We start from the raw sequence: 55772 nt of genomic DNA, 5'->3' as shown, positions 1-55772 counted from the left end.
TGGCCTCCCGAGCCGCGATGCCCGAGGCGGCAATGGAGAGCCTGTGCGAGGCAGCCTGCGCCCTGCAGCTGCTCGAGCGCCGCGGTGCGGCGCGCTATGGGCTCGGGCCGCTCGGTGCGGCGCTGCTCGGCAATCCCGGCATTGCCGCGATGGTCCGGCATCACGCCGCGCTGTATGCCGATCTCGGCGATCCCCTCGCGCTGCTGCGCGGCCATGATCGCGAGCGCCGCCTCGCACATTACTGGCCCTATGCGCTCGATCATGGCGGCCAATCGCTGACACGCGACGATGTCGCGCCCTACACCGAGCTGATGGCGGCGTCGCAGCCGATGATTGCTGACGTGGTGCTGTCGGCCTATCCGCTGACCGGCCACCGCTGCCTGCTCGATGTCGGCGGCGGCGACGGCTCCTTCCTCTCGGCCGCCGCCCGCGCCGCGCCGCAGCTGCAATTGCAGCTGTTCGATTTGCCCGAGGTCGCCGCGATCGCCCGGGAGCGCCTGGCGAAGGCCGGGTTGGCCGGTCGCACGACCATCTCGCCGGGCAGCTTCTACGACGACCCGCTGCCATCGGGCGCGGACGTGATCTCGCTGATTCGCGTCGTGCATGATCACGATGACGACGCGGTAGCGCACCTGTTCGCCAAGGTCCGCGCGGCGTTGCCCGCTGACGGCATATTGCTGCTCGGCGAGCCGATGCGCGACGCCGCCGGCGGCAGCGACGGTGTCAGCGCCTACTTCGAAATCTATCTCCGGGCGATGGGGCAGGGCCGGCCGCGCAGCGCGAACCGCCTGCGGGAGCTGTTGAACGTGGCAGGGTTTTCGCAGGTGCGAGTGCTTCGCACGCGGATCCCCTTAATCGCCAGCGTGATTGTCGCGAAAAGCTGACACTCTGAATGTAAATTTATATTGACACTCTCCGTGACAGGACTAACCTGACACCCGTAAGAGAGCGGGCGTCGCCGGGGAGTTTGGGCTATGGACGCGATCGCCGTGGTGCTGGGGAGGCCGAGGGAGTTGTCGCTGCAGCATCTGCTGTTGGCGGATGCCCCGGACTGCCTGACCGTCGACATCGAATGGAGCGCGATCAGCACCGGCACCGAACGGTTGCTGTACGAAGGGCGCATGCCGCAGTTTCCGGGCATGGGCTATCCCCTGGTGCCGGGCTACGAGGCCGTCGGCCGTGTCGCGCACGCGGCGCCTCATTCCGGTTTTCGAAAAGGCGAGCGCGTGTTCGTGCCGGGCGCGGCGCGCTGCTTCGGCGAGGTGAAGAGCCTGTTCGGCGCCGCCGCCTCGCGGCTCAGCGTACCCCCTCAGCGCGTGGTCGCAATCGACGAGCTAAACGGCGAGCGCGGCGTGCTGCTCGCGCTGGCCGCCACCGCCTATCATGCGCTGTCGATCGGCGGCGACGGTCAGGCCGAGTGCGTGGTTGGTCATGGCGTGCTCGGCCGTCTGCTGGCGCGGCTGATCATCGCGATGGGCGGCGATCCGCCGGTGGTGTGGGAGAGCAATCCCGAGCGTGCCACGGGTGCGATGGGTTATCGCGTCATCGATCCCGCTGCCGACAGCAAGCGCGACTACCGCCTGATCTTCGATGCCAGTGGCGATGCCGGTCTGCTCGACAGTCTCATCGCGCGCCTCGCGCCGCGTGGCGAAATCATCCTGGCCGGCTTCTACAGCGCGCCGCTGACCTTCTCTTATCCGCCGGCCTTCATGCGCGAGGCGGCGATCCGCGTCGCCGCAGAATGGAAGCACGAGGATCTGCTCGCGGTGCGCAACCTGATTGATACCGGCCGTCTGTCGCTGGACGGGCTGATCACGCACCACGCGGACGCTTCGTCTGCGGAGAGCGCCTATCGGACCGCGTTCGACGATCCGTCATGTCTCAAGATGATCCTGGACTGGAGAGCAGCCCGATGAACGCCCCGACCAAGATCAGTGCGATGACGGATGCCCTGCGCGCTGAGGCCGCCATCGAGCCGGATGCGCCGGTAACGGCCGCGCCAAAGAAGACGACGCAGATCATCGCGATCTACGGCAAGGGCGGCATCGGCAAGAGTTTCACGCTCGCCAACCTGTCCTACATGATGGCGCAGCAGGGCAAGAAGGTGCTGCTGATCGGCTGTGATCCGAAGAGCGATACGACCTCGCTGCTGTTCGGCGGCCGCGCCTGCCCGACCATCTTGGAGACCTCGTCGAAGAAGAAGCTCGCCGGCGAGGAGGTCAAGATCGGCGACGTCTGCTTCAAGCGCGACGGCGTGTTCGCGATGGAGCTCGGCGGTCCCGAGGTCGGCCGCGGCTGCGGCGGGCGCGGCATCATCCACGGCTTCGAGCTGATCGAGAAGCTCGGCTTCCACGATTGGGGTTTCGACTACGTCCTGCTCGATTTCCTCGGCGACGTCGTCTGCGGCGGCTTCGGCCTGCCGATCGCGCGCGACATGTGCCAGAAGGTGATCATCGTCGGCTCCAACGATCTGCAGTCGCTCTACGTCGCCAACAATGTCTGCTCGGCGGTGGAGTACTTCCGCAAGCTCGGCGGCAATGTCGGCGTCGCCGGCATCGTCATCAACAAGGACGACGGCACCGGCGAGGCGCAGGCCTTTGCCGATGCCGTTGGCATTCCGGTGCTGGCCTCGATCCCGGCCGACGACGACATCCGCCGCAAGAGCGCGAGCTATCAGATCATCGGCAGGCCCGGCACGCCCTGGGCGCCGCTGTTCGAGCTGCTTGCGACCAATGTCGCCGAGGCGCCGCCGCAGCATCCGCATCCCCTGACGCAGGACGGCCTGCTCGGCCTGTTCAAGGCCTCGGATGTTGGCCGCGATGTCGTGCTGGAGCAGGCGACGCTCGAGGACATGTGCGGCAGCACGGCGGTGAACAAGCCGTCGCTCGAAGTGATCTACGACAATGTGTGATCAGTGCGTGCTGAGCAGCGGAAGCTAGTGCAATGAGCGATGCGGTGGTCCATCAGGCGGTGAGCGCGGAGAGCGGCGCGGCGGCAGGCATGCCGGCGCAGCCCGAGGCGCTCGGCTGCCATGCCGGCAAGGCCGAGCTCAAGAAGGCCGCCGACGCCGCCGGCAAGAGCGAGGTCCTGGCGCGCTATGCGGCCGACTATCCGGCCGGGCCGCACGACCAGCCGCAGAGCATGTGCCCTGCGTTCGGCTCGCTGCGCGTGGGATTGCGCATGCGCCGCACCGCGACCGTGCTGTCCGGCTCGGCCTGCTGCGTCTATGGTCTCACCTTCACCTCGCACTTCTACGGCGCGCGGCGCAGCGTCGGCTACGTCCCGTTCAACTCGGAGACGCTGGTCACCGGAAAACTGTTCGAGGACATCCGCGACGCCGTGTTCAAGCTCGCGGACCCCGCGAACTACGACTGCGTCGTCATCATCAATCTCTGCGTCCCCACCGCATCGGGCGTGCCGCTGCAGATCCTGCCGAAGGAGATCAACGGCGTGCGCATCATCGGCATCGACGTGCCCGGCTTCGGCGTGCCCACCCATGCCGAGGCCAAGGACGTGCTTGCCGGCGCGATGCTGAACTATGCGCGGCGCGAGGCGGAGCAGGGGCCGGTGCAGGCGCCGCGCGCGCCGCGGACTGACAAGCCGACGATCACCTTGCTCGGCGAGATGTTCCCGGCCGACCCCGTCGGCATCGGCATGCTGCTGGCGCCGCTCGGTCTCGCCGCGGGCCCGACCGTGCCGACGCGCGAATGGCGCGAGCTGTATAGTGCGCTCGACTGCGCAGCGGTGGCGGCCATTCATCCGTTCTACACGGCCTCGATCCGCGAGTTCGAGGCGGCGGGCCGGCCGATCGTCGGCTCCGCGCCGGTCGGTTGCGACGGCACCGCGGACTGGCTCGAGGCGGTCGGCATGACCTGCGGCGTCGGCCGCGCGCAGATCGACGCGGCGAAGAATGCGGCGCTGCCGGCGATCCGCGGCGCGCTTGCATCGGCGCCGATCCGCGGCCGCATCACGCTGTCGGGCTATGAGGGCTCTGAGCTGCTGGTCGCCCGTCTGCTGGTCGAGAGCGGCGCCGACCTGCGCTATGTCGGCACCGCGTGCCCGCGCACGCGCTGGTCGGAGGCCGACTGCGCCTGGCTGGAAGCTCGCGGCGTGCGCGTGCAGTACCGGGCCTCGCTGGAGCAGGATCTCGCGGCCGTCGACGAGTTCGCGCCCGATCTCGCGATCGGCACCACGCCCGTCGTGCAGAAGGCGAAGGCGCGCGCGATTCCCTCGCTGTACTTCACCAACCTGATCTCGGCGCGGCCGCTGTTCGGCGTCTCCGGTGCCGGCTCGCTGGCGCAGGTCGTCAACGCGGCGATCGCAGGCAAGGCGCGCTTCGACGAGATGCGCGACTTCTTCGAAGGTGTCGGTGAGGGCGACACCGCGGGCGTGTGGCAGGGGACCCCTGTCGCGCGGCCCGATTTCCGCGACAAGTACCGCAAGGCGGTCGCGGCGCAGACGAAGAAGCGCAAGTCCGAGGAGATGGTGTGATGCTGATCCTCGACCACGATCGCGCCGGCGGCTATTGGGGCTCGGTCTACGCGTTCACCGCGATCAAGGGCCTGCAGGTCATCATCGACGGCCCGGTCGGCTGCGAGAACCTGCCGGTCACCTCGGTGCTGCACTACACCGATGGCCTGCCGCCGCACGAGTTGCCGATCGTCGTCACGGGATTGGGCGAGGACGAACTCGGCCAGAAGGGCACCGAGCAGGCGATGAAGCGTGCCCGCGCCGCGCTCGATCCGGATCTGCCCGCCGTGGTCGTCACCGGCTCGATCGCCGAGATGATCGGCGGCGGCGTCACGCCCGAAGGCTCCAACATCAAGCGCTTCCTGCCGCGCACCATCGACGAGGACCAGTGGCAGAGCGCCAATCGCGCGCTGAGCTGGCTGTGGAGCGAATACGGCCTGCGCAAGATCCCCGAGCGCAAGCCGCGCGCCGAGGGCGAGAAGCCGCGCGTCAACATCATCGGCCCGATCTACGGCACCTTCAACATGCCGTCGGATCTCGCCGAGATCCGTCGCCTGGTCGAGGGCATCGGCGCCGAGATCAACATGGTGTTTCCGCTCGGCAGCCACGTCGCCGACGTGCCCAAGCTGGTCAATGCCGACGTCAACATCTGCATGTACCGCGAGTTCGGCCGGCTGCTGTGCGAGACCTTGGAGCGGCCGTATCTGCAGGCGCCGATCGGGCTCCATTCGACGACCAAATTCCTGCGCTCGCTCGGCGAGCTCACGGGCCTCGATCCGGAGCCGTTCATCGCGCGCGAGAAGCACACCACGATCAAGCCGGTGTGGGATCTCTGGCGCTCGGTGACGCAGGACTTCTTCGGCACGGCCAGCTTCGGCATCGTCGCCTCCGAGACCTACGCGCGCGGCCTGCGCAATTTCCTGGAGACCGAGCTTGGTCTTCCCTGCCACTTCGCAATCTCGCGCTGCGCCGGCGCCAAGACCGACAATGACGCGATCCGCAAGCTGATCCACGAGCGGCCGCCGCTGGTGCTGTTTGGCAGCTACAATGAGCGCATGTATGCGGCGGAAGCCGGCAACCGCGCGATCTACATCCCCGCGTCGTTTCCGGGCACGGTGATCCGCCGCCACACCGGCACGCCGTTCATGGGCTATGCCGGCGCCACCTACCTCGTGCAGGAGGTCTGCAACGCGCTGTTCGATGCGCTGTTCAACATCCTGCCGCTCGCAACCCAGCTCGACCAGATCGCAGCGACGCCCGCGCGTCTCGAGCGTGAATTGCCATGGGACGATGGCGCCAAGCTGGCGCTGGATCAGATCATCGAGACGCAGCCGGTGCTGGTGCGGATTTCCGCGGCCAAACGGCTGCGCGACGCGGCCGAGCGCGGCGCGCGCCAGGCGGGGCTCGACAAGGTGACGGAGGACGTTCTCGCGCAGGCGCGGTCACGGCTCGCAACGGGCCAGGCGGCGTAGGCAAAGGGGACGAGGCGGAGAGGGAGAGGACGATGTCGTTATACGAACGCATGGATCGTGACGTCGCGCCGAAATCGCGCGAGCGGATCGAATATCTCCTCGTCTACGCGGTGTGCTTCGCCGTGCTGATGGTCGAGGGCGTGCTGCGCCGGGTCGGCTCTGTCGTCACGGGCCATCGTCCGGCGCCGCTCGGCGCGATCTTCGGCGAGGCGCGGCTCAAGGCCGCGAACTGCGCGACCTCGTCGTTCATGGGGCTGTGAGGTCCCGAAAGTTTTCGAGCGTCGGGGCCGTGAGTTCAGGCCCCGCAAGACTTGCAAGAAATTCGCGCGGCTCGCCGCGCGGATGTCATCCCGGCAACGGGATGGCGCTTCGACGCCGCTCATTTCGGTGAGCGGCATCCGGCCGAAAGGCCAACACCAGGAGGTACTACTATGGTGGAACCAAACAAGGGAGGCTCTCTGTCGGGGCTGACCGAAGCGGAGGCTAGGGAATTCCATAGCATCTTCATGACGAGCTTTGTGGTCTTCACGGCGGTCGCGATCGTCGCCCACATTCTCGCCTGGATGTGGCGTCCCTGGCTGCCGGGGCCGACGGGCTACAAGGCGGCGCTGGATGGGGCAACCCACTACGCCACGCTCGCGCTCTCCTACCTGACCTGATCGAAAGGAGATAACTATGTGGCGCTTGTGGTTGCTGTTCGATCCCCGCAGGGTTCTCGTGGCTCTCGGCGTGTTTCTGTTCGGTCTGGCATTGGTGATTCACTTCATCCTGCTCAGCACGAACCGCTTCAACTGGCTGGAAGGACCTCGCGCGGCGAAGACGTCGTCGATCTCCGCTCCGGTCACGCCGGTGAAGCTCACCTAGAGCTTCGGCTCCAACAATGGGAAGCGGGCGTCAGCTCGGCGGCAGACCTTGCTCGCCCGCTTCCCAGATCTCCACGCTTTCAAATCTCCGGAGCTCCAAATCATCTGGAGCTCTACGAGTTCACGACCTCGCGATACGACACGTCACATATCGAGCGACGGGCAGCGGAGGCAGGACCGATGGCAATGCTCAGCTTTGAACGAAAATACCGCGTCCGCGGCGGCACGTTGATCGGCGGCGATCTCTTCGATTTCTGGATCGGACCGTTCTACGTCGGCTTTTTCGGCGTGACGACGATCTTTTTCACCTTCGTCGGCGTGGCGCTGATCCTCTATGCCACGGCGCTCGGACCGACCTGGAATCTCTGGCAGATCAGTATCAATCCGCCCGACGCCAAATACGGACTGTCGTTCGCTCCACTCACGGAGGGCGGCTTCTGGCAGCTCATCACCGTGTGCGCGCACGGCGCGTTCGTCTCATGGGCGCTGCGCGAGGTGGAGATCTGCCGCAAGCTCGCGATCGGCTACCACGTGCCGTTCGCCTTCGGCTTTGCGATCTTCGCCTATTTCACGCTGGAGGTGATCCGTCCGGTGCTGATGGGCTCGTGGAGCTACGCCTTCCCCTACGGGATCATCACCCATCTCGATTGGGTGTCGAACACCGGCTATCAGTTCGGCAACTTCCACTACAATCCCGCGCACATGATCGCGATCACGTTCTTCTTCACGACGTGTCTCGCGCTCGCGCTGCACGGCTCGCTGATCCTGTCGGCTGCCAATCCCGGCAAGGGCCAGGAGATGAAGTCGCCGGAGCATGAGAACACCATGTTCCGCGATCTCCTCGGCTACTCCATCGGCACGCTCGGCATCCATCGCCTGGGCCTGTTCCTGGCGCTGTCGGCCGTGTTCTTCAGCGCCGTCTGCATTGTCATCTCCGGTCCCGCATGGCTGCTGCCGGAAGGCAATGCCTGGTCGGATTGGTGGGAATGGTGGCGCAGGGTCCCGATCTGGTCGCCGCAATGAGTTCAAGGAGAGGTCGTCATGGCCCAATACCAGAACATCTTCACGCAGATCCAAGTTCGTAGTGCGATCTATCCGGGCATCCCGATCGAGCCGGGTGTCTGGGAGCGGCTCGGCAAGGGCAGCTTCAACTATTGGTTCGGCAAACTCGGCGACGCCCAGGTCGGCCCGGTCTATCTCGGCTTCCTCGGCCTGGCCTCGCTGATGAGTGGCTTCGCCGCGATCGAGATCATCGGTCTCAATATGCTGGCGTCGGTGAACTGGAGTCCGCTCGAGTTCATCCGACAGTTCCCGTGGCTGGCGCTGCAGCCGCCGGCACCGGAATACGGTCTGCAGATCTTCCCGCCGCTGCAGGAGGGCGGCTGGTGGCTGATGGCCGGCTTCTTCCTGACCACGTCGATCCTGTTGTGGTGGGCACGCACCTATCGCCGCGCGCGGGCGCTCGGCCTCGGCACGCATGTCTCGTGGGCGTTCGCTTCCGCAATCTGGCTCTATCTCGTGCTCGGCTTCATCCGGCCGATCTTCATGGGAAGCTGGAGCGAGGCGGTGCCGTTCGGGATCTTCCCGCATCTCGACTGGACCAACAACTTCTCCATCACCCACGGCAATCTGTTCTACAACCCGTTCCACATGCTCTCGATCGCCTTCCTGTACGGATCGGCGCTGCTGTTCGCGATGCATGGTGCAACAGTGCTGGCGATCAGCCGCTATGGCGGCGAGCGTGAGCTGGAGCAGATCGTCGACCGCGGCACGGCGTTCGAGCGTGGTGCGCTGTTCTGGCGCTGGACGATGGGCTTCAACGCGACGGCCGAGTCGATCCATCGCTGGGCCTGGTGGTTCGCTGTGCTTTGCACCTTGACCGGCGGCATCGGTATCCTACTGTCGGGCACCGTCGTCGACAATTGGTTCGAGTGGGGCGTGAAACACGGGCTGGCGCCGGCGCGCTGAAGTCCTGCAGGTCTTGTAATGTTGGACAGAGTTGAATCTGATCAAGTCGATCTGGCCGGGCGCAGCACGCGTCCGGCCAATCTTTTGGAAGCCATGCGCGAGCGCACCAAGACGCTGCACGTGACCGCGGAGCGGACCGGCGTCGTCGCCGAGCTGTTGCGTGGCCGCGGCACCGTCCAGGCCTACGCGCTGCTGCTGCGCAATCTGCTGCCTGTTTATGAGGCGCTCGAAGCGGAGCTCCTGCGTCACCAGGCTTCGCCGGTGGTCGGCCCGACGGTGCGGCCGGAGCTGCATCGGTGTGCTGCGATCAAGGCTGATCTCGCAGCGCTCGAGGCGAGCGATCTGCCGCTGCTGCCCGAAGCGATCGCCTATGTCCGGGCCATCCGGGAAGCGGGATCTGGCTCCGGTCATCCGCTGCTTGCGCACGCCTATACCCGCTATCTCGGCGACCTCAGCGGCGGCCAGATCATCAAGAAGATCCTTGCACGCTCGCTCGGGCTCGAGCCCGACGCGCTGTCGTTCTACGAGTTTCCGGAGATCGCTGACATCCCGCGGTTCAAGAACGAGTACCGCGAGGCGCTGGAGCGGGCCGGCGCTGCGATGGCCCAGCATGACGCGGTCGTTGAGGAAGCGGCCACGGCGTTCCAGCTGAACATCAGCCTGTCGCAGGCGCTGCTCGAGGCGGCGCGACTAGGCTGCTAGGGCAGGCGCAGGCGCTTGCTTACGGCACTCTCGTGTTTGAACGACCCGCTCGAGCCCGACAGCAGGTGGAGCCCGTCTGCCTCCGCGGCGACGGTGGGCTCCCCTCCCCGCAAGGGGGAGGGAGTAGACCGTGAGCGCGGTAAGATTTCGAGCGACATAGCTAAAGCGCGTGTGACATCGTGAATGCGGTTACGGCCCGAATAAGGGGCCGCGCTCGACAAACGTTCTTTTACGTCACTCCTCGCTCTGCGAGCGATACCACACCAGATGCTCGAGAATCCCCAGGGTCCTGGCCGTCGAGTTGCGGATGCTCTCCAGCATCTCCGGCATGCTGCCGGCCTCGGCGCCATGCGTGACTTCGAGCGCGGCGAGCTGGGCGTTCTCGACGGTGGAGGCGGCGAGCTCCTTGTAGATCAGGCTGGCGCTCTGATCGAGCCGCAGGCTCGGACGGCGGGCGCCGTCGATCTCCTCCTGGAAGCGGGCGCGCGCGGCTTCTGCGGTCTTGCGCTCGGTGAGGTCGGAGAAGATCAGCACGAAGCCGAGCACGCGGTCATGCGGGGCGATCACCGGATCGGCGCGCACCATCAGCGGCCGCTGCGGCGAGGCGCCGCCGGTCAAGGTCAGCTCGCCGCGCCAGCTGCGCTTGTTGCGCATGAGGTCGTCGAGATTGGCGCGGAATTCGGCCGGCGCGGTGCAGTAGCTAGAGAGGTCGCGCAAGTGGGGGATGTGCGGATGGGACGCCCGCAGCTGCTGCTCGAACGCTTCGTTCATCAGCAGGATGCGGCCCTCGACGTCGGCGATGATCACCGGCTGCTCCGAGCGCAGCACCTGGGCGCTGATCGTGGCGAGCTGGTCCTGCGCGATCACCATGCGCACCGAGCGCAACTGCAGCGCGACGTCGGCGACAGTCTCGCTGACCAGCCGCGCCGAGGCGAGCTCCGCCGGCGACCATGGCTCGGACTTGCCCTCGACCAGCTGATGCCATTGCGCGAAGGAGCGCCGCGGCGACAGATCGGACGGATCGTCGCCGATGATGACCGCCTTGAGCGGATCGCCGCCCCAGGTCACCGTCCGTACCTGCTCCGGCCGAAACCACAGCAGATACTCGCCCTCGCTGGCCGACAGCGGCGCGGCGATCAGGCCAGAGGCAATCGAGCGAATGTCGGCGAAGGACGGCTCGTCGAGCGTCAGCGAGGCCGTCACCGTCAGCCCTTGCGCCGGCGCGTCCGGCGCCTTGCGTCGGCGATCGAGCCAGCTGGCGAGGTCGCGGATGCGCTGCGTCGACGGCACGTCGCCGGCGGTCATCACCTGGCCCTCGAACAGGAGCGCCGCGCCGCTCGCGCCGAGCGGCTGCAGCAGGGATTGCGAGCCATCGAACAAGGCGGCCTGCCACTCGCCGTCGCGCGATACCGCCTCGACCAGCCGCTGCTCCAGCCGGCGCACCACCAGCTCCGACTGGCTCTGGGCAAAGCTCTCCAGCGCCGCGATGCGGATCGCGCAGGTCTCGGCCAGCGCCTCGCCGGCGGCGCGGATGTCGAACGGCACGAACCGCGGCTCATAGTGATGGCAGGCGATCAGTCCCCAGAGCCGGCCGCTGACCATCAGCGAGCACACCAGCGTCGCGCCGACGCCCATGTTCTGCAGATATTTCTGATGGATCGGCGACATGCTGCGCAGGCAGCTCAGGGACATGTCGAGGTCGCGGCCGTTCAGCGGCGAGATTCGTGGCTGCAGCGGCACCGGCGAGTAGTTGACGTCGACCAGCAGGCGCACGCGGTTGCGCTCATAGAGCCGCCGCGCGATCTGCGGAATGTCCGATGCCGGATAGCGGTTGCCGAGAAAGGCCTCGAGGTCCGGCCGCCGGCGCTCGGACAGCACCTCGCCATGGCCCTCCTCGTCGAAGCGATAGACCATCACGCGATCGTAGCCGGTGATCTCTCGGAAGATCGTCGCCGTCTCGTCGCAAAGGCCGATAAGCGAGGAGGACGAGGTGATCCGATGGAAGGCGCCGTCGAGCGCGGGCGCGACGTTGGTGGTCTTGGTCGCCGGCTCCAGCTCGACGATCAGCCCGCCGTTGGAGGGGCGATGGACAGTGCAGTCCACCCGGCGCGGTGGTGAGCCGGCGGTGCAGCGCAGGGTCATCGGCGCGAGATGCAGCGGACCATTGAGATGCGGCAGGATCTGCAGCGCGAGGTCACCTCCGAGGTCACGCAGCGGACGTCCGACCACCGAGCTGACGTTCAGGAACTCCGCCGCATTGATGCTGGCCTGGATGACGACGTTATCGGGCTCCTTCACCGCCAGCAGAATGCCATGCGGCTGGATCGAGCCTGCGAGATGAATCTGTTCGCGCTCGCAATTCGCAAGAGTAGCGTGGCCGAAGGCTGGCGTCGTCAGCGGAACGGGCAACTAGCTCCCCTTTTCGGTTTCCTCGCCGTTTTCTTCGAGTTGGCTGAGATTATACCGATCAAGCTTGGCGTAAAGACTCTGGCGGCTCAGACCGAGAATTTCGGCCGCCGAGGTGCGGTTCCCATTGGCCAGTTCGAGCGCAGCGCGGACGTAATGCTGCTCGACCACCTCCACCGTGCTCCTCACCAGATCGCGCAGCGGTGTCTTGCCGACGGATTCATTGATACCCGCAAGCGCGGCCCGCAGATTGTCATGCTCGGCCGTCGGCGACAACCGTCGGGCGATGTTGCGCAGGACGAGGCCGATCCGGCGCTGGCTGTCCTGCCCATGCGCCGCCGCCGAGATCTCGACCTCCGTCTCGGTTCCCAGCTCGCCCTGGATGGTGGTCGAGAGCAGCCGGACCATGCCATGGCGTTCGACATTGGAGATCAGCACCGCCAGGTCAGCGCCGGGGCGCGTCAGCCAGCGGCTCAGCTTCTCGCCGATCAGCGCCTCTTTCGAGCCGATCTCGACCAGCTCCAGGAAGGCGCGATTGGCGCGCCTGATGCCGCCGGTGCCGTCGATGCTGATCACGGCGTCCGGAAGATTATCGATCAGGCTCTCCGGATCATCCGTGACCGGGCCAGGCTGGATGGACTTGCCGATCGGCGCCATCTGCAGCAGGAACATCGGCGCGTTGTCGCTGGTCATCAGCGAGCCCCGGAGCATCCAGGGCGCGGCGTCCTCGCCGAGATGGATCACGATGCCCGGGGCCTTGCCCTGGTCGCGCACCCGCCGCAGCATCAACTCGACCGGCTCGCGGTCCTTGTCCGGAATCTCGTGCAGGAACTCGCGCCCGACCAGATTGTCGCGGCGCCGGCTCGACACGCCGAGCGCGGCAGCCGCGGTGCGATTGGCCTCGACGATGCGCAGGTCCGCGACCTTGGTCAGTAGCACGGCCTCGTTGGAATCCTCGATCACCAGGCGATAGCGCGTCTCGATCTCGCGCAGGCGCCAGTAGTCGCGCTCGATGGTCTGCTGCGCCGAGATCAGCCGCGCCTGAAGCTCCGCGACGGCCTGCAGGTTCTTGCCGATCGCCAGCATGCCGGCGCGGCCGCCGAGCAGCACGGTGGTGAACTCCATCGGCAGCTCGAGGCCGCTCGGGAACCGCTGCGTGATCTGGCGGAACGCGGAGATGCCGGTGCGCTTGGTGTCCTGCATGATGCGCTCGATCTTCTCGCTCGCATCGTCGACAATTTCGGACCACGCACGGCCCAGCCACACGTCGACGTTCTCCGCCGACATGTTCGGAGACAGCGTGGCCTCGCGGATCACGCCGTCCATGTCGAGCAGCAATGTCACGTCGGGTCGTGGACCGTGAAACTCGGCCATGGCCTTGGCACCCGTTATCTTGGCACCCTCGAAAGACGCTCACGGGAGCGCGGCCACTCTCATTTGGCGCGCATTTTGAAGGTGTTGCGCCGCATCCCGCTAACGTATTGAGAGTCTTGAGAATGTCGTTAGTCCACGCAGCGCCTTCGGTGTCAAGGCTTATTTCCGAGCATGCAACCTTCGTTGGTATTCCTGCGCTCAACGCATGTTCGAACTGCGACTTATTCGCTCACTTTTGCCTGAAGTGGGCATGACAAGGTGGCATGACATTGATACCTGTAAGGTGCAAATCACATGGACTAACAAAACGGCAATTCAGGAGGATGCAGATGCTCAAATCGGGTTTGATTGCGGCAGTCGTGATTGCAACGTCGGCAGGCGCCGCATTCGCGCTGGACGGCGGTGACGCTGCGAAAGGCGAGCAGGTCTTCAAGCAATGCATGACCTGCCACCGCATCGGACCCGATGCCAAGAATGCGGTCGGCCCGGTGCTGACGGGGGTGGTCGGACGCCCGACCGGCACCTATCCGGGGTTTGCCTATTCCGAGCTGAACAAGCACGCCGGCGAGGCCGGGCTGGTCTGGACCGACGACAACATCTTCGAATATCTCGCGGATCCCAGCGCGTTCCTGAAGAAATATCTGACCGAGAAGGGCAAGGCGGACCAGGCTACCGGCTCGACCAAGATGGTGTTCAAGCTCGCCAACGAACAGCAGCGCAAGGACGTCATCGCCTATCTGAAGACGTTCTCGGAGAAGAAGTGAGGGGATAGCGGAGCGGCGCTCAGGTGAGCGCCGCTCCGGGCCCATCCACACACTCCGTTGTCGTCCCGGCGAACGCCGGGACCCATACCGCGCGATGCGTGTTGGCGGACAAGGTCTGCGTTGCTCGCAGTTCCCACCACAGCCGCCGGTGGTTATGGATCCCGGCTTTCGCCGGGATGACAGCGTGGGTGTGTCAGCCGCTTGGCAACCGCTAACAGGCCGCCCTCCGGAAGGCACTGCGGCCCTGCCGGCGCTATCCGTTCGAGCGGATCATGACCGTCGCCACCGCTGCTTGAGATCAGCCACGTTGGCGACGCCGGAGGCAGCCAGGCAGGCTGCCAACCAGAACCACGGCGCGCCGGTCAGCGCGCAGCGTAGCGCCAGCAGCAGGAACACGCCGGCCAGAAGATTTGGCAGCAGCGCCCGCGGGCTGACGCCGCGGCGATAACGGCGCCAGACCAACGTCACCGCCGCAAGCTCCACCACCACCACGGCCAGGATCAGGTCCACCACATGCGGGCTGCGAAACAGCTCATCCATCACGTGAGCAGCTCAGGCCGCCTTCGCGAGCCCGGTGAGGTGGGCGATGTTCTTGAAGAAGATGCGGACGTGCGACAGCGGCTTGGCCTTCACCAGCTCTTTGTTCATGTAGGCGTCCCAAGTCAGCTGCTGGACGTCCTTGTCACGGCAGATCGCGACGAAGCGCTCACGGCGGGCGTCGTTCGTGTACCAGTAGCGCTGCATCATGCCGAGGATGAAGAACACCGCGCCATGCTTGCGCATGAAGGTTTTGCGGGCGGTGGCGAGCGCCTTCGCATCGCCAGTTTTCAGGAACAGCGCGACGGCATCGGCCGCTGCGCGGCCGCCGGCCATCGCATAATAGATGCCTTCGCCGGAGGCGGGCGCGACGACGCCGGCGGCGTCGCCCGCGAGCACGACGTCGCGGCCATTGTCCCAGCGTGACAGCGGCTTCAACGGAATCGGCGCGCCCTCGCGACGGATCGTCTCGAGATCGTCGAGCGCAGCCGCCTTGCGGAATTGGGCCACCGAGCCGCGCAGCGAAAAGCCCTTATGAGCGCTACCGGTGCCGATGCTAGTGGTCGGGCCGTGCGGGAACACCCAGCTGTAGAAATCCGGTGACAGCTGGCCGCGATAGACGACGTCGCAGCGTGTCGCATCGAACAGCGGGTGGCTGCGGTCGGGCGAGCGGATGATCTCGTGATAGGCGAAGACGTAGCGGATCTCGCTGGCCTGAGGGATGCACTGGCGCGCGACCGCCGAGACCGCGCCATCCGCACCAATCACCGCGCGGGCGCGCACGCTGGCCTGCCGGACGCTGCCATCGTCCATGCGGGTCTCGTAATGCACCACCGCGATGCCGTCATCGTCGCGAGTAAGTTCGTTGAAGCTGCCGGTCCGGCGGATCGCGCCGCCGTCCGCAGCGCGCTTGCGCAGCCATTCGTCGTAGTGCTCGCGATCGACCATGCCGACGAAGCCGCCGTCGATCGGCATGTCGACGTCGCGGTTGCTCGGCGACACCATGCGGGCCGCGGAGATGCGCGCCACCAGCAGATGATCCGGAATCTCGAACTCGTTGATCAGCCGCGGCGGGATGGCGCCGCCGCACGGCTTGATGCGCCCGGCGCGATCGAGCAGCAGCACATGATGGCCCTGCCGGGCGAGGTCGTTGGCAGCAGTGGCGCCGGCGGGGCCGCCGCCGACGACCACGACATCGAACGTCTCGGAGGAGGTCGAGGTGCTCATCGCTAGGCTCCCTGGTTGGCCGGCTGTGCTGCAAGCGCTGAGGTCTGCTCGCGCGGACGCTTGATCCAGATCGCGAGCCAGGCGGAGAGAACGAACAAGGCGGCTTCGGCGGCGAACACCGCCGCATAGGCCGAGGCGGTCGATGGCATGAAGGCACGCGCGGCATCAGCCGCCGCGGTGCCCACGAAGCCGCCGATGCCGAACGAGATCGCCTGCGAGGCGCCCCACAGGCCCATCCGTGTGCCCTCGCGATTGTCGCGGCCTTCGCTGACCATGTTCATCATCGCGCCGATCGCCGCGATCGCGTAGACGCCGTTGGTGATGCCGAGCAGCAGCACGGAGGCGCGCAGCGGCCAAGCCGGGCCGACGGTCGCGGCGGCGACCAGGCTGAGCAGCGCCAGCGCCGAGGCGAGGCAGCCGCCGATGATCCAGGGCTGCGGCCGCGTCCGCCAGTCGGCATGCAGGCTCGCCATCGCCGGCATCAGGATCATGCCGATCAGCGCGCCCATGTGCTGCACCGACGAGAGCTGCGTGGTCTGGCCCGGCGTCATGCCGAACACGCTGCCGGCGAACGGCTCCAGGATCAGGTCCTGCGCGCTATAGGCCAGCATCGAGACGAAGATGAAGATCGCGAAGCGCCGCGCCTGCGGCTCCCTGCAGATCTCGCGGAAGTCCTCCATGAAGCCGCTGCGCTCGGCTTTCGTTGCAGCCTTCCCGGTAGACAGCTCGGGCTGCTCGATGCCCCAGACGCCGAGCAGCGTCAGCACCATCGCAATCGCCGAGACCGTGCCGGACACCATCATCAGCCGCTCGCCGGAGAACGGATCGAGCGCCTTGCCGGCGACTGCGGTCGTGACGATGAAGCCTGCGATCATCATGATCCACGCGATCGAGGCGGCGGCGCTGCGCCGCTCCGGCGCGGTGCGCTTGGCGAGCAGCACCAGAAGCGAGGTGCCGGCGGCGCCGACGCCGACGCCGATCATGATGAAGGCGATCACCGCAACGACGAGGCCGAGCATGAGCTGGCTCGCCATCAGCGCGGTGGCGGCAGCGGCGAGCAGGCCGCCCGCGGCGAGCACCGCCATGCCGCCGACGATCCAGGCGAAGCGGCGGCCGCCGACATCGGAGCCGTGGCCGAGCCAGGGCCTGAGCACCTGCATCGCATAGTGGATCGCGACCAGCAGGCCGGGGATCATCGCCGGCAACGCCAGCTCGATGACCATCACGCGGTTCAGGGTGGAGGTCGTCAGCACCACCACGGCGCCGAGCGCCGTCTGCACCAGGCCGAGCCTGACGATGCCGAACCAGGAGAGCGGAGCGGGGGCCGAGGTCATGCCGACATCCCCGCCAGCGCGAAGGCTGAAACCAGCATGCCCAGCACATAGAGCAGCACGCCCGTTCCGTTGTACCAGGGCGCGAGCTCGCGCGGATTGGTCATCAGCCGCCGCATCAGCACCAGCTGGGCCGCGACCAGCGCGGCGACGATCATGGCATGCGCCGGACGGCTCCAGACGATGAGGAGACCGAGCACCGCGACCTGCGCCAGCGCCATGGTGATGCAGGCGAGGCGGGCGGCGCGCTCGGGACCGAGCAGCACCGGCAGCGAATTGACGCCGCTGACGCGGTCGCCGCCGACCGACTTGAAGTCGTTCAGGGTCATGATCCCATGGGCGCCCATGCTGTAGAGGAGGGCGATTGCGAGTACCGGCCAGGATGGCGCCTCTGCGCTCATGATCGCCGCCGCCGTAATCCACGGCAGGCCTTCATAACAAAGGCCGACGGCGCTGTTGCCCCACCAGCCGTTCTGCTTCAGCCGGATCGGCGGCGCGCTATAGGCCCAGGCGAGCGCGAGGCCGAGCGCGGCGGCGGCAAAGCCCCAGGTGCCGAGCAGGGTGGCGACGCCGAGCGACAGCACCGTCCAGATCAACGCGATATACAGGCCCCAGCGGCCGGGAATGCGGCCCGACGGGATCGGCCGGTCCGGCTCGTTGATCGCATCGACATGGCGGTCGAACCAGTCGTTGACCGCCTGGCTGGTGGCGCACACCATCGGTCCGGCGAGTACGAGACCTGCAACCACGATCGGCCAGCGCGGCGCCAGCGGTGCGCCCGACGACACCACACCGCAGCCGAATGCCCAGATCGGTGGAAACCAGGTGATCGGCTTGAGCAGCTCGAGAACGGCCGAGGGATGAAGCCTTGACGGAATGCTTGACGGAATCTTTGGCGAAAGCGGGATGGGCGCGATCTCGGTCATTGCAACTCTTCCAACTGTTCCGGCTGCAGTCTGCCCAACGGCAGCTATTCCAATTGACTGTCTTCCTCGCTCGGCTCGGCGAGGCCGTAGCGCCTGAGCTTGACGTAGAGGCTCTGGCGGCTGAGCCCGAGCATCTCGGCGGCGGTGGCGCGGTTGTCACCGGTCAGCTTGAGCGCGGTCTCGATGCACATCCGCTCGATCACGTCGGTGGTCTCGCGCACCAGCTCCTTCAGCGGCACGCGGCCGATCAGCTCGGCGAGCTGCTCGCGCGAGCGCGGGATGAAGGCGTGGTCGCCGCCGTCACCGGAGATGCGCGGGCCGACATTGCGGATGGTGAAGCCGAGCCGGGCCTGGCCCGGCGCGCCGACCGTGGTGGCGGAGATCTCGACGTCGACCGGCGAGCCATGCTCGCCGCGGACCACGCTCGAGAACAGCTTCAAGGTGCCGTGCTGGCGCAGATTGCTGAGCATCACCGAGAAGTCGATCGCCGACTTGCCGATCCAGCGGTCGATCGTCTCGCCCATGATCTGGTGCATGTTCTCGATCTGGGCGAGCTGCAGGAAGGTGGCGTTGGCGTGCAGCAGCCGGCCGTCCATGTCGGTGATGACGAAGCCGTCGGGCGCCGATTCGACGAACTGCACCAGCTGGGTGTTGACGTCGGACGATTTCGGCAGTGCCGGCTGGCCATATTGCGGCGAGAAGCGCAGCAGGAAGAACGACGAGGTGTCCTGGCGGAAGAAGGTGCCGTCGAGCAGATAGTCGCGGCCGCCGTCGAGCGTGATCCTGACGCGCTCGATCTTGCCTTGCGAGCGGATCGCCAGCGACAACGATTGCGAGAGCGACTGGTCGTCGATCAGCAGCGCGTCGGGGAACAGCTTGCCGATCAGGTTCGCGGCGCCATGGTCGAGCAGTGCGGCCGCGGCCGGGTTGGCCTCGACGATGCGGTGGCTCGTGGCGTCGATGATCAGCACCGGCTCGGCGGTGATCTGGAACAGGATCCGGTAGCGCGATTCGGCGTTGCGCATGCGCGAATAATCGCGCTCGATCGCGACCTGCGCCTCGATCAGCTTCTGCTGGAGCGCGGCCGTTGCGCGCACGTCGCGGCCGACCGCGATGTAGCGGGCCGCGCCCTTGATCGCGACGACCGCGAACAGGATCGGGATGTCAGGCCCGCGCGCGGCCGGGTAGCGCACCTCGCGCCAGCGCGACACCTTGCGCTCCGAGGCTTCGGCTAATAGCAGCTCTGGCTTGGTCTGGCTTTCCTCGGACACTGTTGCTTGCCAGGATCGGCCGATCCACTCGTCTGTGTTTCTCAATTCAAGCGGGAGACCGGCCTGCTGAAAGGCCAGGTCCTGAATGTTGCCGTCGGCGTCGAGCGCGAGCGCAATGTCGGACGCTGCGGCCACCAGCATGGCCGCAACATCCGCATTGAGATCGCCAAGCGACTCTTTCGGAGCTCTGAACGCCCTCACCAACGCCGTTGTCCTCCCAATCAAGGAGCCTTCGCGCGGCAAGTCTCGTTCCAGCATTCATCTTCACAGCACCCTTAAGGCTATCGCCGTTCGGTCAGAAGACTGACGACGTGCCGGGCTTGCGAAGCCTCTCTGCTCATGTCGGAGACGATACCGTCGCCGCCGACCAGGAGAACGAGTTCAGGCCGTTCAATAAACGCAGGACCGCAGACCAGCACGCCGATGTCCTGGTTGGAGGACTCGCGCCGGACCATCCTTATGTTTGAGGCGAGATCGTCAAGCTTCTTGTCGCTGGTGGCGAAGAACTCGACGACGTTGAACCATTGCGTGCGAATCGTCTCGATGAAACCACGATCCGCCGTATCAGGTTCGATCCAGGTGTCCCAGCCGTCGCGGCGAAAGAATTCGCCGGCGAGCACGACGCCGAACATCATGTGGCCGATCTCGCGCCGATCGCCGGGCGCCGTCGTCAACAGCACCCGCAATCCCGTCGGCGCCATCGCGAGCTCGGCGCAGAACGCCGAGCTGAAATGGCGCAGCAGCTGCTGCAGCCGCCACAGCGCGAGCGTGACGTCGGCGAAGTCGCGCTCGTCGTCGGCCCACAGATGCCGCAGATGGTTCGCGGTCGGCACCAGGAGATCGAGATAGATCCGTTCCAGCGTCTCGCCGTGATCGCGATGCGCCTGGATGCAGGCGACGGCGCGATCATCGTCGGCGTCGAGCACCAGCTCGGCGAAGTCGGCAGCCTCTTGCGCGGAGGCCGTGATGATCGCCGGCACGCGTTCCAGCGCGGACGCATGCGCCATCACCAGCCGCGGAATGATCTCGGCCTCGATCGCTCCGTTCAGCTGAGGATGACGGGTGCTGTGTAAAGGCACGTTGACGCGCGCCGATGCGGGCGGATGAAAAGCCGCCTGTCCACGCTTCGTCCGAAAGCGTGCTCGCGGAAATCGGGCTGTCTCATTGAGTTCGGTCATCAGCGCCTCCCCTCCATATGAGCGCACGTCACTCGTTGCGTCAATATTATTTGACGTCAATTTTGATTGACACTCTTCCTGCCCAGGTCTAGCGTTTCCCCATCGGGCACGCACTCGGGGATTTGCGATGCGCCACCTGCGAACTGCACAACGTAGCGCTGACCAGACCGAGTGCGGTGCACCAATTATGTCCCTGTGGTTGCCGTCATCGCACCACCCGGAACTGGTGTTGTCAAATCATCTTTACACATCGTGTGACGCCCAATTCACGTCCGCCACTGATCCGTCGCTGTGGAGTCAACTCTGCTTCACACCCGAGACGGCGCCGCGCGCAAAGCGGCAAGCGCTTTACACGCCTGAGGAAAAGCTCAGGCGGGACGCCACGCCATGGACCCTGGTGCAGGGCATTCTGGCGCCGCTGCAATTTCTCGTCTTCCTGATCAGCCTCGGACTGGTCGCGCGCTATCTCGCGACCGGCGAGGGCCTGTGGCTGGCGACAGCCTCGGTCATCCTGAAGACGGCGCTGCTCTACACCATCATGATCACCGGCTCGATCTGGGAGCGGGTCGTGTTCGGGCGCTATCTGTTCGCACCGGCCTTCTTCTGGGAGGACGTGTTCTCGATGCTGGTGATCGCGCTGCATACGGCCTATCTCGCCGCGATCATCGGGCATATCGGATCGGCACAGCAGCAGATGTTGCTGGTGCTTGCGGCCTACGCGGCCTACGCGATCAACGCCACGCAGTTCCTGCTGAAGCTGCGCGCGGCGCGGCTGCAGGAGCAGGCGATGGCGCAAGCCGGTGCGGAGCGCGCGTCATGACGATTCCCGCGCAAGCCTGTGCCGTTGCCCCCGCGTCGGATGGCGTGCTGCGCGAGCGCGGCCAGCGCGAGGTGTTCTGCGGGCTGACCGGCATCGTCTGGCTGCACCGGAAAATTCAGGACGCGTTCTTTCTGGTCGTCGGCTCGCGCACCTGCGCGCATCTGATCCAGTCGGCCGCCGGCGTGATGATCTTCGCCGAGCCGCGCTTCGCGACCGCCATCATGGAGGAGCGTGATCTCGCCGGCCTCGTCGACGCCAATGACGAGCTCGACCGCATCGTCGCGCAACTGCTGGCCCGGCGGCCGGACATCAAGCTCCTGTTCCTGGTCGGCTCCTGTCCGTCGGAGGTGATCAAGCTCGATCTGTCGCGCGCCGCGCTGCGGCTGTCGCAGCGCTTCTCGCCCGGTGTGCGCGTGCTCAACTACTCCGGCAGCGGCATCGAGACGACCTTCACGCAAGGCGAAGACGCCTGCCTCACTGCGCTGGTGCCGGTGCTGCCGCAAGCCGACCGCGCCGCGCGGCCCTCGTTGCTCGTCGTCGGCGCACTCGCCGATGTTGTCGAGGATCAGTTCAAGCGGACCTTCGCCGCGCTCGGTATCGACAATGTCGCCTTCCTGCCGCCACGCCGGTCGTCCGAACTGCCGGCAATCGGGCCGGAGACGCGCGTACTGCTGGCACAGCCTTTCCTGGGTGACACCGCGCGCGCATTGGAAGAGCGCGGCTGCCGGCGCATCGCCGCTCCGTTCCCCCTCGGCGGTGAAGGCTCCGCGCTGTGGCTCGCCGCTGCGGCCGATGCGTTCGGTGTCTCGCGCGCTCATGTCGACCGCACCCTCGCGCCGCTGAAGGCGCGGGCCGAAAAGGCGCTGGCGCGCTATCGCGCGCAGCTCGCCGGCAAGCGTGTCTTCCTGTTTCCGGATTCGCAGATCGAGATTCCCTTGGCGCGCTTCCTCGCGCGCGAGATCGGCATGGAGCTGGTCGAGGTCGGCACGCCCTATCTGCACCGCGATCATCTCGCCGCTGAGCTCGCGATGCTGCCCGCAGGCACGCAGCTCAGCGAAGGCCAGGACGTCGAGCGTCAGCTCGACCGTTGCCGCGCGGCACGTCCGGATCTCGTCGTCTGCGGGCTCGGCCTCGCCAATCCGCTGGAGGCCGAAGGCCTCACCACGAAATGGTCCATCGAGTTGATCTTCACGCCCATCCAGGGCTTCGAGCAGGCCGGCGATCTCGCCGAGCTGTTCGCGCGGCCCTTGCTGCGCCAAACCAGATTGGCGGTGTGAGATGCAGCTGTCGGTCTGGACATATGAGGGCCCTCCGCACATCGGCGCGATGCGCATTGCGACCGCGATGCGCGACGTGCACTACGTGCTGCACGCGCCGCAGGGGGACACCTACGCCGATCTGCTGTTCACGATGATCGAGCGCCGCGACCGCCGGCCGCCGGTCACCTACACCACCTTCCAGGCGCGCGATCTCGGCGGCGACACCGCGGATCTGCTGCAGAGCGCGGCGCGCGCCGCCTATGAGCGCTTCCAGCCGCAGGCGATGCTGGTCGGCGCGTCCTGCACCGCCGAGCTGATTCAGGACGACCCCGGCGGCCTGGCGCAAGCCTTGAGGCTTCCGATTCCGGTGATCCCGCTCGAGCTGCCGGCTTATCAGCGCAAGGAGAATTGGGGCGCCTCGGAAACGTTCTACCGGATTGTACGGGCGTTGGCTGCGTCTTCCGCTGAGGGCTCCCCCCGCCGTCAACGGGAGGCGGGCGCTCGTCCAGTCTGCAACCTGCTTGGTCCGACGGCTCTCGGCTTCCGTCACCGCGACGACCTCGCGGAAGTGACCAGGCAGGTTGTGGAGCTCGGCATCGAGATCAACGTCGTGGCGCCGTGGAACGCGACGCCATCGGATCTCGCCCGCCTGCCGCAAGCCGATTTCAACATCGTGCTCTATCCGGAGATCGCGCTGACGGCGGCGCAATGGCTGCACCGCCAGTTCGGCCAGCCCCATACGAAGACGATCCCGATCGGCGTCGGCGCGACGCGCGATTTCATCGCCGAGGTCGCAGGCCTTGCTGGTATCGACCCCGCGCCGGTCCTGGCGCGCAGCGAGAGCCGGCTGCCGTGGTATTCGCGCTCGGTCGACTCGACCTATCTCACCGGCAAGCGCGTCTTCATCTTCGGCGACGCGACTCACGCCGTGGCCGCCGCGCGCGTTGCGACCCAGGAGCTTGGTTTCGAGGTCGTCGGTCTCGGCACCTATGCCCGCGAATTCGCCCGCGAGATCCGCGAGGCAGCCGCGCTCTACGGCGTCGAGCCTGTCATCACCGACGACTATCTGGAGGTCGAAGCCCGCGTCAGCGAGCTGCGTCCGGAGCTCGTGCTCGGCACGCAGATGGAGCGCCATATCGCCAAGCGCCTCGGCATTCCCTGCGCCGTGATCTCGGCGCCGACCCATGTGCAGGATTTTCCGGCGCGCTACTCGCCGCAGATGGGGTTCGAAGGCGCCAACGTGCTGTTCGACACCTGGGTCCATCCGCTGATGATGGGCCTGGAGGAGCATCTGCTCGGCATGTTCCGCGAGGACCATGAGTTCGCCGATCACGCGCCCTCGCATCTCGGCGCAGCACCGGCAGCGCCACAGCAACCGCAACTGCGCGTGGTCGAAACCGTCACATCCAACGAGCTCGCCTGGGCGTCCGACGCCGAGCGCGAGCTGACCAAGATTCCCTTCTTCGTGCGCGGCAAGGCGCGCCGGAACACCGAACGCTATGCGCGCGAGCGCAACGTCAACCTGATCACGCTCGAGACCTTGTACGATGCCAAAGCGCATTTCGGTCGCTGATAACACGCCCATCCGGGTGGTGATCGTGACGATGGACAGCCATCTCGCCTCGGCTGCCGTGCGTGCACGCACGACCCTCCGGGCCGAGCTGCCCGGCCTCGACCTCAAGGTGCACGCGGCCGACGAATGGGGCTGCAATCCGAACGCGCTCGAACATTGCCTGGCGGACATCGCGACCGGCGACATCGTCGTCGCCACGATGCTGTTCATGGAGGACCACATCCAGCCGGTGCTGCCGGCCCTGCAGGCACGCCGTGATCAGTGCGATGCAATGATCGGCTGCCTGTCGGCCGGCGAGGTCGTGCGGCTGACGCGGCTCGGCAAGCTGACGATGTCCGGCTCGGCGACCGGCGTGCTCGGTCTGTTGAAGCGGCTGCGCGGCAGCAACCGTTCCGGCAATTCGAGCGGCCAGGGCCAGATGAAGATGCTGCAGCGGATGCCGCGCCTGCTGCGCTACATCCCGGGCACCGCGCAGGACCTGCGCGCCTATTTCCTCACCCTGCAATATTGGCTCGCCGGCTCCGAGCAAAACTTTGCGAACATGGTGCGCTTCCTGGTCGGCCGCTATGCCGACGGCCCGCGGGCCGGGCTGCGCGGCAAGCTCAAGGCCGCCGAGCCCGTGACCTATCCGGATGTCGGCCTCTATCATCCACGCTTGAAGCAGCGCATTGCCGAGCGGATCGACGAACTCCCGGCTCTGCCGAAGCCGGCCGGCCGGGTCGGCGTGATCCTGATGCGCTCCTATCTGCTCGCCGCCAACACCGCGCACTACGACGGCGTGATCGCTGCGCTGGAGGCGCGCGGACTTTCGGTCGTGCCGGTGTTCGCCTGCGGCCTCGACTCGCGCCCGGCGATCGAGCGCTACTTCCAGAAGGACGGCATCTCCACGGTCGACGCGGTGGTCTCGCTCACCGGCTTCTCGCTCGTCGGCGGCCCCGCCTACAACGACGCGCGTGCGGCCGAACAGGTCATGGCCGGGCTCGACGTGCCGCTGGTCGCGGCCCATCCGCTCGAGTTCCAGACCGTCGAGCAGTGGCACGAGGATGCACGCGGACTCACGCCGGTCGAGGCGACGATGATGGTCGCCATCCCCGAGCTCGACGGCGCGGTCGGTCCCACCGTGTTCGGCGGCCGCTCGGCGATGGCCGATGCGGGGCGCGACATGGCCTCGCTCCCGGAGCGGGCCGCCCAGCTCGCATCGCGGGTCGCGCGAATCGTCGAACTGCGCCGCTCCGCACGGGCCGAGCGCAAGCTCGCGGCCGTGCTGTTCAACTTCCCGCCGAATGGCGGCAGCGCTGGCACCGCGGCCTATCTCTCGGTCTTCGAGTCGTTGTACAACATCATGACGTCGCTGCGCGCGGCCGGCTACACGGTCGATGTGCCCGCCACGGTCGATGAGCTGCGCGCCCGCGTGCTCAAGGGCAACGCCGAGCGCTTCGGCACCGCGGCCAATGTCGCGGTTCGCATTCCCGTCGACCAGCATGTCCGCCGCGAGCGGCATCTCGCCGAGATCGAGAAGCAATGGGGCCCGGCGCCCGGCCGTCACCAGACCGACGGGTCCAGCCTGATGGTGCTGGGCGAGCAGTTCGGCAATTTGTTCGTCGGCCTGCAACCCGCCTTCGGCTACGAGGGCGATCCGATGCGGCTGCTGTTCGAGCACAGCTTCGCGCCGACCCATGCCTTTGCCGCGTTCTATCGCTGGCTCCGGGAGGATTATCGCGCCCACGCCGTGCTGCATTTCGGCACCCATGGCGCGCTCGAATTCATGCCGGGCAAGCAGGCCGGGCTGTCCGCCGAATGCTGGCCGGAGCGGCTGATCGGCGACCTCCCCAACTTCTACATCTACGCCTCGAACAATCCGTCCGAAGGCGCGCTCGCCAAGCGCCGCGGCGGTGCCACGCTGATCAGCTATCTCACGCCCTCGATCACCAGCGCCGGCCTTTACAAGGGGCTCGCCGACCTGAAGTCGTCGCTCGACGCCTGGCGCAACCTGTCGCCGGATGCGACCGAGCAGGTGAGAGACGACAGCGCCGCGCTGATCCAGGCGCAGGCGGCCGCCGTCGACCTCGCCGTGGCCGAGCCGCTGTGGGGCGACGAGCGCAGCGCGCAGATCGCGTCGCTTTCAGCGAGTGTGCTGGAGCTGGAATATTCGCTCATCCCGCACGGCCTGCACATCGTCGGCGCCCCGCCGCCGCAAGAGCAGCGGGCGGAACTGCTCGACCTCGCCGGCATCACCGATGCGGCCAAGCGCGTCGAGCTCGACAAGCTGCTCGCGACCGACAGCGAGACGCCGGCGATCCTGCATGCGCTCGACGGCGGCTACATCCGCCCCGTGCCCGGCGGCGACCTGCTGCGCAACACCGACGTGCTGCCCACGGGCCGCAACCTGCACGGCTTCGATCCGTTCCGCATTCCCAGCGCCTTCGCGCTCAAGGATGCGGAGCGCCAGGTGGCGCGGCTGCTCGCCCGCCATGCCGGCGAGGGCCACAAGCTGCCGGAGACGATCGCGCTGGTGCTGTGGGGCACCGACAATCTCAAGACCGAGGGCGGGCCGATCGCGCAGGCGCTGTGGCTGATGGGCGCCGAGCCGCGTCATGACAGCTACGGCCGGCTGTGCGGCGCCAAGCTGATCCCGCTGGAGCAGTTGGGACGCCCGCGTATCGACGTCGTCATCACGCTGTCCGGAATCTTCCGCGACCTGATGCCGCTGCAGACCAAGCTGCTCGCCGAAGCCGCGCTGCTTGCTGCCTCCGCCGAGGAGTCGACTGAATTCAACTACGTCCGCAAGCACGCGCTCGCGTTCCAGGCTGCCCATGGCGGCGAGATCGCGGACGCGGCATTGCGCGTGTTCGGCAATGCCGAGGGCGCCTATGGCGCCAACGTCAACCATCTGATCGATTGCGGCGCCTGGACCGACGAGGACGAGCTCGCCGACGTCTATACCCGCCGCAAGGGCTTTGCCTACGGCACCGACGGCCGGCCGGTCCGTCGCGATGCGCTGCTCGGCCATGTGCTGGCCGGCGTCGATGCCGCCTATCAGAACGTCGACTCGGTCGAGCTCGGCGTCACCACCATCGATCATTATTTCGATACGCTCGGCGGCATCAGCCGTGCGGTGAAGCGCGCCAAGGGCGAGGCGGCGCCGGTTTACATCGGCGACCAGACCCGCGGCGAAGGCACCGTGCGCACGCTGTCGGAGCAGGTCGCGCTGGAGACCCGCACGCGTACGCTCAATCCGAAATGGTACGAGGCGCTGCTCGCCCATGGCTATGAGGGCGTGCGCCAGATCGAGTCGCACGTCACCAACACGGTCGGCTGGTCGGCGACCACAGGGCAGGTGGCGCCCTGGGTCTATCAGCAGATCACCACGACCTTCGTGCTTGACCCCGCGATGCGCGAGCGGCTTGCGTCGCTCAATCCGGCTGCGTCCGCGAAGATCGCCAACCGTCTGATCGAGGCGCATGAGCGCAACTACTGGACCCCGGATGCCGAGATGCTCGACGTGCTGCGCAAGGCCGGGGAAGAGCTCGAAGATCGCCTCGAAGGCGTAGGAGTGGCCGCATGAACGTGACCTTGAGACCGCCGCTGACGACGGCTCCGCGCCGCCCCGATGGCGCCGGCAGCGTCCAGGTGCAGATGGACCCGAACCTCGTGATCGGCACCGCCAGGGTGTTCTCGGTCTATGGCAAGGGCGGCATCGGCAAGAGCACGACCTCCTCGAACCTCTCGGTGGCGCTGTCCAAGCTCGGCAAGCGCGTGCTGCAGATCGGCTGCGATCCCAAGCACGATTCGACCTTCACGCTGACCAAGCGGCTGGTGCCCACGGTCATCGACATCCTGGAGCAGGTGAACTTCCACTCCGAGGAGCTGCGTCCCGACGACTTCGTCTACCAGGGCTACAACGGCGTGATGTGCGTCGAGGCCGGCGGGCCGCCGGCCGGTACCGGCTGCGGCGGCTATGTCGTCGGCCAGACCGTGAAGCTGCTCAAGGAGCATCATCTGCTCGAGGACACCGACGTGGTGATCTTCGACGTGCTCGGCGACGTCGTCTGCGGCGGCTTCGCGTCGCCTTTGCAGCATGCCGACCGCGCGCTGATCGTCGCCGCCAACGACTTCGATTCGATCTTCGCCATGAACCGCATCGTCGCCGCGATCCAGGCCAAGTCGCGCAACTATCCGGTGCGGTTAGGGGGCGTCATCGCAAACCGAAGTGCTGCGACTGACCAGATCGACAAGTTCAACGAGCGCATCGGCATGAAGACGCTGGCGCACTTCCCGGACCTCGACGTCATCCGCAAGAGCCGGCTGAAGAAGTGCACCTTGTTCGAGATGGAGCCGTCGCCGGACGTCGAGCGCGCGCAGAACGAATATCTGCGCCTCGCTGCGTCGCTGCTCGCCGGCGTCGAGCCGATCCAGGCCACGCCGCTGCGCGACCGCGACATCTTCGATCTCCTGGGCTTCGATTGAGTGGGGCTGGCCGATGACGACAGCGGAATATCTCGCCCGCCGCAGTGAAGTGGAGACCTATTTCGACCGCACCGCGGTCGCCGCCTGGACGCGGCTGACCTCGGATGCACCGGTCGGCCGCATCCGCGCCACCGTGCGTGCCGGCCGCGATGAGATGCGGCGGACTCTGCTGTCATGGTTGCCGCTCGATCTGCGCGGCGCGCGCATCCTCGATGCCGGCTGCGGCACCGGCAGCTTCTCGATCGAGGCGGCCCGCCGCGGCGCCGAGGTTGTCGCGGTCGACATCTCGCCCACGCTGATCGAGATCGCGCAGCGCCGGCTGCCCGACGACATCAGCCGCAACGCGATCCGCTTCGTGGCCGGCGACATGCTGGACCCTAAGCACGGCGGCTTCAACTTCGTGGTGGCGATGGATTCGTTCATCCACTACCGCGCCGAGGATGCCGTGCGCATCGTCGCCGGCCTCGCCGGGCGCACCTCCGATGCGATCCTGATGACCTATGCGCCGCGCACACCGCTGCTCGCCGTCATGCACGCGGTCGGCGGCGTATTCCCGCGCGGCAACCGCGCGCCGTCGATCGAGCCGGTCGCGGAGCAGAAGCTGTATCGTCTGATCGCCGACAACCACGATCTCGCCGACTGGCGCTGCGCGCGCAGCAGCCGCATCGCCAATGGCTTCTATATCTCGCAAGCGCTGGAGCTCCGCCCGTCATGAGCGCGCGCGCACCATCGATCATGAAGGCATGGATGCGGCTGTCGTCGCGGTATCTGCCGTTTGCCGATGCCGCCTCGACCGAGCTGCCGCTGTCTCGCCTGATGCGGCTGTCGCTGTTCCAGGTCTCGATCGGCATTTCGGTGGTGCTGCTCAACGGCACGCTCAATCGCGTCATGATCGTCGAGCTCGGTGTGCCCAGCTGGCTGGTCGCGACCATGGTGGCGCTGCCGCTGGTGTTCGCGCCGCTGCGCGTGCTGATCGGCTTCAAGTCGGACCATCACCGCTCGGTGCTCGGCTGGCGCCGCGTGCCTTATATCTGGATGGGCACCCTGCTGCAGTTCGGCGGCCTCGCGATCATGCCGTTCGCGCTGCTCCTGCTGTCCGCGGGCGATGCGCCGGGCCAGGTCATCGCCGGTCGCATGGGCGCGGCGCTCGCTTTCCTGCTGGTCGGCGCCGGGCTGCACACGACGCAGACCGCCGGCCTGTCGCTCGCGACCGACATCGCGCCCGAGCACTCGCGCCCGCGCGTCGTCGCCTTTCTCTATGTGATGCTGATGTTCGGCATGATGGCGAGCGCGCTGACCTTCGGCGGGCTGCTCGCCGATTTCAGCGAGATGCGGCTGATCCAGGTCATCCAGGGCGCCGCGCTGACCGAGATGGTGCTCAACGTCATCGCACTGTGGAAGCAGGAGGCGCGCGATCCCTCGCGCACGTCGGCTGCCCGGGAGCGTCCGCGCTTCGGCGACTCCTGGCGGCAGTTCCGCGAGGCCGGCGGCTCGATGCGCGTCCTGGTCGCGGTCGGGCTCGGCACCGCCGGCTTCACGATGCAGGACATCCTGCTTGAGCCTTATGGCGCTGAGATCCTGCATCTGACCGTCGGCGAGACCACGGCGCTGACCGCTTTGTTTGCCGCAGGCACGCTCGCCGGTTTCGGCCTGTCCGCGCGCCGCCTCGGCAAGGGCTCCGATCCCTATCGGATCGCGGCGCTCGGCGGATTGGTCGGACTGTTCGCCTTCTCGGCGGTCATCTTCTCCGCACCGCTCGCTTCGCCGCTGGTGTTCCGGATCGGCACCACTCTGATCGGCTTCGGCGGCGGCCTGTTCGCCGTAGGCACGCTGACGGCGGCGATGGCGCTGGTGCAGAACGGCGAGAGCGGGCTTGCGCTCGGCGCCTGGGGCGCGGTGCAGGCGACGTCGGCAGGTGTCGCGATCGCCGGCGGCGGCGCCATTCGCGATGTGATGTCGCAGCTCGCGCTCGACGGCCGCCTTGGCGTGGCGCTCGCAGGGCCCGCGACGGGCTACAGCATCGTCTACCACATCGAGATCGGTCTGCTGTTCGTCACGCTGGCGGTCATCGGGCCGCTGGTCCGGCGGCGCGCGGCGGAGCCGTCGCGATTACAATTCGGAATTGCGGAATTTCCAGGTTAGCCCAGTCGGGGAGGAAGCCATGACGTCTTTCACGAGCTACATCGATGTCGCCCAGGTCGTACTTTACGGCTTCTGGATATTCTTCGCAGGTCTGATCTACTACCTCCGCACCGAGGACAAGCGCGAGGGCTATCCCTTGCAGTTCGAGGGTCGCCTCGGCCGGCAGACTGGCTCGAGCGGCTGGGGCTTCCCGGTGCCGCCGAGCCCGAAGACCTATCACATGCATGGTGGCCGTACCGCCACCCTGCCGAACCGGGACAACGACCGTGCCGATGCGCCGGTGACCCCCATGTATGCCTGGCCTGGCACGCCGTATCTGCCGACCGGCAATCCGATGCTCGACGGCGTCGGCCCGGGCTCCTTTGCCGCGCGCAAGGACGAGCCGGAGCTGACCATGGACAACATTCCGGCGATCGTGCCGCTGCGTGTCGACGGCAGCATCTTCATCGCCTCGGAGGATCCGGATCCGCGCGGCATGCCGGTGTTCGGCTGCGATGGCAAGCTCGGCGGCAAGATCCGCGAGGTCTGGGTCGACCGTGCCGAGATGCTGATCCGCTACCTCGAGGTCGAGGTCGAGGGCATTGTCGGTCGCCACGTGCTGCTGCCGATGACCATGTGCATCGTCGACAGGTCGCGCAAGGCCGTGCTGGTCGATGCCATTCTCGCCTCGCAATTCGCCAACGTGCCCGGTCTCGCCAAGCCCGATCAGGTCACCAAGCTCGAGGAGGACAAGATCGTCGGCTACTACGGCGGCGGCCATCTCTATGCGACCGCCGCGCGCCAGGAGCCGCTGCTGTGAGCAAGCGTCGCGATCAGGATCAGCTGATGCTGCCGGCAGGCGAACGCCTGCTCTGGCAGGGACAGCCCACGGTGAAGGCGCTGCTGCTGCGCGTCTTCCACCTGCGCCTGGTGCTCGCTTATTTCGCGGCCCTGTTCGGCGCCCATGTCGTGTCGGGCGCGCTCAATCACCAGCCGCTCGCGGCCTCGCTCGCCAGCGCCTCGTCGCTGGCGACCCCGGTGGCGATCGCGGCCGTGCTGCTCACCGGCCTGGCGGTGCTGTACAGCCGCACCACGCGCTACACCATCACCTCCAGGCGCGTGCTGCTGCAGTTCGGCGCCGTGCTGCCGATGACCCTGAACGTGCCGTTCAAGCAGGTCGCGCGCGCCGATGTGAAGCTGTTCTCGGATGGCTCCGGCGATCTGCCGCTCGGCGTCACCGCCCAGCAGCGGCTGTCCTATCTGCTGTTGTGGCCGCATGCGCGGCCGTGGCGGCTGAACGAGGTCGAGCCGATGCTGCGCGGCGTGCCGAACGCCCGTGAGGTGGCCGAGATCCTCGCCAAGGCGCTGGTCGCGGCATCGGATGGCGCTGTCGCGGCACAGCCGATCGCAGCGGGCAACGGACAGCCACAAGGCGCGTCGCCTGCGGGCGCGGTCGCCAGCGCAGCGTGATGAGGAGGGAGTCATGAGCCAAGCCGAGGGCCATGTCGAACATTACGCCGAGCATCACGCTGAGCCTGACATCGTCATTCCGAAGGGCGCGCTCCGCGCGGCCTTCGCCCTGGTCATTTTCTCCCTGGTCGCGGCCGGTGTCGGCCGCTGGACGGGCGTAGGCACCGTCCACACCGATCACGCCGCCGCCGTGCAGACGGTCGCGCTGCGCTTCGAGGATCGTCCGGATGGCGGCATCTCTGTCGTGTCGCCCGATAGCGGCAAGGTCGTCGGTATCGTCGAGGCCGGCGGCGACGGCTTCCTGCGCACGGTCCTGCGCAGCATGGCGTTCGACCGCCAGCGTCACGCGATCGGCTCGGGGCCGGCCTTCACGATCAACCGCTGGGCCGATGGCCGCATGAGCCTGGACGATCCAGCGACCGGGCGGCGCGTCGATCTCGGGCCGTTCGGTGACGACAACAAGCGCCGGTTCACGGAGCTGATGACGATGGGAGAAACGCGATGAGAGGATTATGGGCCAACGAGCCGCGCCGCTTCGACATCGGCTGCAGCATCGAGGTCGAGCAGACCTCCGAATCCCTGCATGCCCATGTCACGCTCGACCGTGACGTCAACATTCGCCCGGGCGATGAGGTGGTCATTCATGGCGCCCCGATCACGGTCAAGTTCGGCGAACAGCTCAACCTGCGGCGCACCGCCACCGTGGTCCGGGCCGGTCCGTTGAAGCGGATGATGATGCATGTCGCGGGCTATCTCGAACTCACGGAATTGTACGACGTCAGCTTTTCGGACGGGAGGGTCAGATGATCGCAATGGAAGGCGGATCCGGAAACATCTCCACCAAGATGGCGCTGGAGGACACCATCCTCACACCGCGCTTCTACACCACCGATTTCGCGGCGATGGACCGGCTCAATGTCGACCTGGTGCGCCGCGAGTGGGATGCGGTGATGGCCGAGCTGCGCGCCGATCACAACCGCAAGCACTTCGTGCGCACGCCGGAGTTCGACAAGGATCTCAACGAGCTGCCGGAGGCACTTCGCGCCGAGTTCAAGGACTTTCTGGTGTCGTCGCTGACGGCCGAGTTCTCCGGCTGCGTGCTCTATGCCGAGATCAAGAAGCGGATCACCAATCCTGATATCCGCGAGCTGTTCCAGTTCATGAGCCGCGACGAGGCCCGGCATGCCGGCTTCATCAACGAGATTCTCAAGGACCACGGCATCGGCGTCGACCTCGGCTTCCTCACCAAAACGAAGAAGTACACCTACTTCAAGCCGAAGTTCATCTTCTACGCGACCTATCTGTCGGAGAAGATCGGCTATGCCCGCTACATCACCATCTATCGCCAGATGGAGCGGCACCCGGAGCGCCAGTTCCACCCGATCTTCAAGTGGTTCGAGCGGTGGTGCAACGACGAGTTCCGCCACGGCGAAGCCTTCGCGCTGCTGATGCGCGCCGATCCGAAGCTCTTGAGCGGCTACAACAAGCTCTGGATCAAGTTCTTCCTGCTCGCGGTGTTCGCCACCATGCACGTCCGCGACCACATGCGGCCGGCGTTCTATGAAGCGTTGGGCATGCCGCCGGACGAGTATGACATGCGGGTGTTCCGCATCACTTCGGAGATCTCGCGTCAGGTCTTCCCGGTGATGCTGGACATCGACAACCCGCGCTTCTGGGAAGGTCTCAAGCGGCTGCGCGAGATCTCGGAGGCGATTGCCGAGGCCAAGGCACAGGGCGGCATCATGGGCACGATCAAGCGCGCCGTGCTGCCGCTGAAGGCGGCTCTGACCTTCGGCCGGCTGTATCTGCTGCCGGCCAAGAGCAACGAGCTGCCACGGGAGATCAGGCTGCAACCCGCCTGGTGACAAGGAGCCGGCCATGGGCGCGACCGCGATTGCCATTCCCTATGTCGTGTTCGTCTGGTGGTTCTCGACCGGCGCCGTACTGGCGCTGGTCGGGCTCGCCGCCCGCTATCCGGCCGCGTTCAAATGGGGTACGGCGGCGGCGTTCGTCGCGGCTCTGTCGGGCGTCGCGGTGTCGAGCCGGGCCGCCGCGGATGCCAATGCCTATTGCGCCTTCACCTGCGCCATCCTCTTGTGGGGCACGGTGGAGATGTCGCTGCTCGCCGGCTGGATCACCGGGCCGCGACCAGAGCCGTGCCCGCGCGATTGCACGCCGGCTTCGCGCGTCGGCTTTGCGCTGCAGGCGATCGCCTATCATGAGCTGGCGCTGATCGCGACCGCGGGCCTCGTGTTCGCGGTGACCTCGGGCGCGCCGAACCGGCTGAGCTGGTGGACCTTCGCCGCGCTGCTGGTGCTGCGCCAGAGCGCCAAGATCAATCTGTTTCTCGGCGTCCGCACGCTGAACGACGAGCTGCTGCCGAAGCAGGTCCGCTTCATGCGCAGCTACTTCGCCAAGAAGTCGATCAACCTGCTGTTCCCGTTCTCGATCGCCGCCGCGACCACCGCGACCGTGCTGGTCGCGGCTGCTGCGCTCGGCGCGAAATCCTCGTTCGATGGCGTGGCGCTGTCGCTGCTGGCCTCGCTGATCGCACTCGGCCTGCTCGAGCACGGCTTCATGGCACTGCCGATGCCGGTCATCAACCTCTGGCGCTGGAGCGCGCCGGTGGAGCCCGCGATGGCGACGGTGGCCGCGGCTCCCGCAGCTGTGCCGGCGCCGGTGACGCCGATGGTCCGGCCGGTGCTCGCAGTCGTGCCGGCCGCGCCGAAGGCGGAGCGCCCGATGTCCGCGCAGAAGACCGCCGCCGCGCTGGCGCGGCAGCGGCTCGAAGAGCAGTTCCGCCAGGCCTATCGCCAGGCCCGCGCCGACGCGCAGGCACAAGCCATCACCGGACTGGCCGCGGTGTCGGTCACGCCGCCGGTCGATCCGAACACGACAGCACAGGGGGGAGTACCATGAACTACGAAGACTATTTCCGCCGCCAGCTCGACGGTCTCCGGCGCGAAGGACGCTATCGCGTCTTCGCCGACCTCGAACGCAAGGCGGGCGCCTTTCCGATTGCGACCTATCGCGGCCCCCATGGTGAACGCGACGTCGCGGTATGGTGCTCCAACGACTATCTGGGCATGGGCCAGCATCCGAAGGTGCTGGAGGTGATGCACGAGGCGCTCGACCGCTGCGGCGCCGGCGCCGGCGGCACCCGCAACATCAGCGGCACCAATCATTATCACATCCTCCTCGAGGAGGAGCTCGCCGATCTCCATGGCAAGCAGGCGGCGCTTCTGTTCAATTCCGGCTACGTCTCCAACTGGACCTCGCTGTCGACCTTGGCCTCGCGCATGCCCGGCTGCGTGATCCTGTCCGACGAGCTCAACCACGCCTCGATGATCGAAGGCATCCGCCACAGTCGCTGCGAGACCCGGATCTGGCGCCACAACGACGTCGCCGATCTCCGCGACAAGCTGTCGGATCTCGATCCGAAGGTGCCGAAGCTGATCGCGTTCGAGAGCGTCTATTCGATGGACGGCGACATCTCGCCGATCTCGGACATCTGCGACGTCGCGGACGAGTTCAACGCCATGACCTATCTCGACGAGGTCCACGCCGTCGGCCTGTACGGCCCGCGCGGCGGCGGCATCTCCGAGCGGGACGGCGTGGCCCACCGCCTGACCGTCATCGAGGGGACGCTTGCCAAGGCGTTTGGCGTGATCGGCGGCTACATCACGGCCTCGAACACCGTCTGCGACTTCGTCCGCAGCTTCGCCTCCGGATTCATCTTCTCCAGTTCGCTGCCGCCGGCGGTCGCCGCGGGGGCGCTGACGAGCATCCGACATCTCAAGGCCAGCAACCACGAGCGCGCCCGGCATCAGGATCGCGTCGCCCGGCTGCGCCGGCGTCTGGATGAAGCGGGCGTCAGCCATCTCGATAACCCCAGCCACATCGTGCCGGTGATGGTGCGCGACCCCGTGCTGTGCAAGCGCATCAGCGACATCCTGCTCGACCGCTACGGCATCTATGTGCAGCCGATCAACTACCCGACGGTGCCGCGCGGCACCGAACGGCTGCGCATCACACCGTCGCCCTATCACTCCGACGCGGACATCGAGCATCTGGTCTCGGCGCTGTCGGAGATCTGGGCCGAGATGGGCCTCGCCTTGGCGGCTTGAGCGCTGAGCGCTATTCGCGCGGCGTTTGAGCCAGATCAATTTGTCAATCAAACTTGACGTTAGGATGATTGGACAAATTGATAATCGGGGGAGGACGCCGTGCGGATCTTGTTGCTGCATCCGAATTATCACTCCGGCGGGGCCGAGATCGCCGGCAATTGGCCGCCCGCCTGGGCGGCCTATATCTCCGGCGCGCTGAAGGCGGCCGGCTTCACCGATCTCCGCTTCATCGATGCGATGACCAACGACCTCTCCGAGGAGCAGGTCCGCGCCATCCTGCGAGCTGAGAAGCCTGACGTCATCGGCTGCACCGCGATTACGCCTTCGATCTACAAGGCCGAGCGGCTGCTGGAGATCGCGAAGGAAGAGCACCCGGATGCGCTGACCGTGCTCGGCGGCATCCACGCCACCTTCATGTATCAGCAGGTGCTGACGGAAGCGCCGTGGATCGACGCCATCGTGCGCGGCGAGGGCGAGGAGATCATCGTCGACCTGATGCGCGCCCGCGAGGACGGCCGCTGGGCCAACGACCGCCGCGGCATCAAGGGCATCGCCTATCGCGACGGCACCGAGGTGGTCGCCACCGTGGCGGCGCCAACGGTGAAGAACCTCGATGCGATCACGCCCGACTGGAGCGTGCTCGAATGGAGCAAATACATCTACATCCCGATGAACAAACGCGTCGCCATTCCCAACATGGCGCGCGGCTGTCCGTTCACCTGCAGCTTCTGCTCGCAGTGGAAGTTCTGGCGCGATTACCGCATCCGTGATCCGAAGAAGGTGGTCGACGAGATCGAGACCCTGATGCGTGAGCACGATGTCGGCTTCTTCATCCTCGCCGACGAGGAGCCGACCATCAACAAGAAGAAGTTCGTCGCCTTCTGCGAGGAGCTGATCCGCCGCGACCTCAAGATCCTCTGGGGCATCAACACCCGCGTCACCGACATCCTGCGCGACGAGGCGCTGCTGCCGCTGTATCGCAAGGCCGGCTTGATCCACGTTTCGCTCGGCACCGAGGCCGCGGCGCAGATGAAGCTCGACCGCTTCAATAAGGAGACCACGGTCGCGCAGAACAAGAAAGCGATTCAGCTGTTGCGCGATGCCGGCATCGTCGTCGAGGCGCAGTTCATCGTCGGGCTGGAGAACGAGACCCGGGAGACGCTGGAAGAGACCTACCAGATGGCGCGCGACTGGAAGCCGGATCTCGCAAACTGGGCGATGTACACGCCCTGGCCGTTCTCCGACCTGTTCCGCGACCTCGGCGACAAGGTCGAGATCTTCGACTACGAGAAGTACAATTTCGTCACCCCGATCATGAAGCCCGATGCGATGGATCGCGGCGAGCTGCTCGACGGCGTGATGAACAACTACCGCCGCTTCTACATGCACAAGGCGCTGTTCTCATACCCCTGGGCCGGCTCCGGCGAGCGCCGCCGCTATCTGCTCGGCTGCCTCAAGGCGTTCCTCAAGTCCGGCTTCGAGCGCAAATTCTACGATCTCGGCCGCGTCAATTATTGGGGGCCGCAATCCAAGGGCAAGGTCGATTTCGGCTTCGACACCTCGCGCAAGCGCGCCGAGCCGGGCAAGGTCGAATGGAAGACGAGCCATAATCGCAAGCTGACCGGACCGCAGCAGGCGCAGGTGATGGCCTGCGGCGGCGGCACCGAGCAGATGAGCGACGAGGCCGAAACGCGGGTGCACTGACATGCACGGCACGCGCGCCCAGCATCTTCAGCTGCCGCGCGCTGCCGCCGCCTCGGATCGCGCCGCTGAAAGCGTTCATGAATGCCGCACCATTCGGGGCCTCATGGTTCGAGACGCGCCGCAAGCGGCGCTCCTCACCATGAGGGGAGCAGTACCATGAGCGTTGTGGACCGCGCCTCACATTCAGACCTCGTCCTGAGGAGCCCGCCGGAGGCGGGCGTCTCGAAGGACGGTGGCAGGCACACGGCCAGCTTCAATCATCAGTCAGACACAGGCCGCATCGGCCCCAATGCGATCATCCAGACCGCGGAGGCCTTGCGGCTGCTGCGCGGCGGCCGGGACGCGCGCCGTGTCTTCGCGGCCGCGCGGCTTGAGCCATATCTCGCGTCGCCGCCTGCCGACATGGTGGATGAGACGGAAGTCATCCGTCTGTATCGCGCCCTCAGGGCCACGCTGGACGACGATGCCGCCCGCGCGGTGAGCTTCAAGGCGGGACAGTTGACCGCGCTCTATCTGCTCGCCCACCGCATTCCCAGGCCCGCCCAGCGCGTTCTGCGGCTGCTGCCGGCGCGCCTCGCCAGCCATGCCTTGTCGCGCGCGATCTCGGCGCATGCCTGGACCTTCGCCGGCACCGGCGTCTTCACCGCCCGTCCGGGGCGGCCCACCATCTACGAGATCAGCCATTGTCCGCTGTGCCGCGGGCAGGGGCCAGACCACCCGATCTGCGACTTCTACGCCGCAACCTTCGAAACGCTGTTTGCTCGCCTCGTGCATCGGAATGCGCGGGCGCGCGAGGTCAGTTGCGAGGCCATGGGCGACTCCGCCTGCCGCTTCGAGATCGATTGGTAAGGCGCTGCCATGCCAGATGCGACACCGCAAAGGCGTCCGGTGTCGCGCTCAGCGGGGCAGAAACCGCGCGCCCTCCTTGCCGAAGAAGTCGAGCATCGCCTGCGCCGGCGGCAGCAGCAGCTTGTCGGCCCGCCGCACGGCATGCCATTGCCGGATGATCGGCAGGCCCACCACCTTCAGCGTCACCAGCCGCCCTTCGCCGAGCTCATGGGCCACCGTGTGCTGCGAGATGAAGGCGATGCCGAGGCCGGCGATCACCGCCTGCTTGATGGTCTCGTTGCTGTCCATCTCCATGCTGGTCTTGGGCTGGAGGCCGTGCTTGGCGAAGTACGTCTCCATCAGCAGCCGGGTTCCCGAGCCCGGTTCGCGGGTGATGAACACCTCGCCGGCGAGGTCATCGGCGGCGATGCGCTTGCGGCGGGCAAGACGGTGGCCCGCCGGCGCGATGATGACATGCGGATGCTTGCCGAACGGGCGCATGTCGACGGGAATGTCGGCCGGCGGGCGGCCCATGATGGCGATGTCGAGGTCATAGCCGCGCAGCGCCTCGCGCAGGCTGTCGCGGTTGCCGATCCGCAGGGTGACGTCGATCTTGGGGAAGCGCCGCGAAAACTCCGCAATCGCGAACGGTACGAAATATTTCGCGGTCGAGACCGCGCCGATCGCCACCCGGCCGCCGCTGCGGCCGGCGAGAATGTCGAGCGCCTGCTCGCAATCCTGCAGCGCGGCCTCGACGCGCTCGGCCAGCGCGAGCACGCTCCGCCCAGCCTCGGTCAGGATCATGCCGTCGGTGGTGCGCTGAATCAGCGGCAGCCCGGCGAGCTCCTGGAGATTGCGAATCTGCAGCGTCACGGCCGGCTGGGTCAGGTTCAAGCGACCGGCCGCGGACGTCACCGAGCCGGAGTTTTGCACCGCGACCAGGGCGCGAAGCTGGCGGATGGTGAGGTCGCGAGAGAAGTGCCGGCTCACGGAACCCTCCATGATATCGTTCGCATAAGTAAAACTTTGGTCTATCCAAAGATAATGAAATTTCCCTAATCAGGCAAATCGAGTGTTGATAGCAGCGCGGCACGACGCTTTCGTGCGGCTTCATCAAGTTCCCTTCAGAGGAGCTGATGGCGAGGGAGTGGCCCATGAATCTGCCCATGAATCACGAGACGGATCATCACCAGACATTGCAGGCTCATCTGGCGGCGCAGGGCGCGGACGCCGATTGTGCTGCGGTCATCGAGGCCCTCGCCGACGCCGCCCGCGAGCTCGCGCGGCAGATCGCCATCGCCCCGCTGTCTGGCGTGGACGAAGGCGCCGCCACCGTCAACACCGACGGCGACATCCAGAAGACGCTTGATATCGTCGCCGACAATCTGATGCGCGACGCGCTGCGCCGGGCGCCGGTCGCCGGCATCCTGTCCGAAGAGGTCGACCGGCCGGAAACGGTCAACGAGGCTGCCCCACTTTGCGTCGCGATCGATCCGCTCGACGGCTCCTCGAATCTGCAGAACAACATCTCGGTCGGCACCATCTTCTCGATCCGGCCGCGCGGCCGCGACGTGCTCTCCAGCTTCTTCGAGCCCGGTACCGCGCAGCGTGCCGCCGGCTTCTTCGTCTACGGCCCGCAGACCTGCCTGGTGCTCGCGATCGACCGTCGGGTTGATCTCTACGTCCTGCATCCGACCCTGCACGAGTTCATCCTCGCCAAGTCCGGCATCCGCATCCCGCAGGATACGCCGGAATTCGCGATCAACGCCTCGAACCGCCGGCACTGGAGCGGCACGGTCCGCAACTATGTCGACGAATGCCTGTCGGGCGCCGCCGGCCCGCGCGGCCGTGACTTCAACATGCGCTGGATCGCCTCGCTGGTGGCGGAGGCCTATCGCATCCTGATGCGCGGCGGCGTGTTCCTGTATCCAGCGGACTCGCGGCCCGGTTATCGCGAGGGCCGGCTGCGACTGGTGTACGAAGCGCATCCGATGGCGCTGATCATGGAATGGGCCGGCGGCTCCGCGTCGAGCGGCCGCGCGCGCATTCTCGAATTGTCGGCGCGCTCGCCGCATCAGCGCGCGCCGCTGATCATGGGCGACGTCCGCCTGGTGCGCGATGTCGACCAGCTGCACGAAGGCGTCGAGCCGCTGTTCGAAACCAGCGATGCGCCCTTGTTCGCCCGCCGCGGCCTGTTCCGCTGAGCGCGCGCTGCTGAGCCTCCCCGGCTCGGCAAGACGTCCGGAGAAAAATCATGTCACGTCGTCATCCCATCATCTCGATCACGGGCTCGTCCGGTGCGGGCACCACCTCGGTCAAGAAGACCTTCGAGAACATCTTCCGCCGCGAGAACGTCAAGGCCGCCTATATCGAGGGCGACGCCTTCCACCGCTACAATCGCGAGGAGATGCGCCGCAAGATGGTCGAGGAGGCCGAGCGCGGCAACAAGCACTTCAGCCATTTCAGTCCCGACACCAACCTGTTCGAGGAGCTCGAGAAGACGTTCCGCGACTACTCGGAAACGGGAACGGGCACCACGCGCCACTACGTCCACGACGAGGAGGAGGCGCGGCTCTACGATGCGCGCCCCGGCACCTTCACCGAGTGGACACAGCTGCCGGCGGACTCCGATCTTCTGTTCTACGAAGGCCTGCACGGCGCCGTCGTCACCGAGAAGGTCAACATCGCGCAGCATGCCGACCTGAAGATCGGCGTCGTGCCGGTGATGAATCTCGAATGGATCCAGAAGCTGCATCGCGACCGTGCCTCGCGAGGCTACACCACCGAGGCGGTCACCGACACGATCCTGCGGCGCATGCCGGACTACGTGAACTACATCATCCCGCAATTCTCCGAGACCGACATCAACTTCCAGCGCGTGCCGACGGTCGACACGTCGAATCCTTTCATCGCGCGCTGGATCCCGACGCCCGACGAGTCGATGGTCGTGATCCGCCTCAAGAACCCGCGCGGCATCGATTTCCCTTACCTGCTCTCCATGATCCAGGGCAGCTTCATGTCGCGCGCCAATTCGATCGTGATCCATGGCTCGAAGCTCGATCTCGCCATGCAGCTCATTCTCACTCCGATGATCATGCAACTGATGGACCGAAAGAGGCGCACGCTATGACCGCCACCGCTCTGCAAAAGTCTGCCGCGAAGGCTGATCCGGCGCATGCCGAGATGGCGAATGCCATCCGGTTCCTCGCGATTGACGCGGTGGAGAAGGCGAAGTCGGGCCACCCGGGCATGCCGATGGGCATGGCCGACGTCGCCACCGTGCTGTTCTCCCGCTTTATGAAGTTCGACCCGGCCGATCCGGCCTGGCCCGATCGCGACCGCTTCGTGCTGTCGGCCGGCCACGGCTCGATGCTGCTCTATGCGCTGCTGCATCTCACCGGCTACGAGGCGGTGACGATCGACGAGATCAAGGCGTTCCGGCAATGGGGCGCCAAGACGCCGGGCCATCCGGAATATGGCCACACCCCGGGCGTCGAGACGACCACGGGTCCGCTGGGGCAGGGCATTGCTACCGCGGTCGGCATGGCTGTCGCCGAGCGCCTGATGAACGCGCGCTATGGCGACGACCTGGTCGATCACTACACCTATGTGATCGCCGGCGATGGCTGCCTGATGGAAGGCATCAGCCACGAGGCGATCTCGCTGGCCGGTCATCTCCGGCTCAACCGGCTGATTGTTCTGTTCGACGACAACGGCATCTCGATCGACGGCTCGACCGGGCTGGCCTGCTCCGACGATCAGCTCGCGCGCTTCGCGGCCTCGGGTTGGGCGACGTCCCGCATCGATGGCCATGATCCCGCAGCGATTGAAGCGGCCATCGCTGCCGCACGGAACAGCGACCGTCCCAGCATGATCGCCTGCCGCACCACCATCGGCTTCGGCTCGCCCGGGCGGCAGGGCTCGGAGAAGGCGCATGGGGCACCGCTCGGTCCCGAGGAGGTCGAGAAGACCCGCGCCGCGCTGCATTGGCCGCATCGCCCGTTCGAGGTCCCTGCAGACGTGCTCGTGAGCTGGCGCGAGATCGGCGCGCGCGGCCGCAGCGTGCGCCAGGCCTGGAAGGAGCGTGCGCGCAAGCTCTGCACGTCGGACCGTTCGCCCTGTCATGATGCGCTGAACAAGAAGCTGCCCGCGGCCTATACCGAACGGATGGCGCAGTTCATTGCGCAACTCACCGCCGAGCGGCCGAAGATCGCGACCCGCCAGGCGTCGCAGAACGTCATCGACGTGATCGCGACGGTGCTGCCCAACCTGCTCGGCGGCTCGGCCGATCTGACCCACTCCAACCTGACCAAGGCAAAGACGCACAAGTCGGTGACGCCTTCGACCATGGACGGCAACTACATCCACTATGGTGTGCGCGAGCACGCGATGGCGGCGGCGATGAACGGCATCGCGCTGCATGGCGGCTTCATTCCCTATGGCGGCACCTTCCTCGCGTTCGCCGACTACAACCGTCCGGCGATCCGTCTCGCCGCGCTGATGGGCATCCGCGTCATCCACGTGATGACGCACGACTCCATCGGCCTCGGCGAGGACGGCCCGACGCACCAGCCGGTCGAGCATGTCCCCAGCCTTCGGGCCATTCCGAACCTGCTGGTGTTCCGCCCGGCGGATGCGGTCGAGACGGCGGAAGCCTGGGACTGCGCGCTGCGCGCCGAGACGTCGCCGTCGGTGCTCTGCCTGTCGCGCCAGGCGCTGCCGGCCTTCCGCACCGAGGCCTCCGATCACAACAAGGTGGCGCTCGGCGCCTACGTGGTGATCGAGCCGGAAGCCGGCCGCGACGTGACGCTGATCGCGACCGGCTCGGAGGTGGCGATCGCGCTGGACGCGGCCAAGCTGCTTGAGGCCGAAGGCGTCCATGCGGCGGTGGTCTCGGCGCCGTGCTTCGAACTGTTCCGCAAGCAGAGCGCGGAGTATCGCGCCGAGGTGCTCGGCAAGGCGCCGCGCATCGGGGTCGAGGCCGCGATCGAAGGCGAGTGGGCGCGCTGGCTCGGCGATGCCGGCGAGTTCGTCGGCATGCACGGCTTCGGTGCCTCGGCGCCGGCCGATGTGCTGTACCGCGAGTTCGGCATCACGCCGGCGACCGTGGCCGATGCGGCCATGCGCAACATCATCCGGGCGCGCGCCGACTGACGCGCGCCACCAAACACAACATCGAACAGGGACGGAGACCAAGCATGGCGCGGATCACGCTCAGACAATTGCTGGACCATGCCGCCGAGCGCGGCTACGGCGTGCCGGCTTTCAACATCAACAACATGGAGCAGGGGCTCGCGATCATGGAGGCGGCCGCCGCCGTCGACGCGCCTGTGATCATCCAGGCCTCGCGCGGTGCGCGGTCCTATGCCGGCGACATCATGCTGTCGAAGATGATCGACGCGCTGGAGGAGATGTATCCGCAGATCCCGCTCTGCCTGCATCAGGACCACGGCAACGACGAGGCGACCTGCGCGACTGCGATCAAGTATGGTTTCACCTCGGTGATGATGGATGGCTCGCTCAAGGCCGATGCCAAGACCGCCGCCGACTATGAGTACAACGTCGACATCACCCGCCGTGTCACCGACATGGCGCATTGGGTCGGCGCCTCGGTCGAGGGCGAGCTCGGCGTGCTCGGCTCGCTCGAGCATGGCGGCGGCGAGCAGGAGGATGGCCACGGCCTCGAAGGCAAGGTCAGCCGCGACCAGCTGTTGACCGATCCCGACCAGGCGGTGGACTTCGTCCGCGCCACCAAGGTCGATGCGCTGGCGATCGCGATGGGCACCTCGCACGGCGCCTACAAGTTCTCGCGCCAGCCGGACGGCGAGATCCTCGCGATGAACGTGATCGAGGAGATCCACCGCCGGCTGCCCAACACCCATCTGGTGATGCATGGCTCCTCCTCAGTGCCGCAATCGCTGCAGGACATGTTCAACCAGTTCGGGGGCGAGATGCCGCAGACCTGGGGCGTCCCGGTCGAGGAGATCGTGCGCGGCATCCGCCACGGCGTCCGCAAGGTCAACATCGACACCGACTGCCGGCTGGCGATGACCGCGATCTTCCGCAAGGTCGGCGCGTCCTCGAAGGTCGAGTTCGATCCGCGCAAGTTCCTGAAGCCGGCGATGGACTCGATGCGCGACCTCTGCCGCGAGCGCTTCGAGCAATTCGGCGCCGCCGGCAACGCATCCCGGATCAAGGTGCTGCCGCTGTCGGAGATGGCGAAACGCTATCGCTCCGGCGCGCTCGATCCGCGAATTGGGGGAATGACTGAAGCTGCGTGACGTCAACAGCCACAACGAAACAGCCAGGAGGAACACATGAACGACCAATCGATCACGGTGCGCGGCAAGGATCGCTACAAGTCCGGCGTCATGGAATACAAGAAGATGGGCTATTGGGAGCCGTCCTATCAGCCCAAGGACACCGACGTGATCGCGCTGTTTCGCGTCACGCCGCAGGATGGCGTCGACCCGGTCGAGGCGTGCGCTGCCGTCGCCGGCGAATCCTCGACCGCGACCTGGACCGTGGTGTGGACCGACCGCCTGACGGCGGCTGAGAAGTATCGTGCCAAGTGCTACCGCGTCGAGCCGGTGCCCGGCTCGCCGGGCAGCTATTTCGCCTATATCGCCTATGACCTCGACCTGTTCGAGCCGGGATCGATCGCCAACCTCACGGCCTCGATCATCGGCAATGTGTTCGGCTTCAAGCCGCTGAAGGCGCTGCGGCTGGAGGACATGCGGCTTCCCGTGGCCTATGTGAAGACCTTCCAGGGCCCGGCAACCGGCATCGTCGTCGAGCGCGAGCGGCTCGACAAGTTCGGCCGTCCGCTGCTCGGCGCCACCGTCAAGCCGAAGCTCGGTCTTTCGGGGCGCAACTACGGCCGCGTCGTCTACGAGGCGCTGAAGGGCGGGCTCGACTTCACCAAGGACGACGAGAACATCAACTCGCAGCCCTTCATGCATTGGCGCGAGCGCTTCCTGTACTGCATGGAGGCGGTCAACAAGGCGCAGGCGGCGACCGGGGAGATCAAGGGCACCTATCTCAACGTCACCGCGGCGACGATGGAAGACATGTATGAGCGCGCCGAGTTCGCCAAGGAGCTCGGCTCGACCATCATCATGATCGATCTCGTGATCGGCTACACCGCGATCCAGTCGATGGCGAAATGGGCCCGCCGGAACGACATGATCCTGCATCTGCACCGCGCCGGACATTCGACCTACACGCGGCAGCGCGCGCACGGCGTCTCGTTCCGCGTCATCGCCAAGTGGATGCGGCTCGCCGGCGTCGACCACATCCATGCCGGCACCGTGGTCGGCAAGCTCGAGGGCGATCCGAACACGACGCGCGGCTATTACGACATCTGCCGCGAGGACTTCAATCCGATGCGGCTGGAGCATGGCGTGTTCTTCGACCAGAACTGGGCGAGCCTCAACAAGCTGATGCCGGTGGCGTCCGGCGGCATTCATGCCGGCCAGATGCACCAGCTGCTCGATCTGCTCGGCGAGGACGTGGTGCTGCAGTTCGGCGGCGGCACCATCGGCCATCCCCGCGGCATCGCCGCCGGCGCGACTGCCAACCGGGTCGCGCTGGAAGCCATGATCCTCGCCCGCAACGAGGGCCGCGACTACGTGCATGAGGGCCCGGAGATCCTGGCCAAGGCGGCGCAGACCTGCACGCCGCTGCGCGAGGCGCTGGAGATCTGGAAGGACGTCACCTTCAACTACGAATCCACGGACTCGCCGGACTTCGTTCCGACCGTCACCCCCGCTGCCTAACCCCATTCGATGCGTCGCCGCGTTGCGGGCCGGATCCCGGCTCGCCCGGCAGCCCAACATCAGGAGATCTCACCATGCGCGTGACCCAAGGCTGCTTTTCCTTCCTGCCTGATCTGACCGACGATCAGATCACGGCCCAGATCCAGTACTGCCTGGAGAAGAACTGGGCCGTGAACATCGAGTTCACCGACGACCCGCATCCCCGCAACACCTATTGGGAAATGTGGGGCCTGCCGATGTTCGACCTGCGTGATGCCGCCGGCATCATGCGGGAGCTCGCCGAGTGTCGGAAGATCTACGGCGACCGCTACATCCGCATCTCGGCGTTCGACTCCTCGCATGGCTGGGAATCGATCCGGCTGTCCTTCATCGTCAACCGGCCGAAGAACGAGCCCGGTTTCCGGCTCGACCGTCAGGAAACCGTCGGGCGCAATCTGCGTTACTCGACGCGATCCTACGCCGCCGAGCGCCCCGAGGGCGAGCGCTACTCGTAACAGAAGCTGCGCTGAGGTCTCTGCCGATTGCGGGGCGGGGACCTCAGCGCCGGCTCTGCCGCGCTGATGAAGTCCAATCTGCTTTTGTGATGTGACGGCGACCCCTGCTTGCCGGAGTTCGCGGGGAGGATCTGCCGCCAGCCCGTGCGAACTTCGGCAAGCGGAGGACGAGCCCATGATGCAGGCTACGCAGGCGGACGCCGATCAGGCGACGCCGGTCGACACCATCGATCTGCGCCGCGAGTTCGAGAGCGTCGACATCGCGCCCGTGCTGGAGCAGCTCGACCGTGAGCTGGTCGGTCTGGCTCCGGTCAAGACGCGGATTCGCGAGATCGCCTCGCTGCTGCTGATGGAGCGCATCCGTCAGAAGATGGGTCTGGCGACGACGTTTCCGACGCTGCATATGTCGTTCACCGGCAACCCCGGCACCGGCAAGACGACGGTCGCGCTGCGCATGGCCGGCATCCTGCACCGGCTCGGCTTCGTCCGCCGCGGCCACGTCATCAGCGTCACACGTGACGATCTCGTCGGTCAGTATATCGGCCACACCGCGCCCAAGACCAAGGAGGTGCTGAAGAAGGCGATGGGCGGCGTGCTGTTCATCGACGAGGCGTATTATCTCTATCGCCCGGAGAACGAGCGCGACTATGGCCAGGAGTCGATCGAGATCCTGCTGCAGATCATGGAGTCGCAGCGCGAGGATCTGGTCGTGATCCTAGCCGGCTATGCCGACCGCATGGAGAAGTTCTTCCAGAGCAACCCCGGATTCCGCTCGCGCATCGCCCATCACATCGACTTCCCCGATTACTCGGAGGGCGAGCTCCTGACCATTGCCGAGATGATGCTCGATGGTCAGAACTACCGATTTACCCCCGAGGCCCGCGTCGCCTTCGAGAAGTATATCACGGTGCGCCGGACCCAGCCCCTGTTCTCCAATGCGCGCTCGATCCGCAATGCCTTGGATCGCGTCCGGCTGCGACAGGCCAACCGTCTGGTGTCGCGGCTCGACCGTGTGCTAACATCCGACGACGTGATGTCGATCGAAGCCAGCGACGTGCTGGCGAGCCGCGTGTTTGCCCAAGCCGACAGCAAGGCGACGTAAGAGCGGAGTCGAAGTGATGAGTCTCGCGTTGGTGAAGAATTCACCCATGGATGACCTCCGGCGCCGCATCGCCGACGCCGGTGCACTGATCCTCGACGTCGACGGGACGCTCGCCGAGACCGAGGAGATCCACCGCGAGGCGTTCAACGAGGCCTTTGTTGCCGGTGGCATCGACTGGCATTGGGGTCGGCGGATCTACAAGGAGCTGCTGCGCGTCGCAGGCGGCAAGGAGCGCATTCGTGCTTTCGACCAGATGCGCCGTGCCGGTCCACCCCTGAGCGATGCGGTCATCGCCAGGCTCCATCGCATCAAGACGGAGCGGTTCGCCGCCATCATGGCCGACAAGGGGTGTCCGCTGCGCCCGGGAGTGAGAGAGCTGCTCGATGCAGCCTGGGCGCGCGAGCAGCGGGTGGCGATCGCGACGACGACGACGCGCGTCAATATCGACGCGTTGCTCGCTCCCGTCCTGGGTGTGGACTGGGAGGCAAAATTCGCCGCGGTCGTTGCCGCCGATGATGTCGCGCGCAAGAAGCCGGCGCCGGACGTCTACCTCGAGGTGTTGTCGCAGCTCGATCTGCCGGCGGTGAGCTGCATTGCCGTCGAGGACTCCGGTAACGGGCTGATGGCGGCCGTGCGGGCCGGCGTTCCCGTGCTGATCACCCGCAGCCTCTATTTTCATGATGATGTATTTGATGGTGCATTGGCGGTGCTCGACGATCTCAGCGAGCTGATAGTTTGATGTCTTCTGATGTTTGAGTGCATCCGGCATGTCAGATTATGTACGCCAGCGTGCGCATAGCAGCCTCGCATTTGGCGTTCTATTGCCGTTCGGCTGAGAACGTGTAATCCCTTGCCGATATGCTGACATGTCGAGTCGAGGTCGTAGAGTATGGCCCGTACGCAGGCCAAGGTTAAACGCAATGATGTCGCGCGCTCGGTCGGGCTGCGGGGCCGGGTCGGGCGGCCGCCAAAGGCCCTGGCCGGCAATATCGAAGAGCGAATCCTGGATGCGGCGCACGAGGTGTTTCTCGAGCGCGGTTTCGACGGCACCAGCATCGATGAGATCGCCGAGCGGGCGCCGGCCTCCAAGCCCACCATCTATGCCCGTTACGCCGGCAAGCCGGCGTTGTTTGCCGCCATCGTCGAGCGCTCGATCGGCGAGCTGATGAGTTTGGGGGCGTCCTATACGCCCTCTCCCGGGACCGTTCAGGAGAAGCTGGCCGGGCTCGCGACGGCGATCGTCGATCGCGCGTTGAAGGAATCGATCGGATTGCTGCGGGTGACGATCGGCGAGGCCTATCGCTTTCCCGACCTCAGCTGCCAATTCCATGAGCTTTCGCGCAAGCGGGCCACGCATGCGGTCGCGGTGCTGCTGGCCGACACCATCGGCTCCGCCGGCCCGCCGCCCAGGCGCGCGCCGTCAAAAGCGTCGGAGGCCATGGCGGAGATCTTCATCGACCTGATCGTGCTGCCGCTGCTGATGCGCGCCCTGATGGGCGTGAAGGAGAGGACCATTCGCAAGGAGATGCCCGGCTTCGTGCGGGAGCGGGTCAAGATCTTTCTAGCGCTATATGCCAAGACCTGACGCTCAAGACCTGACGCTCAGGGCATGACGCCAGAGACATGATGTTGCAGCCGGCGACGTCTCTCGCCCCTGCGATTCGTATGCGTTGAGGTGCGTCGGGTCAGCGTCGCCGCGGCGTCGGTTCGAGCGTCACCTGCTTCAGGTCTTTGCCGCTGACGACGACCACGATGAAGGCGAGCTTGCCGTCCTTGCTGACGAGGCCGCCGCTGATCGCCCGGCCTGCGGCGGAGCGCTCGGCGATCCTGATCGCATCAGACATCTTCAGCGTAACGCCATTGAGCGCGGCGAGGCTGTTGCGGTCGCTTTCGCTGAGACCCTCCACGGTCGAGAACAGCACGCTGTTCAGCACCTTGGCTGTCGAGCTGTCGATGTCGAACTCCCAGACCTGGCCGCTCCGCAAGGTGCGGACCTTGTAGACGGGGACGTCGAGCCCGCCCTCGAAGCTGATGTCGGCGGTCCGCGAGCCCGGGTGGATCTTCTCGGCGATCCGCAGCGCCCGGTGCAGCGACACTTCCGATCGGCGGAACCGGGCGAGCTCGCGATCGATCGCCTCCTGGCTCAGCGCCGGGTCGTCAGCCGATGGTGCGTTGGTATGGTTCTGCGCGGTGCCTGCGTCGTTGGCCGTCGCCCGGGCAACAACCGGCGACAGGGCCGTCCAGCATGACAGCATCAGCGCGACAAGAACCTTGCGTGTCATGGGCTGCTCCGCGAATCGCCCGGCCATTGTGGGCCCGATATCCGAATCGAACGTTAAGAACTAAACTGTTTCGTTTCTTTAGTCGTGTCGTCGCCAGGGTGTCAACGCGACCTCAAGGGAGGGAACCTTGGCTCCGATCACATGCCTGCGAGGACTCGCCGGGAACCTCAGTCGCACCGCGCTGGGCGTTTGTCGACAACTGAGTTAGGTTGTCGGCATTTCACCACGGCGGCCGATACTGCCGCGCCGGCGTCAGATGTCACGCGGAGGTCATGAGACGCGCGTGCGAAGACGTCATCAGAGGAGCATCAATGACAAAGCGCCGGGCCTTCATCACGATCACCCTGACCGCCGCAACCCTGCTCGCGGCCTTCAGCGGCGGAGCCCGGGCGGCGCAGTGCGGCTCGTCGCCGGCCGGCTTCGAGGCGTGGAAGCGCGATTTCAGCGAGGAGGCGCGCGCCAAGGGCGTCGGCGGCACGGCGATATCGGCGCTGATGCAGACCAACTACGCGTCCGCGACCATCGCCGCCGATCGCGGCCAGCGCAGCTTTCAGCTGTCGCTCGATCAGTTCCTCGCCAAGCGCGGGGCCGCGGCGATCGTCGCGCGCGGCCGGCAGCTGAAGCAGTCGCAGGCGGCGATGTTCGCCTCGATCGAGCAGCGCTACGGTGTGCCGCCCGGGCCGTTGATCGCGATCTGGGGCATGGAAAGCGCGTTCGGCAGCCAGCGCGGCAACCAGCACATGCTGTCGTCGATCGCGACGCTGGCCTATGATTGCCGCCGCCCGGAATTCTTCACCGAGCAGCTCTACGCCGCGCTGAAGCTGATCGATCGCGGCGTGCTGTCGGGCAACCAGCGCGGCTCGATGCATGGCGAGGTCGGGCAGACACAGTTCATGCCGAAGAACATTCTGGCCTACGGCGTCGGCAATCTCGACGTCGCCGCGAATGCGCTGGCCTCGACCGCGAACTTCCTGCGCGCCAATGGCTGGAAGGCCGGCGCCGGTTATCAGCCCGGCGAGCCCAACTTCGCCGCCATCGAAGCCTGGAATGCCGCCGGCGTCTATCAGAAGGCGATCGCGCTGATGGGCCGCCAGATCGACGGCGGCGGCTCGGCCGCGGAGAGGTGAGGCGCTCACCCGCCAAACCATCTGCAAACAAAAAGCGGCGCTTCATCACTGAAGCGCCGCTTCTTATTTGTCAGTCAGGCTTTCGCCTCACGCCTTCAGCTCGAACCGATCCAGGTTCATCACCTTGGTCCAGGCGGCGACGAAGTCCTTGACGAACTTCTGCTTGGCATCCGAGCTGGCATAGACCTCGGCGAGCGCGCGCAGCTGCGAGTGCGAGCCGAAGATCAGGTCGGCGCGGGTCGCGGTCCACTTCACGGCGCCGGACTTGCGGTCGCGGCCCTCGAAAGTGTGCTCGCCCTGATCGACCGGCGTCCAGGCGACGCCCATGTCGAGCAGGTTGACGAAGAAGTCGTTCGAGAGCACGTCCGTCTGCGCCGTGAACACGCCGTGCTTGGAGCCGCCTGCATTGGCGCCGAGCACGCGCAGGCCGCCGACCAGCACGGTCATCTCCGGCGCGGTCAGGGTCAGCAGCTGGGCCTTGTCGACCAGCAGCTCCTCGCCCGACAGCCACTGCTTGCCGCTGAGATAGTTGCGGAAGCCGTCATGGGTCGGCTCGAGCACCGAGAACGACTCGACGTCGGTCTGCTCCTGCGAGGCGTCGGTGCGGCCCGGTGCGAACGGCACCGTCACCTCGACGCCGGCCTTCTTGGCCGCCGCCTCGACGCCGGCATTGCCGGCCAGCACGATCAGGTCGGCGAGCGACACCTTCTTGCCGCCGGCGGCTGACGCGTTGAACTCCTTCTGGATGCCCTCGAGCTTGGCGAGCACCTTCGACAGTTCAGCCGGGCTGTTGATCGCCCAGTCCTTCTGCGGAGCCAGGCGGATGCGCGCGCCATTGGCGCCGCCGCGCTTGTCCGAGCCGCGGAAGGTCGAGGCTGAGGCCCAGGCGGTGGATACCAGCAGCGACACCGAGAGACCCGACGCCAGGATCTTCGCCTTGAGATCGGCGATGTCCTTGTCGTCGACGACGGGATGATCGAGCGCCGGGATCGGATCCTGCCAGATCAGGTCTTCCTTCGGCACCAGCGGGCCGAGGTAGCGCACCTTCGGGCCCATGTCGCGGTGGGTCAGCTTGAACCAGGCGCGGGCGAAGGCGTCGGCGAACTGATCGGGATTCTCCAGGAAGCGCCGCGAGATCTTTTCGTATTCGGGATCGAAGCGCAGCGCGAGGTCGGTGGTCAGCATCGACGGCGCGTGGCGCTTTGACTTGTCATGGGCGTCCGGCACGGTGTTGGCGCCGGCGCCGCCCTTCGGCGTCCACTGATGCGCGCCGGCCGGGCTCTTGGTCAGCTCCCACTCGTAACCGAACAGGTTCCAGAAGAAGTTGTTGCTCCACTTGGTCGGCGACGAGGTCCAGATCACCTCGAGGCCGGAGGTGATGGTGTCGCCGGCCTTGCCCGAGCCGTACTTGTTGGCCCAGCCGAGACCCATCTGCGCGATGTCGGCGCCTTCCGGCTCCGCACCGACCAGCGACGCGTCACCGGCGCCGTGGGTCTTGCCGAAGGTGTGACCGCCGGCGATCAGCGCCACCGTCTCCTCGTCGTTCATGGCCATGCGGCCGAACGTCTCGCGGATGTCGCGCGCGGCGGCGACCGGGTCGGGGTTGCCGTTCGGACCTTCCGGGTTGACGTAGATCAGGCCCATCTGCACGGCGGCCAGCGAGCCTGCGAGCTCTCGATTGCCGCTGTAGCGCTCGTCGGCGAGCCACTTGCCCTCGGGACCCCAATAGATGTCCTGCTCCGGCTCCCAGGTGTCGGCGCGGCCGCCGCCGAAGCCGAAGGTCTTGAAGCCCATCGATTCCAGCGCGACGTTGCCGGTCAGCACGAACAGGTCGGCCCAGGAGATCTTCTGGCCGTATTTCTGCTTGATCGGCCACAGCAGGCGGCGGGCCTTGTCGAGATTGGCGTTGTCAGGCCAGCTGTTCAGCGGCGCGAAACGCTGCTGACCGGTGCCGGCGCCGCCGCGGCCGTCGCCGATGCGATAGGTGCCGGCGGCATGCCAGGCCATGCGGATGAACAGCGGGCCGTAATGACCGAAATCGGCCGGCCACCAGTCCTGCGAATCCGTCATCAGCGCGGTCAAATCCTTGACCAGCGCGTCGAGATCGAGGCTCTTGAATTCCTTGGCATAATCGAACGCCTCGCCGAGCGGATCGGAGAGGTTCGAATGCTGATGCAGCACCGACAGATCGAGCTGGTTCGGCCACCAGTCCTTGTTCTTGAATCCCTTCAAGCCGCCCGAAAACGGGCACTTGCTGACGTCATCCATGTTTGCCTCCTGACCTGAACGGCATTGTTCCCCCTGGGGTGGGTGGCGGGACCCTACGCGGCTACTTCGATCAGGGGAAATTGAGATTGATGATCGTAGCGATAAGATTATCTGATGCATATGCTGTGACGCTGCCCAACGCAGAGCGGGATGCTGCGTTATGAATACACCCTGGGATTGTGGTCAGGGAAAATTGACTTCGGGTCGACGGGCGATAAGATAATCTGATGATCCACTTGACGATGCGGCAGCTTCGCTATTTCGACGCGCTGGCGCGTCTCGGCCATTTCGGCCGCGCCGCGGAGGCCTGCGCGATCTCGCAGCCGGCATTGTCGATGCAGATCAAGGAGATGGAGGACGCGCTCGGCGGCGTCCTGCTGGAACGCAATGCCCGCCAAGTGGTGCTGACGCGGTTCGGCGAGCAGCTCGCCGAGCGCGTCCGCGAGATCCTGCGCTCGGTCGACGAGCTCGGCGATTTCGCCCGCGCCTCGCGCGACAAGCTCACCGGCCGCCTGCGGCTCGGCATGATCCCGACCGTCGCGCCTTATCTTCTCCCGAAAGTGATCGGCGACCTCACCCGCAAGCATCCCGAGATCGACATCCATGTCCGTGAATCCAAGACGCCGAAGCTGATCGACGAGCTGGTCGAGGGCCGGCTCGATGCCGCGATCGTCGCGCTGCCGGTGTCGGAACCGTCGCTGACCGAGGTCGCGCTGTTCTCGGAGAACTTCCTGCTGGTGCGCCCGCCCGAATACGAAGGCGCCCCGTTGCCGAGCAGCGAGAGCCTGCGCGAGATGCGGCTGTTGTTGCTGGAGGAGGGGCACTGCTTCCGTGACCAGGCGCTGTCGTTCTGCAACATGCAGGCGCCGCGCGAGATGCTTGATGCCTCGTCGCTTTCGACCTTGGTGCAGATGGTCGGCGCCGGCATGGGCGTGACCTTGATTCCGGAAATGGCGGTCGGCGTCGAGACGCGCTCGGCGTCGGTGTCGCTGGCGCGCTTCGCCGAGCCGCAGCCCCAGCGCAGCATCGGCATGGTCTGGCGCAAGACCAGTCCGCTCGCCAAGCAGCTGCTGCAGATCTCCGAAATCGTCGGCGGCGCCGCCGAGAGCCTGCGCAAGCAGGCCGCGGCGGGCCAGGCCCGCAAGCGCCGCGGCTGACTGACTGAGGAACGTCCGGCAAAGGCCGACCTTGTCGTTCTTCTCCAACGAAGGACGCTCGTATGAAACTCGTCTTGATCGCATCGGCCGCCGCGCTGGCGCTGTCCAGCTCGTTTGCCTCGGCTCAGAGCGGTGGCGCTGGCGGAAGCGGCACTGGCGGCAGCAGCGCGGGCCCGTCGCACAACGCGACGCCGGCTTCGCCCGACGCCAGCTCCATGAGCACCGGGACGACTGGCATGGGGCAGGGCGGCTCGCCAACCGCCGCCGCGCCGGGCAATGGATCCGGTCGCACGTCCTCGGCTCCGAACGATGCGACCGGCTCGCTCAACAACAACAGCGCGAGCCAAGGCGACGACAACTCCGGCAGCTCGAGCAATCTCGGCCGGCACTGACTGCCATGTCGATGTTCCGCGACAACGATCGTACTTTGCGTGGAACGGCCGCGCAAACCAGCAGTTCGTAGCTTTCGAGCAACTCACGTGCTCCACACCGTCGCGGTCGCGGCGGACGACTGCGCCCCATCCAAAATGGGAGCCGTCATGCGTGATGATCTTGGTCAAGGAGTCCTAGTGATGCGAAGCTTGAATGTCGCGGCGGCGCTGGCCCTTTCAGGTGCGCTGCTGGCCGGTGCGAATGCGCCGGCGATGTCTGCTCCGATGACGGCGCTGTCGGCCGCCGCAAAGCCCGACGCCGCTCCGCTCAATAC

51 protein-coding genes are annotated in these 55772 nt (G+C 66.3%); 40 read left to right on the top strand and 11 right to left on the bottom strand.

Going from position 1 to position 55772, the window contains the following annotated elements:
* The 11 genes from BRAO375_RS30500 to BRAO375_RS30450 form a co-directional block, all read left to right on the top strand.
* Positions 1-884, top strand: an 884-nt coding sequence (locus BRAO375_RS30500; protein ID WP_035643127.1) for a methyltransferase, incomplete at its 5' end; no start/stop codon positions are given.
* Positions 885-974: 90 nt separating this feature from the next.
* A complete protein-coding gene (gene bchC, locus BRAO375_RS30495; RefSeq protein WP_009031278.1) occupies positions 975-1916 on the top strand; it encodes a chlorophyll synthesis pathway protein BchC in 942 nt (313 codons plus the stop codon).
* Positions 1913-2911, top strand: coding sequence for a chlorophyllide a reductase iron protein subunit X (locus BRAO375_RS30490; protein ID WP_009031277.1), 999 nt, complete (start codon positions 1913-1915; stop codon positions 2909-2911). The genes bchC and BRAO375_RS30490 overlap by 4 nt, the downstream gene beginning before the upstream one ends.
* A gap of 32 nt (positions 2912-2943) precedes the next feature.
* Complete coding sequence (gene bchY, locus BRAO375_RS30485; RefSeq protein ID WP_009031276.1) at positions 2944-4491, top strand: chlorophyllide a reductase subunit Y; 1548 nt, start codon at positions 2944-2946, stop codon at positions 4489-4491.
* Positions 4491-5942 (top strand): chlorophyllide a reductase subunit Z, encoded by a 1452-nt coding sequence (gene bchZ / locus BRAO375_RS30480; RefSeq protein WP_009031275.1) that lies wholly within the window; start codon positions 4491-4493, stop codon positions 5940-5942. The genes bchY and bchZ overlap by 1 nt, the downstream gene beginning before the upstream one ends.
* Positions 5943-5974: 32 nt before the next feature.
* The gene (locus BRAO375_RS30475) at positions 5975-6202 is read left to right on the top strand and encodes a hypothetical protein (RefSeq protein ID WP_009031274.1); all 228 of its coding nucleotides are present in this window, start codon (positions 5975-5977) and stop codon (positions 6200-6202) included.
* A gap of 171 nt (positions 6203-6373) precedes the next feature.
* Positions 6374-6601: a light-harvesting antenna LH1, beta subunit gene (gene pufB / locus BRAO375_RS30470; RefSeq protein ID WP_008964695.1), complete on the top strand. Its 228-nt coding sequence runs from the start codon at positions 6374-6376 to the stop codon at positions 6599-6601.
* A 16-nt stretch (positions 6602-6617) separates the two neighbouring features.
* Positions 6618-6806, top strand: coding sequence for a light-harvesting antenna LH1, alpha subunit (gene pufA / locus BRAO375_RS30465; RefSeq protein WP_006615514.1), 189 nt, complete (start codon positions 6618-6620; stop codon positions 6804-6806).
* Between the two features lie 179 nt (positions 6807-6985).
* Positions 6986-7828, top strand: coding sequence for a photosynthetic reaction center subunit L (gene pufL, locus BRAO375_RS30460; RefSeq protein WP_009031273.1), 843 nt, complete (start codon positions 6986-6988; stop codon positions 7826-7828).
* 18 nt (positions 7829-7846) lie between these two features.
* Positions 7847-8773, top strand: coding sequence for a photosynthetic reaction center subunit M (pufM, locus tag BRAO375_RS30455; protein ID WP_009031272.1), 927 nt, complete (start codon positions 7847-7849; stop codon positions 8771-8773).
* An 18-nt stretch (positions 8774-8791) separates the two neighbouring features.
* Positions 8792-9475 (top strand): biliverdin-producing heme oxygenase, encoded by a 684-nt coding sequence (locus BRAO375_RS30450; RefSeq protein WP_064742429.1) that lies wholly within the window; start codon positions 8792-8794, stop codon positions 9473-9475.
* Positions 9476-9709: 234 nt separating this feature from the next.
* Here the strand turns inward: BRAO375_RS30450 and BRAO375_RS30445 are convergent, their stop codons facing one another.
* Complete coding sequence (locus BRAO375_RS30445) at positions 9710-11884, bottom strand: GAF domain-containing protein (protein WP_009031270.1); 2175 nt, start codon at positions 11882-11884, stop codon at positions 9710-9712.
* A complete protein-coding gene (ppsR, locus tag BRAO375_RS30440) occupies positions 11885-13255 on the bottom strand; it encodes a transcriptional regulator PpsR (RefSeq protein ID WP_009031269.1) in 1371 nt (456 codons plus the stop codon).
* Positions 13256-13584: 329 nt separating this feature from the next.
* On the opposite strand from ppsR (BRAO375_RS30440), the gene BRAO375_RS30435 reads away from it, so the two are divergent.
* Positions 13585-14019, top strand: a complete 435-nt coding sequence (locus BRAO375_RS30435) for a c-type cytochrome (RefSeq protein ID WP_009031268.1) — start codon at positions 13585-13587, stop codon at positions 14017-14019.
* Between the two features lie 270 nt (positions 14020-14289).
* Here the strand turns inward: BRAO375_RS30435 and BRAO375_RS30430 are convergent, their stop codons facing one another.
* From BRAO375_RS30430 to BRAO375_RS30405, 6 genes are all read right to left on the bottom strand, one after another.
* Complete coding sequence (locus BRAO375_RS30430) at positions 14290-14559, bottom strand: hypothetical protein (protein ID WP_009031267.1); 270 nt, start codon at positions 14557-14559, stop codon at positions 14290-14292.
* A 12-nt stretch (positions 14560-14571) separates the two neighbouring features.
* Complete coding sequence (locus BRAO375_RS30425; protein WP_009031266.1) at positions 14572-15783, bottom strand: geranylgeranyl diphosphate reductase; 1212 nt, start codon at positions 15781-15783, stop codon at positions 14572-14574.
* Positions 15784-15785: 2 nt separating this feature from the next.
* Positions 15786-17117, bottom strand: coding sequence for a BCD family MFS transporter (locus BRAO375_RS30420; RefSeq protein ID WP_009031265.1), 1332 nt, complete (start codon positions 17115-17117; stop codon positions 15786-15788).
* Positions 17114-18040, bottom strand: coding sequence for a chlorophyll synthase ChlG (gene chlG, locus BRAO375_RS30415; protein ID WP_009031264.1), 927 nt, complete (start codon positions 18038-18040; stop codon positions 17114-17116). Before chlG ends, BRAO375_RS30420 begins: the two co-directional genes overlap by 4 nt.
* A 44-nt stretch (positions 18041-18084) precedes the next feature.
* Positions 18085-19452, bottom strand: a complete 1368-nt coding sequence (ppsR, locus tag BRAO375_RS30410) for a transcriptional regulator PpsR (RefSeq protein WP_244423373.1) — start codon at positions 19450-19452, stop codon at positions 18085-18087.
* A 140-nt stretch (positions 19453-19592) separates the two neighbouring features.
* Positions 19593-20390 (bottom strand): cobalamin B12-binding domain-containing protein, encoded by a 798-nt coding sequence (locus BRAO375_RS30405; RefSeq protein WP_244423371.1) that lies wholly within the window; start codon positions 20388-20390, stop codon positions 19593-19595.
* 328 nt (positions 20391-20718) lie between these two features.
* Between BRAO375_RS30405 and bchF the strand changes: the two genes are divergently transcribed.
* The 16 genes from bchF to bchJ all read left to right on the top strand — a co-directional run bounded on the left by bchF (position 20719) and on the right by bchJ (position 38879).
* On the top strand, positions 20719-21309 hold the full coding sequence (bchF, locus tag BRAO375_RS30400; RefSeq protein WP_009031261.1) for a 2-vinyl bacteriochlorophyllide hydratase: 591 nt from the start codon (positions 20719-20721) through the stop codon (positions 21307-21309).
* Positions 21306-22586 carry a ferredoxin:protochlorophyllide reductase (ATP-dependent) subunit N gene (locus tag BRAO375_RS30395; protein WP_009031260.1) on the top strand — a complete coding sequence of 427 codons (1281 nt, stop codon included), beginning with the start codon at positions 21306-21308 and terminating at the stop codon, positions 22584-22586. Before bchF ends, BRAO375_RS30395 begins: the two co-directional genes overlap by 4 nt.
* Before the next feature lies 1 nt (position 22587).
* The gene (bchB, locus tag BRAO375_RS30390) at positions 22588-24141 is read left to right on the top strand and encodes a ferredoxin:protochlorophyllide reductase (ATP-dependent) subunit B (protein ID WP_009031259.1); all 1554 of its coding nucleotides are present in this window, start codon (positions 22588-22590) and stop codon (positions 24139-24141) included.
* Positions 24116-27706, top strand: coding sequence for a magnesium chelatase subunit H (locus BRAO375_RS30385; protein WP_009031258.1), 3591 nt, complete (start codon positions 24116-24118; stop codon positions 27704-27706). The genes bchB and BRAO375_RS30385 overlap by 26 nt, the downstream gene beginning before the upstream one ends.
* Complete coding sequence (gene bchL / locus BRAO375_RS30380; protein WP_009031257.1) at positions 27703-28608, top strand: ferredoxin:protochlorophyllide reductase (ATP-dependent) iron-sulfur ATP-binding protein; 906 nt, start codon at positions 27703-27705, stop codon at positions 28606-28608. Before BRAO375_RS30385 ends, bchL begins: the two co-directional genes overlap by 4 nt.
* Before the next feature lie 13 nt (positions 28609-28621).
* The gene (gene bchM / locus BRAO375_RS30375) at positions 28622-29323 is read left to right on the top strand and encodes a magnesium protoporphyrin IX methyltransferase (protein WP_009031256.1); all 702 of its coding nucleotides are present in this window, start codon (positions 28622-28624) and stop codon (positions 29321-29323) included.
* Positions 29320-30750 (top strand): BCD family MFS transporter, encoded by a 1431-nt coding sequence (locus BRAO375_RS30370; protein WP_009031255.1) that lies wholly within the window; start codon positions 29320-29322, stop codon positions 30748-30750. Before bchM ends, BRAO375_RS30370 begins: the two co-directional genes overlap by 4 nt.
* Before the next feature lie 19 nt (positions 30751-30769).
* Complete coding sequence (gene puhA, locus BRAO375_RS30365; protein WP_009031254.1) at positions 30770-31549, top strand: photosynthetic reaction center subunit H; 780 nt, start codon at positions 30770-30772, stop codon at positions 31547-31549.
* Positions 31546-32199, top strand: a complete 654-nt coding sequence (gene puhB, locus BRAO375_RS30360) for a photosynthetic complex putative assembly protein PuhB (RefSeq protein ID WP_009031253.1) — start codon at positions 31546-31548, stop codon at positions 32197-32199. The genes puhA and puhB overlap by 4 nt, the downstream gene beginning before the upstream one ends.
* Positions 32200-32212: 13 nt before the next feature.
* Positions 32213-32704, top strand: coding sequence for a photosynthetic complex assembly protein PuhC (gene puhC, locus BRAO375_RS30355; RefSeq protein ID WP_009031252.1), 492 nt, complete (start codon positions 32213-32215; stop codon positions 32702-32704).
* Positions 32701-33006, top strand: coding sequence for an O2-dependent cyclase accessory protein (locus BRAO375_RS30350; RefSeq protein ID WP_009031251.1), 306 nt, complete (start codon positions 32701-32703; stop codon positions 33004-33006). The genes puhC and BRAO375_RS30350 overlap by 4 nt, the downstream gene beginning before the upstream one ends.
* Positions 33003-34064: a magnesium-protoporphyrin IX monomethyl ester (oxidative) cyclase gene (gene acsF / locus BRAO375_RS30345; RefSeq protein ID WP_035643120.1), complete on the top strand. Its 1062-nt coding sequence runs from the start codon at positions 33003-33005 to the stop codon at positions 34062-34064. Before BRAO375_RS30350 ends, acsF begins: the two co-directional genes overlap by 4 nt.
* A gap of 13 nt (positions 34065-34077) precedes the next feature.
* Complete coding sequence (gene puhE, locus BRAO375_RS30340; RefSeq protein ID WP_009031249.1) at positions 34078-35118, top strand: putative photosynthetic complex assembly protein PuhE; 1041 nt, start codon at positions 34078-34080, stop codon at positions 35116-35118.
* Complete coding sequence (gene hemA, locus BRAO375_RS30335; protein WP_009031248.1) at positions 35115-36326, top strand: 5-aminolevulinate synthase; 1212 nt, start codon at positions 35115-35117, stop codon at positions 36324-36326. The genes puhE and hemA overlap by 4 nt, the downstream gene beginning before the upstream one ends.
* A gap of 99 nt (positions 36327-36425) precedes the next feature.
* Positions 36426-38030, top strand: a complete 1605-nt coding sequence (bchE, locus tag BRAO375_RS30330) for a magnesium-protoporphyrin IX monomethyl ester anaerobic oxidative cyclase (protein ID WP_009031247.1) — start codon at positions 36426-36428, stop codon at positions 38028-38030.
* Positions 38031-38186: 156 nt separating this feature from the next.
* Positions 38187-38879, top strand: a complete 693-nt coding sequence (gene bchJ, locus BRAO375_RS30325; RefSeq protein WP_009031246.1) for a bacteriochlorophyll 4-vinyl reductase — start codon at positions 38187-38189, stop codon at positions 38877-38879.
* 48 nt (positions 38880-38927) lie between these two features.
* On the opposite strand, the gene BRAO375_RS30320 is transcribed toward bchJ, so the two are convergent.
* On the bottom strand, positions 38928-39848 hold the full coding sequence (locus tag BRAO375_RS30320; RefSeq protein WP_006615543.1) for a LysR family transcriptional regulator: 921 nt from the start codon (positions 39846-39848) through the stop codon (positions 38928-38930).
* A 146-nt stretch (positions 39849-39994) separates the two neighbouring features.
* Between BRAO375_RS30320 and BRAO375_RS30315 the strand changes: the two genes are divergently transcribed.
* The 9 genes from BRAO375_RS30315 (at position 39995) to BRAO375_RS30275 (ending at position 49817) form a co-directional block, all read left to right on the top strand.
* Positions 39995-41062, top strand: a complete 1068-nt coding sequence (locus BRAO375_RS30315; protein WP_035643117.1) for a class 1 fructose-bisphosphatase — start codon at positions 39995-39997, stop codon at positions 41060-41062.
* A 50-nt stretch (positions 41063-41112) separates the two neighbouring features.
* Entirely contained in the window at positions 41113-41988 is an 876-nt protein-coding gene (locus tag BRAO375_RS30310) for a phosphoribulokinase (protein WP_009031244.1), read from the top strand.
* Positions 41985-44012 carry a transketolase gene (tkt, locus tag BRAO375_RS30305; RefSeq protein WP_009031243.1) on the top strand — a complete coding sequence of 676 codons (2028 nt, stop codon included), beginning with the start codon at positions 41985-41987 and terminating at the stop codon, positions 44010-44012. Before BRAO375_RS30310 ends, tkt begins: the two co-directional genes overlap by 4 nt.
* Before the next feature lie 44 nt (positions 44013-44056).
* Positions 44057-45139 carry a class II fructose-bisphosphate aldolase gene (fba, locus tag BRAO375_RS30300; protein WP_009031242.1) on the top strand — a complete coding sequence of 361 codons (1083 nt, stop codon included), beginning with the start codon at positions 44057-44059 and terminating at the stop codon, positions 45137-45139.
* Positions 45140-45175: 36 nt separating this feature from the next.
* A complete protein-coding gene (locus BRAO375_RS30295) occupies positions 45176-46636 on the top strand; it encodes a form I ribulose bisphosphate carboxylase large subunit (RefSeq protein ID WP_009031241.1) in 1461 nt (486 codons plus the stop codon).
* A gap of 74 nt (positions 46637-46710) precedes the next feature.
* Positions 46711-47130, top strand: coding sequence for a ribulose bisphosphate carboxylase small subunit (locus BRAO375_RS30290; RefSeq protein WP_009031240.1), 420 nt, complete (start codon positions 46711-46713; stop codon positions 47128-47130).
* 178 nt (positions 47131-47308) lie between these two features.
* Complete coding sequence (gene cbbX / locus BRAO375_RS30285; RefSeq protein ID WP_009031239.1) at positions 47309-48232, top strand: CbbX protein; 924 nt, start codon at positions 47309-47311, stop codon at positions 48230-48232.
* A 16-nt stretch (positions 48233-48248) separates the two neighbouring features.
* Complete coding sequence (locus BRAO375_RS30280; protein ID WP_175345398.1) at positions 48249-48971, top strand: HAD-IA family hydrolase; 723 nt, start codon at positions 48249-48251, stop codon at positions 48969-48971.
* A 150-nt stretch (positions 48972-49121) separates the two neighbouring features.
* Positions 49122-49817, top strand: a complete 696-nt coding sequence (locus BRAO375_RS30275; RefSeq protein ID WP_009031237.1) for a TetR/AcrR family transcriptional regulator — start codon at positions 49122-49124, stop codon at positions 49815-49817.
* A 100-nt stretch (positions 49818-49917) separates the two neighbouring features.
* Here the strand turns inward: BRAO375_RS30275 and BRAO375_RS30270 are convergent, their stop codons facing one another.
* Positions 49918-50514 carry a PepSY domain-containing protein gene (locus BRAO375_RS30270; RefSeq protein WP_009031236.1) on the bottom strand — a complete coding sequence of 199 codons (597 nt, stop codon included), beginning with the start codon at positions 50512-50514 and terminating at the stop codon, positions 49918-49920.
* Positions 50515-50825: 311 nt separating this feature from the next.
* Between BRAO375_RS30270 and BRAO375_RS30265 the strand changes: the two genes are divergently transcribed.
* The gene (locus tag BRAO375_RS30265) at positions 50826-51641 is read left to right on the top strand and encodes a lytic murein transglycosylase (RefSeq protein WP_009031235.1); all 816 of its coding nucleotides are present in this window, start codon (positions 50826-50828) and stop codon (positions 51639-51641) included.
* An 87-nt stretch (positions 51642-51728) separates the two neighbouring features.
* Here the strand turns inward: BRAO375_RS30265 and katG are convergent, their stop codons facing one another.
* Complete coding sequence (gene katG / locus BRAO375_RS30260; RefSeq protein ID WP_009031234.1) at positions 51729-53909, bottom strand: catalase/peroxidase HPI; 2181 nt, start codon at positions 53907-53909, stop codon at positions 51729-51731.
* A 227-nt stretch (positions 53910-54136) separates the two neighbouring features.
* Between katG and BRAO375_RS30255 the strand changes: the two genes are divergently transcribed.
* Entirely contained in the window at positions 54137-55066 is a 930-nt protein-coding gene (locus BRAO375_RS30255) for a hydrogen peroxide-inducible genes activator (protein ID WP_009031233.1), read from the top strand.
* Positions 55067-55128: 62 nt separating this feature from the next.
* On the top strand, positions 55129-55458 hold the full coding sequence (locus BRAO375_RS30250; protein WP_009031232.1) for a hypothetical protein: 330 nt from the start codon (positions 55129-55131) through the stop codon (positions 55456-55458).
* The last annotated feature ends 314 nt before the right edge of the window (positions 55459-55772 follow it).

Origin of the sequence: Bradyrhizobium sp. ORS 375, from assembly GCF_000239775.1 — a bacterium.
GTDB lineage: Bacteria > Pseudomonadota > Alphaproteobacteria > Rhizobiales > Xanthobacteraceae > Bradyrhizobium.
This window is presented reverse-complemented; position numbering and strand designations above follow the sequence as displayed.

Coding starts and splice junctions, on each gene's coding strand:
- pufL (WP_009031273.1), top strand. CDS start 6,986: ATGGCAATGCTCAGCTTTGAACGAAAATACCGCGTCCGCGGCGGCACG.
- bchZ (WP_009031275.1), top strand. CDS start 4,491: ATGCTGATCCTCGACCACGATCGCGCCGGCGGCTATTGGGGCTCGGTC.
- BRAO375_RS30295 (WP_009031241.1), top strand. CDS start 45,176: ATGAACGACCAATCGATCACGGTGCGCGGCAAGGATCGCTACAAGTCC.
- BRAO375_RS30370 (WP_009031255.1), top strand. CDS start 29,320: ATGAGCGCGCGCGCACCATCGATCATGAAGGCATGGATGCGGCTGTCG.
- bchC (WP_009031278.1), top strand. CDS start 975: ATGGACGCGATCGCCGTGGTGCTGGGGAGGCCGAGGGAGTTGTCGCTG.
- puhE (WP_009031249.1), top strand. CDS start 34,078: ATGGGCGCGACCGCGATTGCCATTCCCTATGTCGTGTTCGTCTGGTGG.
- BRAO375_RS30310 (WP_009031244.1), top strand. CDS start 41,113: ATGTCACGTCGTCATCCCATCATCTCGATCACGGGCTCGTCCGGTGCG.
- BRAO375_RS30255 (WP_009031233.1), top strand. CDS start 54,137: ATGATCCACTTGACGATGCGGCAGCTTCGCTATTTCGACGCGCTGGCG.
- ppsR (WP_244423373.1), bottom strand. CDS start 19,452: ATGCTGGTGGCCGCAGCGTCCGACATTGCGCTCGCGCTCGACGCCGAC.
- bchJ (WP_009031246.1), top strand. CDS start 38,187: ATGAGCGTTGTGGACCGCGCCTCACATTCAGACCTCGTCCTGAGGAGC.
- BRAO375_RS30265 (WP_009031235.1), top strand. CDS start 50,826: ATGACAAAGCGCCGGGCCTTCATCACGATCACCCTGACCGCCGCAACC.
- puhA (WP_009031254.1), top strand. CDS start 30,770: ATGACGTCTTTCACGAGCTACATCGATGTCGCCCAGGTCGTACTTTAC.
- BRAO375_RS30420 (WP_009031265.1), bottom strand. CDS start 17,117: ATGACCTCGGCCCCCGCTCCGCTCTCCTGGTTCGGCATCGTCAGGCTC.
- BRAO375_RS30435 (WP_009031268.1), top strand. CDS start 13,585: ATGCTCAAATCGGGTTTGATTGCGGCAGTCGTGATTGCAACGTCGGCA.
- BRAO375_RS30270 (WP_009031236.1), bottom strand. CDS start 50,514: ATGACACGCAAGGTTCTTGTCGCGCTGATGCTGTCATGCTGGACGGCC.
- BRAO375_RS30430 (WP_009031267.1), bottom strand. CDS start 14,559: ATGGATGAGCTGTTTCGCAGCCCGCATGTGGTGGACCTGATCCTGGCC.
- pufB (WP_008964695.1), top strand. CDS start 6,374: ATGGTGGAACCAAACAAGGGAGGCTCTCTGTCGGGGCTGACCGAAGCG.
- cbbX (WP_009031239.1), top strand. CDS start 47,309: ATGCAGGCTACGCAGGCGGACGCCGATCAGGCGACGCCGGTCGACACC.
- chlG (WP_009031264.1), bottom strand. CDS start 18,040: ATGACCGAGATCGCGCCCATCCCGCTTTCGCCAAAGATTCCGTCAAGC.
- pufA (WP_006615514.1), top strand. CDS start 6,618: ATGTGGCGCTTGTGGTTGCTGTTCGATCCCCGCAGGGTTCTCGTGGCT.
- bchB (WP_009031259.1), top strand. CDS start 22,588: ATGCAGCTGTCGGTCTGGACATATGAGGGCCCTCCGCACATCGGCGCG.
- fba (WP_009031242.1), top strand. CDS start 44,057: ATGGCGCGGATCACGCTCAGACAATTGCTGGACCATGCCGCCGAGCGC.
- BRAO375_RS30350 (WP_009031251.1), top strand. CDS start 32,701: ATGAGAGGATTATGGGCCAACGAGCCGCGCCGCTTCGACATCGGCTGC.
- BRAO375_RS30315 (WP_035643117.1), top strand. CDS start 39,995: ATGGCGAGGGAGTGGCCCATGAATCTGCCCATGAATCACGAGACGGAT.
- bchY (WP_009031276.1), top strand. CDS start 2,944: ATGAGCGATGCGGTGGTCCATCAGGCGGTGAGCGCGGAGAGCGGCGCG.
- BRAO375_RS30450 (WP_064742429.1), top strand. CDS start 8,792: ATGTTGGACAGAGTTGAATCTGATCAAGTCGATCTGGCCGGGCGCAGC.
- BRAO375_RS30490 (WP_009031277.1), top strand. CDS start 1,913: ATGAACGCCCCGACCAAGATCAGTGCGATGACGGATGCCCTGCGCGCT.
- puhC (WP_009031252.1), top strand. CDS start 32,213: ATGAGCCAAGCCGAGGGCCATGTCGAACATTACGCCGAGCATCACGCT.
- BRAO375_RS30280 (WP_175345398.1), top strand. CDS start 48,249: ATGAGTCTCGCGTTGGTGAAGAATTCACCCATGGATGACCTCCGGCGC.
- BRAO375_RS30425 (WP_009031266.1), bottom strand. CDS start 15,783: ATGAGCACCTCGACCTCCTCCGAGACGTTCGATGTCGTGGTCGTCGGC.
- BRAO375_RS30250 (WP_009031232.1), top strand. CDS start 55,129: ATGAAACTCGTCTTGATCGCATCGGCCGCCGCGCTGGCGCTGTCCAGC.
- katG (WP_009031234.1), bottom strand. CDS start 53,909: ATGGATGACGTCAGCAAGTGCCCGTTTTCGGGCGGCTTGAAGGGATTC.
- acsF (WP_035643120.1), top strand. CDS start 33,003: ATGATCGCAATGGAAGGCGGATCCGGAAACATCTCCACCAAGATGGCG.
- BRAO375_RS30395 (WP_009031260.1), top strand. CDS start 21,306: ATGACGATTCCCGCGCAAGCCTGTGCCGTTGCCCCCGCGTCGGATGGC.
- ppsR (WP_009031269.1), bottom strand. CDS start 13,255: ATGGCCGAGTTTCACGGTCCACGACCCGACGTGACATTGCTGCTCGAC.
- BRAO375_RS30275 (WP_009031237.1), top strand. CDS start 49,122: ATGGCCCGTACGCAGGCCAAGGTTAAACGCAATGATGTCGCGCGCTCG.
- BRAO375_RS30475 (WP_009031274.1), top strand. CDS start 5,975: ATGTCGTTATACGAACGCATGGATCGTGACGTCGCGCCGAAATCGCGC.
- tkt (WP_009031243.1), top strand. CDS start 41,985: ATGACCGCCACCGCTCTGCAAAAGTCTGCCGCGAAGGCTGATCCGGCG.
- BRAO375_RS30290 (WP_009031240.1), top strand. CDS start 46,711: ATGCGCGTGACCCAAGGCTGCTTTTCCTTCCTGCCTGATCTGACCGAC.
- pufM (WP_009031272.1), top strand. CDS start 7,847: ATGGCCCAATACCAGAACATCTTCACGCAGATCCAAGTTCGTAGTGCG.
- bchL (WP_009031257.1), top strand. CDS start 27,703: ATGAACGTGACCTTGAGACCGCCGCTGACGACGGCTCCGCGCCGCCCC.
- bchM (WP_009031256.1), top strand. CDS start 28,622: ATGACGACAGCGGAATATCTCGCCCGCCGCAGTGAAGTGGAGACCTAT.
- BRAO375_RS30385 (WP_009031258.1), top strand. CDS start 24,116: ATGCCAAAGCGCATTTCGGTCGCTGATAACACGCCCATCCGGGTGGTG.
- hemA (WP_009031248.1), top strand. CDS start 35,115: ATGAACTACGAAGACTATTTCCGCCGCCAGCTCGACGGTCTCCGGCGC.